Source organism: Mycolicibacterium flavescens (genome assembly GCF_001722335.1).
Lineage (GTDB): Bacteria > Actinomycetota > Actinomycetes > Mycobacteriales > Mycobacteriaceae > Mycobacterium > Mycobacterium flavescens.
In genome coordinates this window covers 1-55,969 of record NZ_MIHA01000029.1, presented here as the reverse complement: position 1 = coordinate 55,969, position 55,969 = coordinate 1, and the positions used below count along the sequence as shown (strand labels likewise).

At 69.9% G+C, this 55,969-nt stretch carries 56 protein-coding genes and 1 riboswitch (1 of these 57 cut by a window edge); of the genes, 21 read left to right on the top strand and 35 right to left on the bottom strand.

The genetic code is table 11. The annotated features are described in order from the left end of the window. Together BHQ18_RS26480 and BHQ18_RS26475 are read left to right on the top strand one after the other, a co-directional pair. A protein-coding gene (locus BHQ18_RS26480) for a phosphoketolase family protein (RefSeq protein ID WP_069416639.1) crosses the window boundary here: on the top strand, positions 1-2,178 show its 3' portion. The gene continues 240 nt to the left of window position 1, outside the view; the window shows 2,178 of its 2,418 coding nt (coding positions 241-2,418); the start codon falls outside the window, past its left edge; it ends in the stop codon at positions 2,176-2,178. An 11-nt stretch (positions 2,179-2,189) separates the two neighbouring features. Then, positions 2,190-2,945, top strand: coding sequence for a CPBP family intramembrane glutamic endopeptidase (locus BHQ18_RS26475; RefSeq protein WP_069416627.1), 756 nt, complete (start codon positions 2,190-2,192; stop codon positions 2,943-2,945). Positions 2,946-2,948: 3 nt separating this feature from the next. Here BHQ18_RS26475 and BHQ18_RS26470 read toward each other — a convergent pair whose 3' ends face one another. Beyond that, a complete protein-coding gene (locus BHQ18_RS26470) occupies positions 2,949-3,536 on the bottom strand; it encodes a CGNR zinc finger domain-containing protein (RefSeq protein WP_069416626.1) in 588 nt (195 codons plus the stop codon). A 112-nt stretch (positions 3,537-3,648) separates the two neighbouring features. On the opposite strand from BHQ18_RS26470, the gene BHQ18_RS26465 reads away from it, so the two are divergent. Continuing rightward, positions 3,649-4,125 carry a hypothetical protein gene (locus BHQ18_RS26465; protein ID WP_069416625.1) on the top strand — a complete coding sequence of 159 codons (477 nt, stop codon included), beginning with the start codon at positions 3,649-3,651 and terminating at the stop codon, positions 4,123-4,125. On the opposite strand, the gene BHQ18_RS26460 is transcribed toward BHQ18_RS26465, so the two are convergent. After that, a complete protein-coding gene (locus BHQ18_RS26460) occupies positions 4,122-5,147 on the bottom strand; it encodes a zinc-binding alcohol dehydrogenase family protein (protein ID WP_069416638.1) in 1,026 nt (341 codons plus the stop codon). The two genes, BHQ18_RS26465 and BHQ18_RS26460, sit on opposite strands and share 4 nt — an antisense overlap. Before the next feature lie 248 nt (positions 5,148-5,395). On the opposite strand from BHQ18_RS26460, the gene BHQ18_RS26455 reads away from it, so the two are divergent. Then, entirely contained in the window at positions 5,396-5,641 is a 246-nt protein-coding gene (locus BHQ18_RS26455; RefSeq protein WP_069416624.1) for a CDGP domain-containing protein, read from the top strand. An 87-nt stretch (positions 5,642-5,728) separates the two neighbouring features. Here the strand turns inward: BHQ18_RS26455 and BHQ18_RS26450 are convergent, their stop codons facing one another. The 3 genes from BHQ18_RS26450 to BHQ18_RS26440 form a co-directional block, all read right to left on the bottom strand. Then, positions 5,729-6,817, bottom strand: coding sequence for an APA family fibronectin-binding glycoprotein (locus BHQ18_RS26450; protein WP_069416623.1), 1,089 nt, complete (start codon positions 6,815-6,817; stop codon positions 5,729-5,731). Between the two features lie 221 nt (positions 6,818-7,038). After that, a complete protein-coding gene (locus BHQ18_RS30970) occupies positions 7,039-8,091 on the bottom strand; it encodes a sulfate/molybdate ABC transporter ATP-binding protein (RefSeq protein WP_069416622.1) in 1,053 nt (350 codons plus the stop codon). Between the two features lie 21 nt (positions 8,092-8,112). Next, positions 8,113-8,877 carry an ABC transporter permease gene (locus BHQ18_RS26440; RefSeq protein ID WP_069416621.1) on the bottom strand — a complete coding sequence of 255 codons (765 nt, stop codon included), beginning with the start codon at positions 8,875-8,877 and terminating at the stop codon, positions 8,113-8,115. A 161-nt stretch (positions 8,878-9,038) separates the two neighbouring features. Between BHQ18_RS26440 and BHQ18_RS26435 the strand changes: the two genes are divergently transcribed. From BHQ18_RS26435 to BHQ18_RS26425, 3 genes are all read left to right on the top strand, one after another. After that, positions 9,039-9,710, top strand: a complete 672-nt coding sequence (locus tag BHQ18_RS26435; protein ID WP_069416620.1) for an SDR family oxidoreductase — start codon at positions 9,039-9,041, stop codon at positions 9,708-9,710. A gap of 74 nt (positions 9,711-9,784) precedes the next feature. Next, positions 9,785-10,711, top strand: coding sequence for an LLM class F420-dependent oxidoreductase (locus tag BHQ18_RS26430; RefSeq protein WP_069416619.1), 927 nt, complete (start codon positions 9,785-9,787; stop codon positions 10,709-10,711). A gap of 110 nt (positions 10,712-10,821) precedes the next feature. Next, a complete protein-coding gene (locus BHQ18_RS26425; RefSeq protein ID WP_069416618.1) occupies positions 10,822-12,195 on the top strand; it encodes a type II NADH:quinone oxidoreductase Ndh in 1,374 nt (457 codons plus the stop codon). Here BHQ18_RS26425 and BHQ18_RS26420 read toward each other — a convergent pair. From BHQ18_RS26420 to BHQ18_RS26390, 7 genes are read right to left on the bottom strand one after another with little or no spacing between them, the layout of a single operon-like run. Further along, positions 12,192-12,818 (bottom strand): urease accessory protein UreD, encoded by a 627-nt coding sequence (locus tag BHQ18_RS26420; protein WP_069416617.1) that lies wholly within the window; start codon positions 12,816-12,818, stop codon positions 12,192-12,194. The two genes, BHQ18_RS26425 and BHQ18_RS26420, sit on opposite strands and share 4 nt — an antisense overlap. After that, complete coding sequence (ureG, locus tag BHQ18_RS26415; RefSeq protein ID WP_069416616.1) at positions 12,818-13,492, bottom strand: urease accessory protein UreG; 675 nt, start codon at positions 13,490-13,492, stop codon at positions 12,818-12,820. The genes BHQ18_RS26420 and ureG overlap by 1 nt, the downstream gene beginning before the upstream one ends. 10 nt (positions 13,493-13,502) lie before the next feature. Next, complete coding sequence (locus BHQ18_RS26410) at positions 13,503-14,138, bottom strand: urease accessory protein UreF (RefSeq protein WP_069416615.1); 636 nt, start codon at positions 14,136-14,138, stop codon at positions 13,503-13,505. A 2-nt stretch (positions 14,139-14,140) separates the two neighbouring features. Continuing rightward, complete coding sequence (locus BHQ18_RS26405) at positions 14,141-15,862, bottom strand: urease subunit alpha (RefSeq protein WP_069416614.1); 1,722 nt, start codon at positions 15,860-15,862, stop codon at positions 14,141-14,143. Beyond that, the gene (locus BHQ18_RS26400; protein WP_069416637.1) at positions 15,859-16,173 is read right to left on the bottom strand and encodes an urease subunit beta; all 315 of its coding nucleotides are present in this window, start codon (positions 16,171-16,173) and stop codon (positions 15,859-15,861) included. Before BHQ18_RS26400 ends, BHQ18_RS26405 begins: the two co-directional genes overlap by 4 nt. An 8-nt stretch (positions 16,174-16,181) precedes the next feature. Next, complete coding sequence (locus BHQ18_RS26395) at positions 16,182-16,484, bottom strand: urease subunit gamma (RefSeq protein WP_069416613.1); 303 nt, start codon at positions 16,482-16,484, stop codon at positions 16,182-16,184. 49 nt (positions 16,485-16,533) lie between these two features. After that, positions 16,534-16,926, bottom strand: coding sequence for a PaaI family thioesterase (locus tag BHQ18_RS26390; protein WP_069416636.1), 393 nt, complete (start codon positions 16,924-16,926; stop codon positions 16,534-16,536). Positions 16,927-17,002: 76 nt separating this feature from the next. Here BHQ18_RS26390 and BHQ18_RS26385 point away from each other — a divergent pair, with 76 nt between their 5' ends. Beyond that, positions 17,003-17,383 carry a rhodanese-like domain-containing protein gene (locus tag BHQ18_RS26385; RefSeq protein ID WP_069416612.1) on the top strand — a complete coding sequence of 127 codons (381 nt, stop codon included), beginning with the start codon at positions 17,003-17,005 and terminating at the stop codon, positions 17,381-17,383. Positions 17,384-17,520: 137 nt separating this feature from the next. On the opposite strand, the gene BHQ18_RS26380 is transcribed toward BHQ18_RS26385, so the two are convergent. Continuing rightward, positions 17,521-18,297, bottom strand: coding sequence for an iron reductase (locus BHQ18_RS26380; RefSeq protein ID WP_069416611.1), 777 nt, complete (start codon positions 18,295-18,297; stop codon positions 17,521-17,523). Between the two features lie 219 nt (positions 18,298-18,516). Between BHQ18_RS26380 and BHQ18_RS26375 the strand changes: the two genes are divergently transcribed. The 9 genes from BHQ18_RS26375 (at position 18,517) to BHQ18_RS26335 (ending at position 30,943) form a co-directional block, all read left to right on the top strand. Further along, complete coding sequence (locus BHQ18_RS26375) at positions 18,517-18,933, top strand: BlaI/MecI/CopY family transcriptional regulator (protein ID WP_069416610.1); 417 nt, start codon at positions 18,517-18,519, stop codon at positions 18,931-18,933. Between the two features lie 14 nt (positions 18,934-18,947). After that, positions 18,948-19,892 (top strand): M56 family metallopeptidase, encoded by a 945-nt coding sequence (locus tag BHQ18_RS26370; RefSeq protein WP_069416609.1) that lies wholly within the window; start codon positions 18,948-18,950, stop codon positions 19,890-19,892. A 72-nt stretch (positions 19,893-19,964) separates the two neighbouring features. Further along, the gene (gene gndA / locus BHQ18_RS26365) at positions 19,965-21,428 is read left to right on the top strand and encodes an NADP-dependent phosphogluconate dehydrogenase (protein WP_069416608.1); all 1,464 of its coding nucleotides are present in this window, start codon (positions 19,965-19,967) and stop codon (positions 21,426-21,428) included. 116 nt (positions 21,429-21,544) lie between these two features. Continuing rightward, on the top strand, positions 21,545-22,981 hold the full coding sequence (locus tag BHQ18_RS26360) for a GuaB1 family IMP dehydrogenase-related protein (RefSeq protein WP_069416607.1): 1,437 nt from the start codon (positions 21,545-21,547) through the stop codon (positions 22,979-22,981). 244 nt (positions 22,982-23,225) lie between these two features. Beyond that, positions 23,226-24,593 (top strand): hemolysin family protein, encoded by a 1,368-nt coding sequence (locus BHQ18_RS26355; protein WP_069416606.1) that lies wholly within the window; start codon positions 23,226-23,228, stop codon positions 24,591-24,593. Further along, the gene (locus BHQ18_RS26350; RefSeq protein ID WP_069416605.1) at positions 24,586-25,638 is read left to right on the top strand and encodes a hemolysin family protein; all 1,053 of its coding nucleotides are present in this window, start codon (positions 24,586-24,588) and stop codon (positions 25,636-25,638) included. The genes BHQ18_RS26355 and BHQ18_RS26350 overlap by 8 nt, the downstream gene beginning before the upstream one ends. After that, positions 25,631-26,545, top strand: a complete 915-nt coding sequence (locus tag BHQ18_RS26345) for a polysaccharide deacetylase family protein (RefSeq protein ID WP_234794325.1) — start codon at positions 25,631-25,633, stop codon at positions 26,543-26,545. The genes BHQ18_RS26350 and BHQ18_RS26345 overlap by 8 nt, the downstream gene beginning before the upstream one ends. A 48-nt stretch (positions 26,546-26,593) precedes the next feature. Next, complete coding sequence (locus tag BHQ18_RS26340; RefSeq protein ID WP_069416634.1) at positions 26,594-28,813, top strand: malate synthase G; 2,220 nt, start codon at positions 26,594-26,596, stop codon at positions 28,811-28,813. Between the two features lie 36 nt (positions 28,814-28,849). After that, entirely contained in the window at positions 28,850-30,943 is a 2,094-nt protein-coding gene (locus tag BHQ18_RS26335; protein ID WP_069416604.1) for a vWA domain-containing protein, read from the top strand. A gap of 92 nt (positions 30,944-31,035) precedes the next feature. On the opposite strand, the gene gcvP is transcribed toward BHQ18_RS26335, so the two are convergent. The 12 genes from gcvP to BHQ18_RS26275 form a co-directional block, all read right to left on the bottom strand. Beyond that, positions 31,036-33,885: an aminomethyl-transferring glycine dehydrogenase gene (gene gcvP, locus BHQ18_RS26330; protein ID WP_069416603.1), complete on the bottom strand. Its 2,850-nt coding sequence runs from the start codon at positions 33,883-33,885 to the stop codon at positions 31,036-31,038. Between the two features lie 153 nt (positions 33,886-34,038). Then, positions 34,039-34,137: riboswitch (glycine riboswitch) on the bottom strand. Positions 34,138-34,204: 67 nt separating this feature from the next. Beyond that, on the bottom strand, positions 34,205-34,837 hold the full coding sequence (locus BHQ18_RS26325) for a MerR family transcriptional regulator (protein WP_069416602.1): 633 nt from the start codon (positions 34,835-34,837) through the stop codon (positions 34,205-34,207). A gap of 217 nt (positions 34,838-35,054) precedes the next feature. Beyond that, positions 35,055-35,549: a bifunctional nuclease family protein gene (locus BHQ18_RS26320; protein WP_069416601.1), complete on the bottom strand. Its 495-nt coding sequence runs from the start codon at positions 35,547-35,549 to the stop codon at positions 35,055-35,057. Between the two features lie 60 nt (positions 35,550-35,609). Continuing rightward, positions 35,610-36,347, bottom strand: a complete 738-nt coding sequence (gene ftsR, locus BHQ18_RS26315; protein ID WP_205866195.1) for a transcriptional regulator FtsR — start codon at positions 36,345-36,347, stop codon at positions 35,610-35,612. Between the two features lie 2 nt (positions 36,348-36,349). Beyond that, positions 36,350-36,829, bottom strand: coding sequence for a glycogen accumulation regulator GarA (garA, locus tag BHQ18_RS26310; protein WP_069416599.1), 480 nt, complete (start codon positions 36,827-36,829; stop codon positions 36,350-36,352). 132 nt (positions 36,830-36,961) lie between these two features. Then, a complete protein-coding gene (gene gcvH, locus BHQ18_RS26305; RefSeq protein WP_069416598.1) occupies positions 36,962-37,357 on the bottom strand; it encodes a glycine cleavage system protein GcvH in 396 nt (131 codons plus the stop codon). A gap of 58 nt (positions 37,358-37,415) precedes the next feature. After that, positions 37,416-38,261 (bottom strand): DUF881 domain-containing protein, encoded by an 846-nt coding sequence (locus tag BHQ18_RS26300; protein WP_069416597.1) that lies wholly within the window; start codon positions 38,259-38,261, stop codon positions 37,416-37,418. A 13-nt stretch (positions 38,262-38,274) separates the two neighbouring features. Beyond that, positions 38,275-38,607 (bottom strand): small basic family protein, encoded by a 333-nt coding sequence (locus tag BHQ18_RS26295; RefSeq protein WP_069416596.1) that lies wholly within the window; start codon positions 38,605-38,607, stop codon positions 38,275-38,277. Positions 38,608-38,628: 21 nt separating this feature from the next. Next, positions 38,629-39,555 (bottom strand): DUF881 domain-containing protein, encoded by a 927-nt coding sequence (locus tag BHQ18_RS26290; RefSeq protein WP_069416595.1) that lies wholly within the window; start codon positions 39,553-39,555, stop codon positions 38,629-38,631. Beyond that, positions 39,552-40,163, bottom strand: a complete 612-nt coding sequence (locus BHQ18_RS26285; RefSeq protein ID WP_069416594.1) for a CDP-alcohol phosphatidyltransferase family protein — start codon at positions 40,161-40,163, stop codon at positions 39,552-39,554. The genes BHQ18_RS26290 and BHQ18_RS26285 overlap by 4 nt, the downstream gene beginning before the upstream one ends. Before the next feature lie 9 nt (positions 40,164-40,172). Further along, positions 40,173-42,497, bottom strand: a complete 2,325-nt coding sequence (gene secA2, locus BHQ18_RS26280; RefSeq protein ID WP_069416593.1) for an accessory Sec system translocase SecA2 — start codon at positions 42,495-42,497, stop codon at positions 40,173-40,175. A gap of 113 nt (positions 42,498-42,610) precedes the next feature. Further along, positions 42,611-43,450 (bottom strand): GNAT family N-acetyltransferase, encoded by an 840-nt coding sequence (locus tag BHQ18_RS26275; protein WP_069416633.1) that lies wholly within the window; start codon positions 43,448-43,450, stop codon positions 42,611-42,613. 223 nt (positions 43,451-43,673) lie between these two features. Between BHQ18_RS26275 and BHQ18_RS26270 the strand changes: the two genes are divergently transcribed. Then, positions 43,674-45,596, top strand: coding sequence for an ABC transporter ATP-binding protein/permease (locus BHQ18_RS26270; RefSeq protein WP_069416592.1), 1,923 nt, complete (start codon positions 43,674-43,676; stop codon positions 45,594-45,596). Here BHQ18_RS26270 and BHQ18_RS26265 read toward each other — a convergent pair. From BHQ18_RS26265 to BHQ18_RS26245, 5 genes are read right to left on the bottom strand one after another with little or no spacing between them, the layout of a single operon-like run. After that, on the bottom strand, positions 45,593-47,092 hold the full coding sequence (locus BHQ18_RS26265) for an FAD-binding protein (RefSeq protein ID WP_069416591.1): 1,500 nt from the start codon (positions 47,090-47,092) through the stop codon (positions 45,593-45,595). The two genes, BHQ18_RS26270 and BHQ18_RS26265, sit on opposite strands and share 4 nt — an antisense overlap. Beyond that, positions 47,089-47,565 carry a VOC family protein gene (locus tag BHQ18_RS26260; protein WP_069416590.1) on the bottom strand — a complete coding sequence of 159 codons (477 nt, stop codon included), beginning with the start codon at positions 47,563-47,565 and terminating at the stop codon, positions 47,089-47,091. Before BHQ18_RS26260 ends, BHQ18_RS26265 begins: the two co-directional genes overlap by 4 nt. 50 nt (positions 47,566-47,615) lie before the next feature. Beyond that, positions 47,616-48,254, bottom strand: coding sequence for an SRPBCC family protein (locus BHQ18_RS26255; RefSeq protein ID WP_069416589.1), 639 nt, complete (start codon positions 48,252-48,254; stop codon positions 47,616-47,618). Continuing rightward, complete coding sequence (locus BHQ18_RS26250) at positions 48,251-48,589, bottom strand: ArsR/SmtB family transcription factor (protein WP_069416632.1); 339 nt, start codon at positions 48,587-48,589, stop codon at positions 48,251-48,253. Before BHQ18_RS26250 ends, BHQ18_RS26255 begins: the two co-directional genes overlap by 4 nt. Before the next feature lie 31 nt (positions 48,590-48,620). Beyond that, positions 48,621-49,298 (bottom strand): TetR/AcrR family transcriptional regulator, encoded by a 678-nt coding sequence (locus BHQ18_RS26245; protein ID WP_069416588.1) that lies wholly within the window; start codon positions 49,296-49,298, stop codon positions 48,621-48,623. Positions 49,299-49,401: 103 nt separating this feature from the next. Between BHQ18_RS26245 and BHQ18_RS26240 the strand changes: the two genes are divergently transcribed. Beyond that, positions 49,402-49,842: a nitroreductase/quinone reductase family protein gene (locus BHQ18_RS26240; protein ID WP_069416587.1), complete on the top strand. Its 441-nt coding sequence runs from the start codon at positions 49,402-49,404 to the stop codon at positions 49,840-49,842. Here the strand turns inward: BHQ18_RS26240 and BHQ18_RS26235 are convergent, their stop codons facing one another. From BHQ18_RS26235 to BHQ18_RS26215, 5 genes are all read right to left on the bottom strand, one after another. Then, positions 49,843-50,553: an Rv1815 family serine proteinase gene (locus BHQ18_RS26235; protein ID WP_069416586.1), complete on the bottom strand. Its 711-nt coding sequence runs from the start codon at positions 50,551-50,553 to the stop codon at positions 49,843-49,845. It lies immediately after the preceding gene. Positions 50,554-50,766: 213 nt separating this feature from the next. Then, on the bottom strand, positions 50,767-52,173 hold the full coding sequence (locus BHQ18_RS26230; protein WP_069416585.1) for an NAD(P)/FAD-dependent oxidoreductase: 1,407 nt from the start codon (positions 52,171-52,173) through the stop codon (positions 50,767-50,769). A gap of 60 nt (positions 52,174-52,233) precedes the next feature. Then, entirely contained in the window at positions 52,234-53,115 is an 882-nt protein-coding gene (locus tag BHQ18_RS26225) for a sterol desaturase family protein (RefSeq protein WP_069416631.1), read from the bottom strand. Between the two features lie 70 nt (positions 53,116-53,185). Further along, positions 53,186-54,736, bottom strand: a complete 1,551-nt coding sequence (locus tag BHQ18_RS26220) for a carboxylesterase/lipase family protein (RefSeq protein ID WP_069416584.1) — start codon at positions 54,734-54,736, stop codon at positions 53,186-53,188. After that, positions 54,733-55,386, bottom strand: a complete 654-nt coding sequence (locus tag BHQ18_RS26215; RefSeq protein ID WP_205866194.1) for a vWA domain-containing protein — start codon at positions 55,384-55,386, stop codon at positions 54,733-54,735. The genes BHQ18_RS26220 and BHQ18_RS26215 overlap by 4 nt, the downstream gene beginning before the upstream one ends. Positions 55,387-55,478: 92 nt before the next feature. Between BHQ18_RS26215 and BHQ18_RS26210 the strand changes: the two genes are divergently transcribed. Continuing rightward, the gene (locus tag BHQ18_RS26210) at positions 55,479-55,814 is read left to right on the top strand and encodes a DMT family transporter (RefSeq protein WP_069416583.1); all 336 of its coding nucleotides are present in this window, start codon (positions 55,479-55,481) and stop codon (positions 55,812-55,814) included. Continuing rightward, positions 55,814-55,969 (top strand): SMR family transporter (locus BHQ18_RS26205; RefSeq protein WP_234794327.1); only part of this gene is annotated, 156 nt, incomplete at its 3' end. The genes BHQ18_RS26210 and BHQ18_RS26205, both read left to right, overlap by 1 nt.

The following is a 55,969-nucleotide window of genomic DNA, read 5'->3' as shown; positions in this document are numbered from 1 at the left end:
AACATCATCTACATCACCGGCCCGGGGCACGGCGGCCCGGGCCTGGTCGCGAACGCCTACCTGGAAGGCACCTACAGCGAGGTGTACTCCGGAATCTCCGAAGACACCGAGGGCATGCGGAAACTGTTCCGGCAGTTCTCCTTTCCCGGTGGTATCCCCAGCCACGTGGCCGCCGAGACGCCCGGCTCGATCCACGAGGGCGGTGAGCTGGGTTACGCGCTGGTGCACGCGTACGGTGCGGCGTTCGACAACCCCGACCTGGTGGTCGCATGCGTGATCGGCGACGGCGAAGCCGAGACGGGTCCGCTGGCGGCGAGCTGGCACTCCAACAAGTTCCTCGACCCGGTCACCGACGGTGCGGTGCTGCCGATCCTGCATCTGAACGGCTACAAGATCGCCAACCCGACGGTGCTGGCGCGGATCCCGCAGGAGGAACTCGAGTCGCTGATGCTCGGCTACGGCTACCGGCCGATCACCGTCGCCGGCGACGATCCCGCCAACGTGCACCAGCAGCTGGCCACCGCGTTCGACGAGGCCTTCGACCAGATCGCCGCGATCCAGCGGGCCGCCCGCCTGGACGGCGAGGCCGGTCGCCCGCTGTGGCCGATGGTGGTGTTGCGGACCCCGAAGGGCTGGACCGGCCCCCGGAAGGTCGACGGCAACAAGGTCGAGGGCACGTGGCGGTCACACCAGGTCCCGCTGTCGGGGACCCGCACCAACCCCGAACACCGCGCGCAGCTCGAGGACTGGTTGCGCAGCTACCGTCCGGAGGAGCTGTTCGACGACAACGGCGGCCTGCGACCCGAACTGCGCGCGATCGCCCCGCGCGGCGAGCGGCGGATGAGCGCCAACCCGCACGCCAACGGCGGGCTGCTGATGCGGGACCTGGACCTGCCGTCGTTCACCGACTATGCGGTGCCTGTGGAGGCGCCGGCCTCCGAGTCGAGCGAGGCGACCCGGGTGCTGGGGGCTTTCCTGCGCGACGTCATCGTGCGCAACCCCGACCGGTTCCGGGTGATGGGACCCGACGAGACCGCCTCCAACCGGTTGGCGACGACGCTGGAGGCGACCGACAAGGCGTGGATGGCCGAGATCGAACCCGACGACGAGAGCCTGGCCCCCGGCGGGCGGGTGATGGAGGTGTTGTCCGAACACCTCTGTCAGGGCTGGCTCGAGGGTTACCTGCTGACCGGCAGGCACGGGTTGTTCAACTGCTACGAGGCGTTCATCCACATCGTCGACTCGATGCTCAACCAGCATGCGAAGTGGCTGTCCAGCAGCCGGGAGCTGCACTGGCGGATGCCGATTCCCTCGCTGAATTACCTTCTGACATCGCATGTCTGGCGACAGGATCACAACGGCGCCTCGCACCAGGACCCCGGCTTCATCGACCACGTGGCCAACAAGCGCCCCGAAGTCGTGCGGGTGTACCTGCCGCCGGACGCCAACACCCTGCTGTCGGTGGCCGACCACTGCCTGCGCAGCCGCCAGTACGTCAACGTGATCGTCGCCGGTAAGCAGCCCGCGCTGAACTACCTGGACATGGACTCCGCGATCGCGCACTGCACCAGGGGGCTCGGGATCTGGGAGTGGGCGAGCACCACGACCGCGGAACCCGACGTGGTGCTGGCCTGCGCCGGTGACATCCCCACGTTGGAAACCGTGGCGGCCGCCGACATCCTGCGTCGCAGGCTGCCCGGGCTGAAGGTCCGGGTCGTCAACGTCGTCGACATCATGCGGCTGCAGCCCGACTCCGAGCATCCGCACGGGCTGTCGGCGCGCGACTTCGACTCGATCTTCACCAGGGACAAGCCGATCATCTTCGCCTACCACGGCTACCCGTGGCTGATCCACCGGCTGACCTACCGGCACACCAACCACGCGCAGTTGCACGTGCGCGGTTTCAAGGAGCGCGGCACCACGACCACCCCGTTCGACATGGTGATGCTCAACGACCTCGACCGGTTCCATCTGGTCATGGACGTCATCGACCGCGTCGAGGGGCTGGGCAGTAACGCGGCCGGGCTGCGTCAGGAGATGGCCGACGCCCGGCTGGCCGCGCGGCGCTACACCCGCGAGCACGGTGAGGACGATCCGGCGATCTCGGGGTGGACCTGGGACCCGGACTATTCAGCGCCGTCGCTGTCTCAGGACACGCTCAGCGAACACAGTCGCTAGACTGGATTTTCGTGTCCGACCAAGCCGTGCCAGCGCCGCATCCGCTGGTCGAACAGCTCTCCGCCCTGCACCGGTTCCGCACGTACGTCGACGTCGCGGTGGTCGTGGTGGTGCTGGCGCTGACCAACCTGATTGCGCACTTCACGACGCCGTGGGCCAGCGTCGCGACGGTGCCGGCGGCCGCGCTGCTGTTGGTGGCGCTGGTGCGCTCGCGCGGCCTGGGTTGGGGCGAACTGGGGCTGAGCCGCGAACACTGGAAGTCTGGCGCCGGCTACGCGCTGGCGGCGGTCGGGGTGGTGCTGACGGTGATCGCGATCGGCGCGCTGCTGCCGTGGACGCGGCCGATGTTCATGAACAACAACTACGCGACGATCTCGGGTGCGCTGATCGCGTCGATGATCATCATCCCGCTGCAGACCGTGATCCCCGAGGAGTTGGCGTTCCGCGGCGTTCTGCACGGCGCGCTCGACCGGGCGTGGGGCTGGCGCGGTGTCGCAGCGGCGGGGTCACTGTTGTTCGGGCTCTGGCACATCGCCACGTCGCTGGGTTTGACCAGCAGCAACGTCGGCTTCACCCGGATCTTCGGCGGCGGGGTGATGGGCACGGTCGCCGGTGTGGTGCTCGCGGTGGCGGCCACCGCGGTGGCCGGGTTCGTGTTCACCTGGCTGCGGCGGCGCAGCGGCAGCCTGATCGCGCCGATCGCGCTGCACTGGTCGCTCAACGGCCTCGGCGCGCTTGCCGCCGCCTTCGTGTGGCACCTGAGCTGACGGTCAGGTCGACGACCGTCGGCGGGCGCGGAACTCGCGATTCTTGAGCTTGTTGCCGCAGGTGGCCATGCTGCACCAGGTGCCGCCGCGGTTGCGCGACCTGTCGTAGAACGCCCACAGGCACTCGTCGTTGGCGCAGGCCTTCAGGAGCGGCCAGGTACCGTCGCGTTGCGCGTCGCGCACCGCCAGCAGCAGTCCCAGCACCCGGTCGCGCAGTGATGCGGCGGAGGCCGCCAGCCCTACCTGACCGTCGTCGCCGATCTCGGCGCGGGCGACGCTGCCGGCTGTCACCGCCCGCAGCGGCGCGAGCGCCTCCGGGGTGGGTGCGGGTCCACCGGAATTGTGGATGACCATCGCGCGGAACGCCTCTCGCACGTCGCGCAGGAATCGAAGGTCGGCGTCGTCGACATCCTCGTCGGCGGCGAGCAGTTCCTGGGATTGCAGCCAGGGCCGGGCGTCGTCGGCGTGGGCCAGGCGATCCGGCCCCACGGGCAGCTCGACGGTGTTGATCAGGCTCTGGACGCGCGCCAGCCCCGGCGGTGCCGGTTTCGTCTCGGTGTCGCCGAGCCATTCGCGGGGTGCAACGCTCATGAATCCACTGTACGGACGACGTGACTGGTATAGCAATTTGACCGGTCATGCGTGACCTGTATAGCATTGATGATGGTCATCCTGTCCCGCTGTCGAAACAAAGCTGATTGATATGTCTGACACCTCGATACCCGTCACCCTGAATATCTCCCCCGTCGCCACAACCTCCTCGCCGACCTGGATCCCGCCGGTCACCCGCCTGATCGCCCGCATCAAGGCCGCCGATTTCGACCGTCGCCTCGCCGTGGGCGCCCCTGCACCCGCCGGTAGTGCGCTGGCCGCGCACTGCGCGCGGTTGACGTCCCCCAGGGAGCGCGAGGCGGTCACCCGTGCGCTGCGCCGGATCGTGCGCGACGCGCGCGGGCGGGGCCCGCTGATGTCGTCGCGGGTGCCGCTGCACACCCCCAACATCGCCGCCGCCGAAGACCTGATCGACGACATCACCCTGCGGCTGCACTCGCCTCGCCCCGTGGCGGCCCGCGGCATGGCCCGGCTGCGGGTGCTGCTCGCCGACGGCACCGGGCCGCTGTACCGCTACGGTCGCGGCGATCTCACGGGCCGGCTGGGCGCGGCGCTGGCCGAGCTCTAGATTCGCAGGACCGCAGCGCCCGAGACGCGGCCGGCTGCGAGGTCGGCCAACGCCTCGTCGGCGCGGTCGAGTGGATACTGCGGACAACTCACCTCGAGGTGGTGCGCGGTCGCGAACGCCAGGAAGTCGCGTGCGTCGTCGCGCGTGTTCGACGTCACCGAGCGCAGCTGCCGCTCCTGGAACAGGTGGCGCTGATAGTTCAGCATCGGAATGTCGGACAGGTGGATGCCGGCGACGGCCAGCGTGCCGCCGCGGTCGAGCGCCTCCAGCGCCGGCGGTACGAGATCGCCGACCGGAGCGAACAGGATCGCTGCGTCCAACGCGACCGGCGGCTGGTCGGCGGCGCCCTGCGCGGAGGCCGCCCCCAACGCGAGCGCGAGCTCGCGGGCCCGCTCGCCGCGGGTCATCACGTGGACCTCGGCACCCGAGGCGAGCGCCACCTGCGCGGTCAGATGCGCGCTGCCGCCGAACCCGTAGATGCCGAGCCGCCCACCGGCGGGCAGCTCTGCACGCATGAGCGCCCGGTATCCGATGATCCCCGCGCACAGCAGCGGCGCCAACTCCGCGTCGGTGTAGCCGGAGGGCAGTCGGTGCGCGTAAGCACCTGCAACAACGGCGAACTCGGCGTATCCACCGTCGGCGTCCCAGCCCGTGTAGCGGGACTGCGGGCACAGGTTTTCCGCGCCGCGCAGACAGTACCGGCACCGACCGCAGGTGTGACGCAGCCACGCGATCCCGACCCGGTCCCCGACCGCGAACCGCTCGGTGTCCCGCGCGCCCCCGTCCCCCACGGCGTCCTCTCCGATCGAGACCACCTCGCCGACGACTTCATGGCCGGGCACCACACCTTCCCGTCGCACCGCCAGATCACCCTCGGCGACATGCAGATCCGTGCGGCACACCCCGCACGCGCGCACCGCAACCAGAAGCTCACCGGGACCGGGTCGCGGCACCGGCAACCGCCCCCGGGCCAGCGGCCGAGTCTGCATCGGGCCGGGACGGCGGACCTGCCAGGCCGTCATCGTCGTCTCCACCACGCCATCGTCGCGCGGCGTGTCGTTCACCGTCGGCGAACGGCGCTAACGACCGCGCGGACCCGACGGACAGAGTTCATGGGGCACCCGCGGATTTGCGTGGCGGCACCGGAGAAGGGTAGGGAAAATCCCGATTCCTATGTCATAACAACGGCATAACCTGGAGATCACGACGGGCTGCAGGAACGGCTTCGTACCGGCTGTGGGATGCCGGTACCGCGAAGAGAGGGTGGAACATGAAATCACTTGTCGCACTGGCGGTCGGCGCGCTCGCGGCCGGCAGCATCGCGTTCGCGGCCCCGGCCAGCGCCGGGTGCCAGGGGGGTTGGACGCCGTGGGGCGGCGGAACGATCTGTGACGGTCCGGTCAGCGCCGACGGCAACTTCGAGCGCTGTCAGACCGCGGGAGCGATGGGCTTCGGCGGCACGAATTGCTTCATCGCCAACGTCGCCAACGCGAATCCCCCGCGCGTCGGCCCCTGAGACACGCTCCGCTCGAGCGCTTTCCGCCAGACAAGAATCGGGTTCACCCCACGGTGTCGGCCGTGGAGTGAACCCGAGTCTTTTTGATCAGGCGGGCGGCAGCATGCCCGGCGCGCTCTCCGGGGCCACCGGAACAGCCACCCCGACACCCGGTCGAGCCGGCGGCGCGTTCGGGTCCGGCGGCGGAGCGTTGGGGTCCGGCGGCGGCGGGGGCGCGTTCGGGTCCGGCGGCGGAGCGTTGGGGTCCGGCGGCGGTGGCGGCGCATTCGGATCCGCGGGCGGCGGAGGCGGCGGCGCGACGTAGGGCCGGATGGAGTTGGCCAGCGTCACCGCTTCGTCCTTGGGCACAGGGTTGTTCGCGGTACCCAGCCAGACCACGAACCACCGCTCGGGGGTGCGCTGGCCCCGCGGGGTGCCCGGTTCGACCGGATTGCCGACGACGCCGGCCCAGATCTGACCGTTCGGCTTGTTCGTGTCGGTGAATTTCACCTCGTAGTACGAAGCGACGCCGGGCATCCCGTTCGCGTCGAGCGGGACGGTCTCCTGGTTGACCCGGGTCCCCGGGAACGGCATGAAGAACTCGCCCATGTCCGAGGCCAAGCGCTGGGCGGCCTTGGTGTTGTCGGTCTCGGCGCCTGCGAACAGCTTCAGGTCCAACCGGCCGAGCAGCACGCTGGTGTCACTCGGCGGTTCGGCACCCTCCGGCGTGATCTTGGTCAGCAGCGCCTGTCCGTAGGACAGCTGAGTGGCGTCGGACACCTTCCATCCCGCCGGGACGACGTAGCTCAGGCCGCCGGCGGGCACCTCGACACGGCCGGGCTCAGCTGGCGGTGGGGCGTTGGGGTCAGCGGGCGGCGCCGGCGGGGCGTTCGGATCCCCCGGTGGTGGTGGCGGCGCTCCCGGGGGCGGCGGAGCAACGTTGGGATCCGCCGGCGGAGGCGGTGGGGCGTTGGGATCCGCGGGCGGCGGAGCGGGTGCGCCGGGAGGCGGCGGTGGCGGCGGCGGACCCTGCAGGAAGGTATTGCCCGGCGGCGGCGGCGGTGGCGTCGGTTCGGGCTGAGCCTGCGCAACGGAAGGCAGCGCGAGCGCCGCCGCCGTGGCACCGGCCAGCGTCGCCATCGCCAGCTTCTTCGAGCGGCCCCTGCGGTGGTGAGAATTCGCGTCCGGCAGATCCATGGGGAAGAAACTACCGTGTTACCGGCGTGACGCAAGTGTGAGTTGCTGAAAATGTGTCACGATTTGAAATAGCTGACTCCGGTAAGTGGGCAGGCCAGACCGTAAATAAAACGTTGCTGACACGGTCGGGCGGCCCGCGCCTGTCTCGGCGTGGGCGGCGCGGGCTCAGGGGCCGCGGCAACGGTGTCTCAACCGGTGTGTCGTGGTCCGCCGGTCGCGCGTTACGCACCCGGATGCAGCGCCACCGCCTGCGCCTTCACCGCGAAGTGGACCCGGTCGCCGGGCACCAGGCGGAGCTCCGCGGCGGAGTCCGGCGTGACGTCGGCGGCCAGTCCGGGGCCGCCGTCGGGTTGTTCCTCGCCGCGGACCCGGATCGCCTGCCCGCGGCTGTCGAGTTCGGCGACCACCACCTCGACGGTGTTGCGCGGGCTGCCCGACGGGCGGTCCCGGTACACCGCGACCGCCGCCGGGTCGAAAAGCGCCACCGCGGGTCGGCCGGCCACCACATCGGCGCCGGCGACGCCGTGCCACGTCGCACCCCAGGCCGTGTGCAGCACGCCGCCGTCGCCCGCCGTGCCCGCGACGAGGTTCACCCCGGCGAAGCGGGCCCCGAACCGACTCCGGGGCCTGGCCAGAATGCTTGCCGCCGGACCGGTTTCGCTGACCCGGCCGTCCTCCAGGATCAGCACCCGATCGGCGAGGGTCAGCACGTCGAGCACATCGTGGGTGACCAGCACGACCGAGCGCCCGTCGCGTCCGAGGACCCGGCGCAGCACCGTGCGCATCGCGGCGGCCGCGGCGACGTCGAGGCCGGCCAGGGGCTCGTCGAGCAGCAGCACGTCGGGCTCGGCGGCCAGCGCACGGGCCAGCGCCACGCGCTGCGCCTGTCCCCCCGACAGCTGCCGCGGCCGGCGGTCCGCGAGATCGGCGGCGTCGACCTCGGCCAGCCAGTGCGCCGGGCGGCTGCTCCCCGGCGGGAATGCGACGTTGCCGAGCACGCTCAGATGCGGGAACAGCAGCGCGTCCTGCAGCAGCAGGCCGACCCGCCGGTCATGGGTGGCGACGTGCCGGCCGGACCCGGTGTCGGTCAGCACCCGCGAGCCCACCCGCACGACACCGTGGTCGGGGCGCACCAGGCCCGCGATCACGTGCAGCAGCGTGGACTTGCCCGCCCCGTTCGGGCCCAGCACCGCCAGCACCTCGCCGGCGGCGACGTCGAAGGCGACGTCGACACCGCGGGCCGCAACGACCGCGCGCACATCGATCCCGGTCACGCCGTCCCGCCGATGGGGGTCCTACCAGGCACTGGCACCTCGCAACCGCCGGCTGCCCAGGCCGACAACCACGACGGCCGCCACCACGACCAGCAGCAGCGACAGCGCCACCGCGGCGTCGGGGTCGGCCTCGCGCTGCAGGTAGATCTCCAGCGGCAACGTGCGGGTCACGCCCTCGCGGGAACCGGCGAACGTCAGCGTCGCGCCGAACTCCCCCAGCGACCGGGCGAACGCCAACACCGCCCCGGACACCAGGCCGGGCGCCAGCAGCGGCAGCGTCACCCGCCACCACACCCGGCTGGGCCGGGCGCCCAGCGTCGCGGCCACCACCTCGTAGTCCGCGCCCGCGGTGCGCGCGGCCCCCTCCAACGCGATCACCAGGAACGGCAGCGACACGAACGTCTGCGCGAGCACCACCGCGGTCGTGGTGAACGCGATCTGGATGCCCGCCGCCTCCAGATGCTCACCGATCAGACCCAACCGGCCGAACGCGTACAGCAGGGCCAGGCCTCCGACCACCGGCGGCAGCACCAGCGGCAGCAGGATGACAGGCCGCGCCGCGCGCAGCAGTCGGCTGTCGCTGCGCGCCAGCACCAGCGCCAGCGGGACCCCGAGCAGCAGGCAGAGCACGGTGCTCGCGGTGGCGGTGCGCAGGCTCAGCAGAAGCGCGGTGACCGACGACTCGCTGCTGATCAGACCGAAGAAGTCCGGCCAGCCGACCTTGGCCGCGACGGCCACCAACGGCAGCGCGACGAACAGCGCGCCGAGTGCGGCGGGCAGATACATCCACCGCGGCAGACCAGCGGAATCGCTCAACCCGGTGCCACCCTCCGGTCCACGAGCCAAACCCTATGGCATCGACCCGCGCGCCGGTTTCGTCCTCTAGCTACTGTCCAGTAACATTTCCGAGGAACCGTGTGGTTCGACGACGACAGGGAGGTCGCGCGATGGATGTGCTCGTCACCGGTGGTGACACCGATCTGGGCCGCACGATCGCCGGGGGCTTCCGCGAGCAGGGGTGCCGCGTCGTGATCGCCGGCGCTCGCCGCGACGAGCTCGAGGTGGCCGCCAAGGAACTCGACGTCGACGCGATCGCGTTCGACAACACCGATCCGGCCAGCCTAGAGGCGGTCCGGCCCCAGTTCCCGCATCACCTCGACGCCATCGTCAACGTGCCGGCCCCGGCCTGGCACGGCGGCGACCCGCGGACGTATTCGCTGGCCGATCTGGCCGCGGCGTGGCGCAGCGCGCTGGACTCGACCGTGCTCTCGGCCGTGCTGACCGTGCAGATCCTCGGCGACCATCTGCGCTCGGGCGGTTCCATCGTGACCGTGGTGCCCGAGAACCCCGCCGAAGGCAGCGCCGAGGCGGCGATCAAGGCCGCGGTCTCGGACTGGACGGCGGGTCAGGCCACCCACTTCGGCACCCGCGGCATCACGGTCAACGCGGTCGCCTCCGGCCGCAGCGTCGAACCGGGCTACGACGGCCTGTCGCGGACACCACCGACGGTTGCCGACGAAATCGCAAGGCTCGCAGTGTTTCTCAGCACTCCGGCCGCCCGGCACATCACCGGTCAGACGTTGCATGTGAGCCAGGGCGCGCTCGCCAACTTCGGGTAGTCGCCGCTTATTCCGCGGTTCGCCGACAGCTAAACGGGCTGCTGCCTCCGCTTAGCTGTGGTTACGTGAGTTGCGTGATCAAACTCGGACTCCAGATCCCCAACTTCTCCTACGGCACCGGCGTCGCGCAGCTGTTCCCCACCGTCATCGCGCAGGCGCAGGAGGCCGAGGCCGCCGGCTTCGACTCCGTCTTCGTGATGGACCACTTCTACCAACTGCCCGGACTCGGCACCCCCGACCAGCCGATGCTGGAGGCCTACACCGCGCTCGGCGGGCTGGCGACGGCAACGCAGCGCGTGCAACTGGGCACGCTGGTGACCGGCAACACCTACCGCAACCCCACACTGCTGGCCAAGGCGATCACCACCCTGGACGTGATCAGCCAGGGCCGCGCGGTGCTGGGCATCGGCACCGGCTGGTACGAGCTCGAACACGACAGCCTCGGCTACGAGTTCGGCACCTTCACCGACCGGTTCAACAAGCTCGGCGAGGCGCTGGAGATCATCCTGCCGATGCTGCGCGGTGAACGGCCCACCGTCGAGGGCACGTACTACCGCGCCAAGGAGGCGATGGCCGAGCCCCGCTTCCGCGACCACATCCCGCTGATGATCGGCGGCAGCGGTGAGAAGAAGACGATCCCGCTGGCCGCGCGGCACTTCGACCACCTCAACATCATCGCCAGCTTCGACGACCTGCCGCGCAAGGTGCAGGTGCTGCGGGAGAACTGCGAGCGCATCGGCCGCGATCCCGCGTCGGTGGAGACCAGCGTGCTCGCCGTGGCCATCATCGACGAGAACGTCACCGTCGACGCGCTGCCCGACGCCTTCAAGCGACAGGCCGTCGTCGGCAGCCCCGAGCAGATCGCCGAGCAGGTCCAGACCAACGTCCTAGACGCCGGGGTCGACGGGGTCATCCTGAGCCCGGTCACCAACATCAACGGCTACCAGCCCGGCGGGATCACGGCCGTCGCCGAGCAGCTCAGGCCGCGGCTAGGCCTGTAATCCTGGCCGCGACGTGTTATATGCCACAACGGACCGGATCGTCGATAGCAGGTTCGGGCGACTACCGTTACGGGTAGAACTGCACGTGAAGCACCGCCGAGGAGCCCAACATGAGCCATCCCGGAGCCACTGCATCTGATCGACACAAAGTCGTGATCATCGGATCAGGGTTCGGTGGGCTGACCGCTGCCAAGAAACTCAAGCGGGCCGACGTCGACGTCAAGATGATCGCCAAGACCACCCACCACCTGTTCCAGCCGCTGCTGTACCAGGTGGCCACCGGCATCATCCCGTCCGGCGAGATCGCGCCGCCCACCCGGATGATTCTGCGCAAGCAGAAGAACTGCCAGGTGCTGCTCGGCGACGTCACCCACATCGACCTGACCAGTCAGACGGTCAAGTCGGAGCTGCTGGGCCACACCTACGTCACGCCCTACGACACGCTGATCGTGGCCGCCGGTGCGGGCCAGTCCTACTTCGGCAATGACCACTTCGCGGAGTGGGCGCCCGGCATGAAGTCGATCGACGACGCGCTGGAGCTGCGCGCCCGGATCCTGAGCGCGTTCGAGCAGGCCGAGCGTTCCAGCGACCCGGCCCGGCGCGAGAAGCTGCTGACGTTCACCGTGGTCGGCGCGGGCCCGACGGGCGTCGAGATGGCCGGGCAGATCGCCGAACTGGCCGACCACACGCTCAAAGGCGCGTTCCGGCACATCGATTCGACAACAGCACGGGTGATCCTGCTCGACGCGGCGCCCGCGGTGCTGCCGCCGATGGGCGAGAAGCTGGGCAAGAAAGCGCAGGCGCGGCTGGAGAAGATGGGTGTCGACATCCAGCTCGGTGCGATGGTCACCGACGTCGACCGCAACGGCATCACCGTCAAGGACTCCGACGGCACCATCCGGCGCATCGAATCGGCCACCAAGGTGTGGTCGGCCGGTGTGCAGGCCAGCCCGCTGGGCCGCATCATCGCCGAGCAGTCCGACGCCGAGGTGGACCGCGCCGGCCGCGTGCTCGTGCAGCCCGATCTGTCGATTCCCGGTCACCCCAACGTGTTCGTGGTCGGCGACATGGCGCACGTCGAGGGCGTTCCCGGCCAGGCGCAGGGCGCGATCCAGGGCGCCCGGTACGCCGCCGACGCGATCAAGGCCGAGCTCAAGGGCGCCGACCGCACGCAGCGCGAGCCGTTCAAGTACTTCGACAAGGGTTCGATGGCCACAGTGTCGCGGTTCTCCGCGGTCGCCAAGATCGGCCCGCTGGAGTTCGGCGGGTTCATCGCCTGGCTGGCCTGGCTCGGGTTGCACCTCATCTACCTGGTCGGGTTCCGGCGCAAGCTCACCACGCTGGTGTCGTGGACGGTGACGTTCCTGTCGACGCAGCGCGGCAACCTGACGATCACCGAGCAGCAGGCCTACGCCCGCACCCGCATCGAGGAACTCGAGGAGATCGCCGCGTCGCTGCAGGACTCCGAGAAGGCGGCCAGTTAGAGCGCTCGGCCCTGCCAGGTCGACAGGCAGCCGCCGGCGGCCAGTGCCAGCGGTGTGCCCGCGGTCTCGGCCTCGCGCTGCGGGTAGTGCAGTTCGCTGATCGCGGCCATCGGGGTGCCCAGCTCGTCGTCGGCGACCGCGCCGACGCCCAGTTCGACGCGGTGGCGCAGCAGCGGCGCACCGTCGACGTCGGCGTGCAGCGAACCGGACCAAAACCCCTGTCGCTCATCGGTTCTGCCGATCTGCACACGTTCGCGCACCCGGACTCCGGCGGCGCCGCCGAGGGTGAGGCGCGTCGAGGTGTGGTGGCGCGAGGCGGCCGCGACGATCGTCGGCTGCGGGTCCAGGTCGAGGTGCCCGTCGACTTCGAGCGTCCAGATCGCGTGCGATTCGAGCGTGACCGCACCCGGTAGCACCACCGTCGCCGCCGCGCTGCGCACCCGCAGCGTGGCACCGGCCTCGACGACCACCCGGATGTGCAGGTAGTCGCCGCCCAGCGGGGTCGCCGCCGCCGACACCAAATGCACGGTGTCGGGTTCGGTCAACCGGGCGGCCAGCGCGCCGGTGCACTCGATGCGCGGGCGGCGGTGCGCAGACGCCGCGACGAGCACCTCGGAACGCACTAGACGGACACCCGCACTTGGTCGCGCACCCACGCCAGCACCGGGCCGGCGCCCGGATCGTCGGTCAGCGACACCAGCACGAAGGGCCGCTCACCGCGCACGGCGGCCGCATCGCGGCGCATCACGTCGAGGTCGGCGCCGACCATCGGCGCGAGGTCGGTCTTGTTGATCACCAACAGGTCCGAGAACGTCACGCCGGGACCGCCCTTGCGGGGCACCTTGTCGCCGCCGGCCACGTCGACGACGAATATCTGCGCGTCGACCAGGCCCGACGAGAAGGTGGCGGTCAGGTTGTCCCCGCCGGACTCGACCAGGATCAGGTCCAGCCCGGGGTGGGCGGCCACCAGGTCGTCGATCGCGTCGAGGTTGGCGGTGATGTCGTCGCGGATCGCGGTGTGCGGACACCCGCCGGTCTGCACGGCGGCGATCCGCTCGTCGGGCAGCACGGCGTTGCGGCGCAGGAAGTCCGCGTCCTCGGTGGTGTAGATGTCGTTGGTCAGCACGGCCAGCGACAACTCGTCGCGCAGCTGTCGGCACAGTGCCGCCACGAGCGCAGTCTTCCCCGACCCGACCGGACCGCCCACCCCGATACGCAACGGCTCGCCCTGGCGCCGTTCGCGTTTGGGCCGCGGCGGGTGCTGGTGCGGATCTCCGTCGAGGTAATGCGGTGGCATGGCGGTCCTTTCACGACACGAACAGGGGGCGCTCGCGTTGGACGTGCCGCTGGGCCAGCACGTCGAGCAGCGGGTCGGACAGGTCGGCGAGCTCCTTGACCGCCGCGGCGGCGGTCCGGTCACAGCACGACGCCAGCTCGAAGGTCAGCGCGGCGACGTCGCCGGGATCGAGGGCCAGCAGGCGTTGTGCGGCCGTCGCGCTGGCGGTCATCGTCGTGTAGACGACCGACAGGGCGGTCTGCTCCGGCGTCAGTTCCGCTGCGCGACCGGCGATTCCGGCGGCCACCGACAGATGGGGCGTCGTTCCCAGGGCGTCCCAGTCCTGGTCGGGCCACACCCGGCGGGCCAGCCGCACGAGGCCGCGGCCCTGGGCGCGGGACGCATCGCGCGCGGCCGGCGCCGGGGTGCGTGCGTCGGTCTCGCGGTCGGCCGCCTCGACCGACAGGCTGCCCGCGTGCACGGCCGCGGCCAGCGACGCCGTCACCAGCCCCTGGGTGCGGATGCGGCGCCGCAGATAGGCCCGCAGCGTCGGCACGTCGGCGACCAGGCCGCCGGTCACCGCCTCCTCGACCCCGCCGGAGTGCACGTGCCCGCCGGTCGGCAGTCGGGAGTCGGCCAGCGCGAGCAGCGTGGTCAGGTTCGTCATCGCTAGAACAGGAAATAGCGTTGCGCCATGGGCAGTTCGGCGGCCGGCTGTTCCTGCCAGACCTCGCCGTCGATGCGCACGGTGAACGTGTCGGGGTCGACCTCGATGCGCGGCAGCGCGTCGTTGAGCGGCATGTCGGCCTTGCCGACCTGCCGGACATTTCTGACCGGAACCAGCCGGCGCCTGATGTCGAGGCGGTCGGCGAGCCCGTCGTCGGCCGCCTGCGGCGCGACGAAGTGCACCGACGTGGCAGCGGCCGCGGGCGCGGCGGCGCCGAACATCGGCCGCGGCAAGACGGGCTGCGGCGTCGGGATCGACGCGTTGGCATCCCCCATCGCCGCCCAGGCGATCATGCCGCCCTTGACCACCGCGTGCGGACGGACCCCGAAGAACGCGGGCTCCCACAGCACCAGGTCGGCCAGCTTGCCGACCTCCACCGAGCCGATCTCGCCGTCCAGGCCGTGCGCGACGGCCGGGCAGATCGTGTACTTGGCGACGTAGCGGCGGGCGCGGTGGTTGTCGGCTGCGCCGTCACCGGCGAGCGCCCCGCGACGGCCCTTCATCACGTGCGCGGTCTGCCAGGTGCGCAGCACCACCTCGCCGATGCGGCCCATCGCCTGCGCGTCGCTGCCGATCATCGAGATCGCGCCGATGTCGTGCAACAGATCCTCGGCGGCGATCGTCGACGGCCGGATCCGGCTCTCGGCGAACGCCAGATCCTCGGGCACGCTCGGGTTGAGGTGATGGCACACCATCAGCATGTCGAGGTGTTCGTCGAGGGTGTTGACCGTGTGCGGCCGGGTCGGGTTGGTCGAACTGGGCAGCACGTTGGGATGCCCAGCGACGGTGATGATGTCGGGTGCGTGCCCGCCGCCGGCGCCTTCGGTGTGGTACGCGTGAATCGAGCGGCCCCGGATCGCGGCCAGCGTGTCCTCCACGAACCCCATCTCGTTGAGCGTGTCGGTGTGGATGTTGGCCTGCACCCCCGCCGCGTCGGCGACGGTCAGGCAGGCGTCGATCGCGGCCGGGGTGGTCCCCCAGTCCTCGTGCAGTTTGAAACCCGCTGCGCCGCCGCGTAACTGCTCCCAGAGCGCGTCGGCGCTGACGGTGTTGCCCTTGCCCAGCAGCGCGACGTTCAGCGGCCAGGTGTCCAGCGCTTCGAGCATCCTGGCCAGGTGCCAGGAGCCCGGCGTGACGGTGGTGGCCTTGCTGCCCTCGGCGGGACCGGTGCCGCCGGCGACGATGGTCGTGATGCCGCCGCCGAGGGCCTCCTCCATGATCTGCGGGCAGATCAGATGCGCATGGCAGTCGATCGCTCCGGCGGTGACGATGCGTCCGTTGCCGGCGATGATCTCCGTCGACGGGCCCACCACCAGGTCCGGGTGCACGCCGGACATGATGTCGGGGTTACCGGCCTTGCCGATCGCGGTGATCCGGCCGTCCCGGATGCCGATGTCGGCCTTGATGATTCCCCAGTAGTCGAGGATCACCGCGCCGGTGATGACGGTGTCGGGGGCGCCGTCGGCGCGGGTGGCCCGCGACTGCCCCATCGACTCGCGCAGCACCTTGCCGCCGCCGAAGACCGCCTCGTCGCCCGCGAGGCCCGGCCCGCCGCTCCGGTCCTCGGTGATCTCGATGAACAGGTCGGTGTCGGCGAGCCTGATACGGTCGCCGGCCGTCGGGCCGAACAGCGCGGCGTACCGGGGCCGCGACAACCCGCTCATCGTGCGTCCAACCGGCCGGGCGGAGTCAGGCTCAGGCCGTGCACCTCGCGGGACCCGGCCAGCGGGACCAGTGAAACTGTCTGCGCGACACCGGGTTCGAAGCGCACCGCGGTGCCGGCGGGAATGTCGAGCCGGTGACCGTGGGCGGCGTCGCGGTCGAACGACAGCGCACCGTTGGCCTGCGGCAGGTGGACGTGGCTGCCGACCTGGACGGGTCGGTCGCCGGTATTGACGACCTCGAGCTCGCGCCGCGCGGCACCAGGGTTGATCTCGATGTCGCCGTCGCCGTGCACCACCTCACCGGGAATCATCGGCCGGCTCACGGGATCGGATGGTGGACGGTGACGAGTTTGGTGCCGTCGGGGAAGGTGGCCTCCACCTGGACGTCGTCGAGCATCTCGGGGACTCCCTCCATCACGTCGTCGCGGCCGAGCACCTCGCGGCCGCTGACCATCAACTCGGCGACGGTGCGGCCGTCCCTGGCGCCCTCGAGCAGATGGTCGGTGATGATCGCGACCGCCTCGGGGTGGTTGAGCTTGAGACCGCGGGCCTGACGGCGGCGGGCGAGTTCGGCCGCATAGGACACCAGCAGCCGGTCTTGTTCATGCGGCGTCAATCGCATAGTGGGCGATCCTGCCACGGCGCGCGCCGCTCAGCAGCGCTCGCGTCGGCTACTCGCCGGGCAGGTTCTGCAGCCGCACCTGACCGCGCGCGACCGTTCGGCCGTCCTCGTCGGTGATGGTGATCAGCCACAGCTGCTGGCGGCGGCCGCGGTGAATGGGTGTCGACTCCGCGGTCACGGTGCCCGTGGAGATCGCCCTCAGGAAGTCGGTGTTGTTGTTGACGCCGACGACCGTTCCGCCGCCGTGTTCGCCGAGCCAGACCGAGGCCGACACGCTGGCCAGGCTTTCGATGACCGAGCAGTACACCCCGCCGTGCACGATGCCGTGCGGCTGCAGCAGCTTGTCGGTGATCGTCAGTTGGGCGCGGCCGCCGTCGGGGCTCAGTTCCAGATACTTCAGCCCGAGCCCGGCGTCGAAGCCCTTACCCAGTTCAGAAGGCATGTCGGTGGTCACGCGAACGTGTCTACACGTCTGCGCGAAACGCTTTCGCGTCGGGTCGACGGAGTTAGGGTCGGCCATGGCCAAGACAGCGAAAGACCTCGTAGCGGCCGCCAACGCCGTGGTGCCCAAAATCTCTCACGACGAAGCGCGCGACCTGATCGACAAGGGCGCACTGGTCGTCGACGTCCGGGACGGACCCGAACTGGAGCAGAGCGGCAAGGTGGCCGGCGCCGTGCACGTGCCGCGCGGCATGGTGGAGTTCCGGGCGGATCCGGAGTCGCCGTATCACGACCCGAACTTCAGCAAGGACAAACCGGTCATCGTCTACTGCGCTTCGGGCGGACGCGCGGCGCTGTCCGGTCAGGCGCTCAAGGAACTGGGCTACGGCGAGGTGTACAACCTCGGTGGGTTCGGCGACTGGGCCGACAACGGCGGTGCCACCGAGAAATCCGGGTAACCGCCCACGACACATGCGGAAGGGCCCCACACCAATGGCGTGGGGCCCTTCCTTCGTGTGGACCGGGGGTCTCTGCAGCCCTCAGGACTCCGGCGCGGTCCGTTGGTCGAACAAGAATCAGCATAGGCAAGGCTTGCCTAATTACACAAGACCTTCCCTGCGGTTGCCCGCGACGTGCCGCGCACCGGCAGCCCGAAGCTGACCAATGCGTCGAGCACCAACTGGCCGCGACGCATGCTGGTCAACTCGCTGGAGCCGGCGAGCAGCGGCACCTGCGTGGCGGCGCTGACCACCGCACCGCCGACGACGTGCCACATCGCGGCCACCGACATGGCGCCGTCGCTGATCTCGGCGAGGTTGGCGAACAGCGGCGCCAGCGTGCGGTGGCTGCGGTGGGCCACCCAGGTGGTCAGCGCGGCCTCGCTGGGCAGCGCGACGATGCCGTCGCGCGTCGTGCGGCCCAGGTGCGAGGGTCGGCCGTCGAAATAGGGATCGTCGGGCAGCGCCCGCACTGTCGGATCCACGACGCCGACCCAGTCGATCGCGCCCTCGGAGTCCACGTGCACCCACAGGTTCTCCGAACCGGTGTCCCACGCCCGGCCCTCCAGCACGACGAGCGGGATGACCCGGCCGATCACCACATGGGCGAGGGTGGCGGCCAACTGCTGGGCCACCGCGGCGCGGCTGTCGGTCTCCTGGGCGGCCAGGTCGTACATGGCCTCGAGGCGGTTCCCGGTGAGCGCTTCGGCCAACGGCCACCACCGGCGCCGCGACAGATCGCCCATCACGGCGACGCCGTACACCCGCGGACACTCGGGGTACAGCTCGCGCAGCCGTCTGCTGGATTCGTGCAGCGGCAGCGCCCGGCTGATTGCCATGCTGGCGATCAGCGGGTCGTCGACCAGAACCGTCATGGGACCTCCCGTTCGCGACTTAGGTTAGGCTTACTATAGCTACCGAGATCGCAGGGGCCAGACCCTGTGAGCCGACTCACAGGACCGGTGGAATGCGCGGTGAGAGGCGAAGAATGCGCCGGTCACCGCCCATCGCACGCGGTCCGGCGTGCGGGATACGACGCACGGTAGTAAACCCGTAGTACGCTGGAACGACAGCCTCTAGGAGATGGAACGAGCATGGCGAAGTTGACGCGTCTCGGGGAGCTGGAACGCGCGGTGATGGACCACCTGTGGTCGACGCGCGAGCCCCAAACCGTGCGTCAGGTCCACGAGGCGCTGGCCGCACACCGCGACCTGGCCTACACGACGATCATGACCGTGCTGCAGCGGTTGGCGAAGAAGAACCTCGTGGTTCAGCACCGCGACGACCGCGCTCACCGATACGCCCCCACCCACGGCCGCGACGAACTCGTCGCGGGCCTGATGGTCGATGCTCTCGACCAGGCCGCCGACTCCGGCAGCCGCGAGGCCGCGCTGGTGCACTTCGTCGAGCGCGTCGGCGCCGACGAGGCCGCCGCCCTGCGCCGCGCGCTCGCCGAACTGGAGAGCAAGGACCACATTTGGTCGCCCGCTGGTAATCCGGGCACCGGCTGAGAGACACTGACAGCGTGTCCGCGCTGGCCTTCACCATTCTGGCGCTGGTCCTGTCCGGACCAGTGCCTGCGGTGCTGGCGCGGGCGTCGTGGCCGACGCGCGCTCCGCGGGCCGCGATCGTGCTCTGGCAGGCGATCGCCATGGCCGCCGTGCTGTCGGCGTTCTCGGCTGGAATCGCCATCGCCAGCAGGCTTTTCGCGCCCGGACCGGACGGCAGGCCGACGGCCACCATCACCAGTGAGATCGCCGTGCTCGGTTGGCCGCTGTGGATCGGCTACGTGGTGGTCTTCGCGCTGACCCTGGTCATCGGCGCGCGGTTGATCGCCGCGGTGCTGCAGGTCGCGATCGCCACCCGGCGCCGCCGCGCCCACCACCGCATGGTCGTCGACCTCGTCGGCACGAATCAGAAGACCCGCCATCTCGCCCACTCGGGCGTCGGGCTGCGGATTCTCGACGTCGCCCAGCCGCTGGCCTACTGCCTGCCCGGGGTGCGCAGCCGCGTCGTGGTCAGCCAGGGCACGCTGACCACGCTGGCCGACAACGAGATCGCGGCGATCCTGTCGCACGAACGCGCCCACCTGCGCGCCCGCCACGACCTGGTGCTCGAGATGTTCACCGCCGTGCACGCCGCGTTCCCGCGGTTCGTGCGCAGCGCCAGCGCGCTGGGCGCGGTGAAGTTGCTGATCGAAATGCTCGCCGACGACGCCGCGGTGCGCGCCGCCGGCCGCACTCCCCTGGCCCGCGCGCTGGTCGCCTGCGCCGACGGTCACGCACCGTCGGGCGCCCTGGCCGTCGGCGGTCCGACGACCGTGCAGCGGGTGCGCCGCCTCGGCGGGGCGGGCAACAGCCTGGCGCTGTCGGCCGCGGCGTACACGGCGGCCGCGGCGGTGCTGGTGGTCCCGACCTACGCCGTCGCGCTGCCCTGGTTGACCGAACTGCAGCGGCTGTTCGCCGGCTAGGGACGAAGTCACCCCCGGCCAAGCGTTACCCACGACAACACCCCCACAACAAAACAACGAGAGGCTGCCCGAATGAGCTCTGACGCATCTGCCCCGACCACCGGTACCGCTCAGATCGGGGTCACCGGCCTGGCAGTGATGGGATCGAACATCGCGCGCAACTTCGCCCGGCACGGCTACACCGTCGCCCTGCACAACCGCTCCATCGCCAAGACCGATGCGCTGCTCGAACAGCACGGTTCCGAAGGCAAGTTCGTGCGCAGCGAGACGATCGCCGAGTTCCTCGACGCGCTGGAGAAGCCGCGCCGGGTGCTGATCATGGTCAAGGCCGGCGACCCGACCGACGCGGTGATCAACGAACTCGCCGACGCGATGGAACAAGGCGACATCATCATCGACGGCGGCAACGCGCTCTACACCGACACCATCCGCCGGGAGAAGGCCATGCGCGAGCGGGGCCTGCACTTCGTCGGCGCCGGCATCTCCGGCGGTGAGGAAGGCGCGCTCAACGGGCCGTCGATCATGCCGGGCGGGCCGGCTGAGTCGTACCAGTCGCTCGGCCCGCTGCTCGAGGAGATCTCCGCGCACGTCGACGGCGTCCCGTGCTGCACCCACATCGGGCCCGACGGCGCAGGCCACTTCGTGAAGATGGTGCACAACGGCATCGAGTACTCCGACATGCAGCTCATCGGCGAGGCCTACCAGCTGCTGCGCGACGGGCTGGGCAAGACCGCGGGCGAGATCGCCGACGTCTTCGACGAGTGGAACAGCGGCGACCTGGACAGCTTCCTGGTCGAGATCACCGCCAAGGTGCTGCGCCAGACCGACGCCAAGACCGGGCAGCCGCTCGTCGACCTGATCCTCGACGAGGCCGAGCAGAAGGGCACCGGCCGCTGGACCGTGAAGTCGGCGCTCGACCTCGGTGTGCCGGTGACCGGGATCGCCGAGGCGGTGTTCGCGCGGGCGCTGTCGGGTTCGGTGGCCCAGCGCAAGGCCACCACCGGGCTGGCGTCCGGAACGCTGGGCGACAAGCCCTCCGACGCAGCACAATTCGTCGAGGACATCCGCCAGGCGCTGTACGCGTCGAAGATCATCGCCTACGCGCAGGGCTTCAACCAGATCCAGGCCGGCAGCGCCGAATACAACTGGAACATCACCCCCGGCGACATGGCCAGGATCTGGCGCGGCGGCTGCATCATCCGGGCCAAGTTCCTCAACCGGATCACCGAGGCCTTCGACAACAACGCCGACCTGCCGACACTGATCGTCGACCCGTACTTCCGCAACGCGATCGAGAACGCCATCGACAGCTGGCGCCGTGTCGTGGTCAAGGCCACCGAGCTCGGCATCCCGATCCCCGGCTTCGCCTCGGCGCTGTCGTACTACGACGGGCTGCGCCAGGAGCGGCTGCCCGCGGCGCTGACCCAGGGGCTGCGCGACTACTTCGGCGCGCACACCTACGGCCGCATCGACACCGACCCGGCCAAGCGGTTCCACACCCTGTGGAGCGGCGACCGCAGTGAGGTCGAGGCCTGAGTTTCCCTTGCGAGCCGGGGCCACGCCGAAGGCTGGGAACGCAAAGTGACCGGCGGCGTTTTGGTGCACTTTGCGTCTGCTCACGCGGGTAAGTGGGCGCACTACACTCGTGAGCGATGCGATTTCTTGACGGGCACCAGCCCGCTTACGACCTGACCTACAACGACGTCTTCATCGTCCCCGGCCGCTCCGATGTGCAGTCGCGGATGGACGTCGATCTGTCGACGTCCGACGGCTCGGGCACCACGATCCCGGTGGTGGTGGCCAACATGACCGCCGTGGCGGGTCGCCGGATGGCCGAGACGATCGCGCGTCGCGGCGGCATCGTCGTTCTGCCCCAAGACCTTCCGGCCTCGGCGGTCAAGGAGACGGTGGACTTCGTCAAGAGCCGCGACCTGGTGGTCGACACCCCGGTCACGCTGTCGCCCGACGACTCGGTCTCCGACGCCGCGGCGCTGATCAACAAGCGCGCCCACGGCGCGGCTGTCGTGGTGTTCGAGAACCGGCCCATCGGCCTGGTCACCGAGGCCAACTGCGTCGGCGTCGACCGCTTCACCCGGGTCCGCGACGTCGCGATCTCCGACTTCGTCACCGCCCCGGTCGGAACCGATCCCCGCAAGGTCTTCGACCTGCTCGAACACGCGCTCGTCGATGTGGCCGTGCTGACCGGGCCCGACGGCACGCTGGCCGGTGTGCTGACCCGCACCGGTGCGGTCCGGGCCGGCATCTACTCCCCCGCCGTCGACGACGCGGGCCGGCTGCGCATCGCCGCCGCGGTCGGCATCAACGGCGACGTCGGCGCCAAGGCGCGCAGCCTCGCCGAAGCCGGAGTCGACCTGCTGGTGATCGACACCGCGCACGGCCACCAGCTCAAGATGCTCGACGCGATCAAGGCGGTGTCCTCACTCGACCTCGGGCTACCGCTGGCCGCGGGCAACGTGGTGTCCGCCGAAGGCACCCGCGACCTGATCACCGCCGGCGCCTCGATCGTGAAGGTCGGCGTCGGGCCCGGCGCCATGTGCACCACCCGGATGATGACCGGCGTCGGGCGGCCCCAGTTCTCAGCCGTCGTCGAATGTGCCGCGGCCGCAAGACAACTCGGCGGCCACGTGTGGGCCGACGGCGGGATCCGGCACCCCCGCGACGTCGCGCTCGCGCTGGCGGCGGGCGCGGCGAACGTGATGATCGGCTCCTGGTTCGCCGGCACCTACGAATCGCCCGGCGACCTGATGCGCGACCGCGACAACCAGCCGTACAAGGAGAGCTACGGGATGGCCTCCAAACGCGCGGTCGCAGCCCGCACCGCGGGTGACGGCGCGTTCGACCGTGCCCGCAAGGGACTGTTCGAGGAGGGCATCTCGACGTCGCGCATGGGCCTGGACCCGTCGCGCGGAGGTGTCGAGGACCTCCTCGACCACATCACCTCCGGGGTGCGCAGCACATGCACCTACGTCGGGGCCGCCACGCTGTCCGAACTCCACGACAAGGTCGTGCTCGGGGTGCAGTCGGCCGCCGGCTTCGCCGAGGGCCATCCGCTGCCCACGGGCTGGTAGTCCCTCCCGCACTGCAGCACCCGTTACCATGGTCTTCCGCAAGTCGTCTCCTACGCGAAAGGGTCCCCGTGCCGTTGGCACCCGTCGAGGCCCGGCCTGAAGGGCTCTCCCGGGCTCAGCCTGAAGGACCCTTTCGGGCCGAGTCTGAAGGGCCCTTCCGGGCCGAGCGGCCCGAACCTCCCGACGCCGAGCCCTCCTCTAGACGGCCGGGCTCCGGGCCCGGCCTCCATGCGACGGCGATCCGATGACCGTCGCGACCTCCGTGCTGTCGCTGCTGGCGATCGTGCTGCTCACCGCGGGCACCGCGGTTTTCGTGGCCGCCGAGTTCTCGCTCACCGCGCTGGAACGCAGCACCGTCGAAGCCAACGCCCGCTCCGGCGGCCGCCGTGACCAGCTGGTCCGCCGCGCGCACCGCACGCTGTCGTTCCAGCTGTCCGGCGCCCAGGTCGGCATCTCGATCACCACGCTGGCCACCGGGTTCCTCGCCGAACCGGTCGTCGCCCGGCTGATCCGGCCGGGCCTGGACGCGATCGGCCTGCCCGCGCAGTATTCGAGCGGGATCGCGCTGGTGCTGGCCATCCTCATCGCCACCTCGCTGTCCATGGTCTTCGGCGAACTGGTGCCCAAAAACCTCGCGGTGGCGCGGCCGCTGCCGACCGCCCGCTGGTCGGCGGGCCCCCAGCTGGTGTTCTCGGCGCTGTTCACCCCGCTGATCCGGATGACCAACGGCACCGCGAACATGATCCTGCGCCGGCTGGGCATCGAACCCGCCGAGGAGCTGCGCTCGGCGCGCTCCCCGCAGGAGCTGGTGTCGCTGGTGCGCAGCTCGGCGCGCAGCGGCTCGCTCGACCCGGTCACCGCGCTGCTGGTCGACCGGTCGCTGCGGTTCGGCGACCGCTCCGCCGAGGAGCTGATGACCCCGCGGCAGAAGATCGAGTCGCTCGACGCCGAGGACACCGTCGCCGACCTGGTGACCGCGGCCATCCGCACCGGCTACTCCCGTTTCCCGATCATCCGCGGCGACCTCGACGAGACCATCGGGATCGCGCACGTCAAGCAGGTCTTCGAGGTGCCCACCGACAAGCGCGCGACCACCCGGCTGGCATCGCTGGCCCTGCCCGTCGCGCGGGTGCCCTCCACGCTGGACGGCGACGCGGTGATGACCCAGATCCGTGCCAACGGCCTGCAGACCGCCCTGGTCGTCGACGAATACGGCGGCACCGCAGGCATGGTCACCGTCGAGGACCTGATCGAGGAGATCGTCGGCGACGTCCGCGACGAGCACGACGACGAGTCGCCCGACGTGGTGCCCGCCGGGCGCGGCTGGCAGATCTCGGGGCTGCTGCGCATCGACGAGGTCGCCGGCGCCACCCCGTTCCGCGCCCCCGAGGGCGACTACGAGACGATCGGCGGCCTGGTGCTCGAGAAGCTCGGCCACATCCCCGAAGAAGGCGAAACGATCGAACTCGAGGCGTTCGACCCGGACGGGGCGGTCGAGGGGGGCCCGAACCGCTGGCTGGCCACCGTGCTGCGGATGGACGGCCGCCGCATCGACACGCTCGCGCTGACCGAACTGGGCCGCCGCCGAGACGAGGGGCGCGCCGATGGGTGACTTCCTGGGCGTGGTGCTGACCGTCGTGCTGCTCGCGGTCAACGCGTTCTTCGTGGGCTCGGAGTTCGCGCTGATTTCTGCGCGCCGCGACCGGCTGCAGGCGCTGGCCGAACAGGGCAAGAAACGGGCGGTGACGGTGATCCGCGCCGGTGAGCACCTGTCGCTGATGCTGGCGGGCGCGCAGCTGGGCATCACGATCTGCTCGATCCTGCTGGGCCGCGTCGGCGAACCCGCCGTCGCGCACCTGCTGGAGAAACCGTTCGGGGCGCTGGGCATCTCCGATGCGGTGCTGCACTCGGTCTCGTTCGTGGTGGCGTTGGTCATCGTGGTCGTGCTGCACGTGCTGCTCGGCGAGATGGTGCCGAAGAACATCGCGATCGCCGGGCCGGAATCGGCGGCGATGCTGCTGATCCCGCCGTACCTGGTCTGGATCCGGGTGGCCCGCCCGCTGATCGCGTTCTACAACTGGTGCGCGAACGCCACGCTGCGGCTGTTCCGGGTCGAGCCCAAGGACGAACTCGACGTCGCGGTCTCCACGGTCGAGCTGTCGGAGATGATCGCCGAATCGCTGTCGGAAGGTCTGCTCGACCCCGAGGAGCACAGCCGCGTCACCCGGGCCCTGCAGATCCGCGACCGCGCGGTCAAGGACGTCGCGTTCCCGCTGCGCGACATCCGGGCCGTGCAGGTGGCCGGCGACGGCGCCGGGCCGACGGTCGGCGCGATCGAGGAGGCGTTGACCGAAACCGGTTACTCACGCTTCCCGATCACCGACGCGTCGGGCACCTACCTGGGTTACCTGCACATCAAGGACGTGCTGGCGTTCGTCGACGACCCGGACGCCGTGCTCGACCTGTCGATGGTGCGCCCGCTGCCGCTGGTGCCCGCATCGCTGCCGCTGCCCGACGCGCTGTCGCGGCTGCGGCGCACCAACAGCCACCTGGCGCTGGTCACCGGCGCCGACGGCACCGTCGAGGCGATGGTCGCGCTGGAGGACCTGGTCGAGGACCTGGTCGGCACCGTGCGCGACGGGACCCACCGTGTCTGAGGTCGCGGTCGCAACCCGGTCGGTGCTGGATCCCGCGGACTGGCTGCACCGTGAGCGCGAACATCACATCCGCGTCGACGAGTTCTGTGCGCCACACCGCCGACGCGCCCGGGCCGGCCAGAAACACCCGGTGTGGGACTTCCTGTTCACGTATTACAGCTTGCGGCCCCGCCAGTTGCGGGTCTGGCATCCCGGCTACGGGGTGGCGCTCGCCGGTGACCCGGCCCGGCAGTATCTGGACCGGGCGGGCTACGAGGCCGGCAGTGACGGGGTCACGGTGTCACGCGACTACCTGCTGTCGCGGCTGGACACGGTCGCGTTCATCGCGCGGTTGCTGCGCGCCACGGCCGGCCGGCCGATGCGGCTGAACTGTTTCGGCCTGCACGAATGGGCGATGGTCTACCGCACCGCAACCCCGCGCCACGACGGCGTGCCGCTGCGCCTCGGGACCGCAGGCACCGACGCCGTCGTCGAGTCGATGCCGTTGCGCTGCAGCCACTTCGACGCGTTCCGGTTCTTCACCGAGCCGGCCGCCCGGCGCAACACCGAACGGTTGTCGCGGCAGGGCCAGGTCGACACCGAACAACCGGGGTGCCTGCACGCCGCGATGGATCTCTACAAGTGGTCGTTCAAACTCGGGCCGCTGCTGGAATCCGGTCTCGTGATGGACTGCCTGGCGCTGGCCGCTGATGCCCGTGAACTCGACATGCGGGCCAGCCCCTATGATCTCCGCGAATACGGATTCGGCCCGATCGCTATCGAGACACCGGCCGGTCGCGCCGAGTACGTCCGCGTGCAGCAAACGATCGCGGATCGGGCCGCCCCGTTGCGGTCCGAGCTCGCCGATCGGTGCGAGCGGCTGCTGCTGGCGGCGGGCCGCGACGACCGGTCAACCGCTCGCGACTAGGGCCGGTTACCGCTGGGTAAGCTGGATCGACAGTCCAAGGGAGGAATGATGACCGATCGCGTGACGGTGGGTAACCTGCGCGTGGCCCAGGTGTTGTACGACTTCATCAACGACGAGGCGTTGCCGGGCACCGACATCGATCCCGACACGTTCTGGTCCGGTGTGGACAAGGTCGTCGCCGACCTCACGCCGAAGAACGAGGAGCTGCTGGCCAAGCGCGACGACATCCAGGCCCGCATCGACAAGTGGCACCGGCAGCGGGTCATCGAGCCGCTGGATGCCGAGGCGTACAAGGCCTTCCTCACCGAGATCGGTTACCTGCAGCCCGAACCGGACGATTTCACCATCGGCACCACCGGCGTCGACGACGAGATCACCACCACCGCCGGCCCGCAGCTCGTGGTGCCGATCCTCAACGCCCGGTTCGCGCTCAACGCCGCCAACGCCCGCTGGGGCTCGCTGTACGACGCGCTCTACGGCACCGACGTCATCTCCGAAGACGACGGCGCCGAGAAGGGTTCGAGCTACAACAAGGTCCGCGGCGACAAGGTCATCGCCTACGCCCGCCGGTTCCTCGACACCTCCGCACCGCTGGCCGCCGGCTCCTGGAGCGACGCGACGGGTCTGCGCATCGACGACGGCCAGTTGCTCGTCGACGTCGGCGACGGCAACTCGGTCGGACTCGCGGCCCCCGAGCAGTTCGTCGGCTACTCCGGCGAGCTCGGTTCACCGCAGTGGTCGGTGCTGTTGCGCACCAACGGCCTGCACACCGAGATCCTCGTCGACCCCGAGTCGCCCGTCGGGTCGACCGACGCCGCGGGCATCAAGGACGTCGTGCTGGAGTCGGCGATCACCACGATCATGGACTTCGAGGACTCCGTGGCCGCCGTCGACGCCGAGGACAAGGTGCTCGGCTACCGCAACTGGCTCGGCCTCAACCGCGGCGACCTCACCGAAGAGGTGACCAAGGGCGGCAAGACCTTCACCCGCCGGCTCAACGAGGACCGCACCTACACTCGGCCGAATCCGGGCCCTGACGGGCCTAGCGAGCTGACCCTGCCCGGGCGCAGCCTGCTGTTCGTGCGCAACGTCGGCCACCTGATGACCAACGACGCGATCGTCAGAACCGACGGCAACGGCAACGAGGTCGAGGTTTTCGAGGGCATCCAGGACGCGCTGTTCACCAGCCTGGCCGCGATACACGGCCTGAAGTCCGGGGACGGCAACGGTCCCCTGGTCAACAGCCGCACCGGGTCGGTCTACATCGTCAAGCCGAAGATGCACGGCCCCGAAGAGGTCGCCTTCACCGTCGAGCTGTTCAGCCGCGTCGAGGACGTGCTCGGCCTGCCGGCCAACACGCTCAAGGTCGGCATCATGGACGAGGAGCGGCGCACCACCGTCAACCTCAAGGCCTGCATCAAGGCCGCCGCCGACCGCGTCGTGTTCATCAACACCGGGTTCCTGGACCGCACCGGCGACGAGATCCACACCTCGATGGAAGCCGGGCCGATGATCCGCAAGGGTGCGATGAAGGGCACCGACTGGATCAAGGCCTACGAGGACCAGAACGTCGACATCGGTCTGGCGACGGGCTTCTCCGGGCGCGCCCAGATCGGCAAGGGCATGTGGGCGATGACCGACCTGATGGCCGACATGGTCGAGCAGAAGATCGGACAGCCCAAGGCGGGTGCGACGACCGCGTGGGTGCCGTCCCCGACGGCGGCCACCCTGCACGCGATGCACTACCACGAGGTGGATGTGTACGCGGTGCACAAGGAACTGGAAGGCAAGCGGCGCGCCAGCATCGAGCAACTGCTGACTGTCCCGCTGGCCAAGGAACTGGCCTGGGCGCCTGAGGAGATCCGCGAAGAGGTCGACAACAACTGCCAGTCGATCCTCGGATACGTGGTGCGCTGGATCGATGCCGGTGTCGGCTGCTCGAAGGTGCCCGACATCCACAACATCGCGTTGATGGAAGACCGTGCCACGCTACGTATTTCGAGCCAGCTGCTGGCGAACTGGCTGCGCCACGGGGTGATCACCCCCGACGACGTGGTGGCCAGTCTCAAGCGGATGGCCTCGGTTGTCGACCAGCAGAACGAGAAGGATCCCGAATTCCGGCCGATGGCAACGGATCCGGACCACAACATCGCGTTTCAGGCCGCGCAGGAGCTGATCCTGTCCGGCGCCGAACAACCCAACGGCTACACCGAACCGATCCTGCACCGCCGCCGGCGTGAATATAAGGCTGCCAACGGGGGTGCGTGATCCGGTGACCGGTCGGCGTCGCGAGTAAGGGCGGAAGTGGGCAGGCACAGTAAACCGGACCCCGAGGACGAACCCCAGGACTCGGCGGGGTCGGATCTCGGCGGTCAGCACGACGAATCCGCGACCGAGCGCTTCGGTCACTTCGGCGGGTCGGACGCTCCCGGGCGCCGGCAGTTCGACGACCCGGAACCCGACGGCCCGGACTACGGCGACTATCCCGACGTCGGCGACTACAGCGACCCGGACGATTACGGCGACCCGGACGACTACGGCGCCTCTGACGAGTACGGGGACGAGCCACCCGAGGTCGGCGAGCCGCAACCCGGCGGCGTCACTCCCCCGCCCCGGGTGCCGCCGCGCTCGGGTCCGCAGCACAGCGGCGAGTGGGAGGGCGGTGAATGGACCGGCAGCCACCGCGCGGTGACCGCGGGCCGGCGTGGCGTGAGCGTCGGCGTGATCGCCGCGCTGGTCGCGGTGGTTGTCGTGGTCGGCGCGGTGATCGTGTGGCGCTTCGTCGGTGACGCGCTGTCCAGCCGCAGCGACGCCGACGCCGCCCGGTGCGTTGACGGCGATCTGACCGTCGCGGTGGTCGCCGACCCGAACATCGCCGCGCCGATTCAGACGCTGGCCCAGCAGTACAACGACACCGCCGCACCGGTCGGCGACCGCTGCGTCAAGATCGGCGTCACCCCCGCCGAATCCGATCAGGTGGTCAACGGGTTCGTCGGTCAGTGGCCGGGCGAACTCGGTGAACGACCGGCGCTGTGGATTCCGGGCAGCTCGGTCTCCGCCGCCCGCCTCGAGGCGTCGACCGGCGCCGAGACGGTGATCGACAGCCGGTCCCTGGTGACCTCCCCGGTGCTGCTTGCCATGCGACCGCAGCTGAAGAACGCGATGGCGCAACAGAACTGGTCGACACTGCCGGCCCTGCAGACCAACCCGACGTCACTGGAGGCGCTGAACCTACCGGGGTGGGGGTCGCTGCGGCTCGCGCTGCCGATGAGCGGTGACAGCGATGCGTCCTATCTGGCCGCCGAAGCGGTGGCCGCCGCGTCGGCCCCGGCGGGCCGCTCGGCCGCCGACGGCACCGGCGCGGTCAACACACTGGTGGCCGGGCAACCCGAGCTTCCCGACAAGAAGGCCGCCACCGCGATGGACGCGCTGCTGAACGCGCCCGATCCGGCGGCGGCCCCGGTGCACGCCGTCGTCACCACCGAGCAGCAGCTGTTCCAGCGGGGCGCCCAGGGGGCTGACGCCGGGCAACTGGCGTCGTGGCTGCCGCCCGGGCCGACGCCGACGGCGGACTACCCGACCGTGCTGGTGTCCAGTGAGGGGCTGTCGCAGGAACAGAAGACCGCGGCCAGCGAGTTCGCCCGGTTCATGCGTAAACCCGAACAGCTGGCCGAACTGGCCAACGCCGGGTTCCGCGTCGAAGGAGTCGCGCCGCCGCAGAGCGACGTCACCGACTTCGCGCCGGTGCCGGCGCCGCTGTCGGTCGGCGACGGTGAGCTGCGGGCGCAGCTGGCCAGCGCGCTGACCGCGCCGGCGGCCAACCCGGCGGTGACGATCATGCTCGACCAGTCGATGCCCGCCGACGAGGGCGGCCGCAGCCGGCTGGCCAACGTCGTCGCGGCGCTCAACGCCCGGCTGCAGGCGCTGCCCCCCTCGGCGGCGGTCGGCTTGTGGACGTTCGACGGCACCGCTGGCCGATCCGAGATCAGCACCGGACCGCTGACCGACCAGGTCAACGGCCGGCCGCGGTCGGAGGCGCTCACGTCGGTGCTCGACGGGCAGACGGCTTCCGGCGGCGGTGCGGTGTCGTTCACCACGCTGCGGCTGGTCTACACCGAGGCGATGGCCAATTACCGTCCGGGGCAGCCGAACTCGATCCTGGTGATCACCACCGGCCCGCACACCGACCGGAGCCTCGACGGCGACGGGCTGCAGCAGTACGTGCGCGGTGCGTTCGACGAGGCCAGGCCGGTGGCGGTCAACGTGATCGACTTCGGTCCCGACGCCGACCGCGCCACCTGGGAGGCCGTCGCCGAGATCACCGGCGGCCGCTACCAGAACCTGGCCACCTCGGACTCACCGGAGTTGACCGGCGCGATCGCCGACTTCATCGGCTGATCTTCGCGCCGAACGTGGGTTACCCGCACGCGATTTGGCCGCCGAGCGTGCGTCGACCCCACACTCGGCGGGGCTCGTCCTGAAGAAGCCTGTCAGGCGAAGGCCTCAACCGGCGGGCAGGAGCACACCAGGTTACGGTCGCCGTACGCACCGTCGATGCGGCGCACCGGCGGCCACACCTTCGGCCGGTAGTTCTTGCCCAGCGGATAGGCCGCCTGCTCGCGGGTGTACGGGTGATTCCAGTCGTCGACCAGCAGGCACTCGGCGGTGTGCGGCGCGTTGCGCAACGGGTTGTCCTCGGCGGGCCAGGTACCGTCGCCGACCTTGTCGATCTCAGCGCGGATCGCGATCATCGCTTCGCAAAACGCGTCGACCTCGGCGATACTCTCGCTCTCGGTCGGCTCCACCATCAGCGTGCCCGCGACCGGGAAGCTCATCGTCGGCGCGTGGAAACCGTAGTCCGCCAACCGCTTCGCCACATCGTCGACGGTGACGCCGGTCTGCTTGGTGATGGTCCGCAGGTCGAGGATGCACTCGTGGGCGACCATGCCGTTCTCGCCGGTGTAGAGCACCGGGTAGTACTCGTCGAGCCGGCGGGCGATGTAGTTGGCCGACGCGATCGCCGTCAGCGACGCCGCCCGCAACCCGCCGGCGCCCATCATCCGGATGTAGGCCCAGGTGATCGGCAGGATCGACGCCGAACCGTAGGGCGCCGCCGAGACCGTGCGCTCGTCGGAGAGCTCGCCGGCCAGCGGGTGGCCCGGCAGGTACTTCGCCAGGTGTGCGCGCACCGCGACCGGGCCGACCCCGGGCCCGCCGCCGCCGTGTGGGATGCAGAACGTCTTGTGCAGGTTGAGGTGGCTGACGTCGCCGCCGAACCGGCCGGGCCGGGCCAGGCCGACGAGCGCGTTGAGGTTCGCGCCGTCCACGTAGACCTGACCGCCGACGTCGTGCACGGCCGCGCAGATGTCGGCGATGTCGTGCTCGTACACCCCGTGCGTGGACGGGTAGGTGATCATCAACGCCGACAGCCGCTCGGCGTGCTCGCTCACCTTGGCCCGCAGGTCGTCGAGATCGACGTCACCGTTCTCCCGGCAACCCACGACCACGACCCGCATCCCGGCCAGCGCCGCCGACGCCGCGTTGGTGCCGTGCGCGCTCGACGGGATCAGGCACACGTCGCGGCCGGGCTCGCCACGCTCGGCGTGATACGCCTGGATCGCCAGCAGACCCGCGTACTCGCCCTGCGACCCCGCGTTGGGTTGCAGCGACACCGCGTCGTAACCGGTGATACCGGTCAGCCATGTCTGAAGGTCGGCGATCAGCTTGCGCAGGCCCGGGGTGTCCGACGACGGCGCGAACGGGTGCTGGCGGCCGAACTCGGGCCACGTGATCGGCTCCATCTCGGCGGCCGCGTTCAGCTTCATCGTGCACGACCCGAGCGGAATCATGCTGCGGTCCAACGCGACGTCCTTGTCGGCCAGCGACCGCAGGTACCGCATCATCTCGGTTTCGGTGCGGTAGCGGGTGAACGCCGGATGGGTCAGGAACTCCGAGGTGCGCGTCGAGATGCGGGGGCCGTCGAAATCCGAATCGACCGGCGCCGCCGAGAACGCCGCCAGCACCGCCTCGACATGCGCGGCGGTGGTCGCCTCGTCACAGGACACCGACACGTGGTCGTCGTCGACCAGCCAGACGTTGATCCCGCGCTCCCTGGCCGCGTCGCGCACCGTCGCCGCCCGGCCCGGCACCCGGGCCAGCACGGTGTCGAAGAACGCGCGGTGCACGACCTGCACCCCGGCCGCGGTCAGCCCGGCCGCGATCGCCCGCGCGCAACCGTGCACCCGCTCGGCGATGCCGGTCAGGCCGTCGGCGCCGTGGTAGCTGGCGTACATCGCGGCCATCACCGCCAGCAGCACCTGGGCGGTGCAGATGTTGCTGGTCGCCTTGTCGCGACGGATGTGCTGTTCGCGGGTCTGCAGCGCCAGCCGGTACGCCGGGGCGCCGTCGGCGTCCAGCGACACCCCGACCAGGCGGCCGGGCAGCTGCCGGGCGTGCTTGGCGTGCACGGCCAGATAGCCCGCGTGCGGGCCGCCGAATCCCATTGGCACACCGAATCTCTGCGTGCTGCCGAACGCCACGTCGGCGCCGATCTCGCCGGGCGGGGTCAGCAGCGTCATCGCGAGCAGGTCGGCGCCGACCGCGACCAGGGCGCCGCGCTCGTGTGCCTGCGCGACGAGGTCGCTCCAGTCGACGACGGCACCGCCGGCGCCGGGCAGCTGGGTGATGACGCCGAAGAAGTCGCCGTCGGGCAGGCCCGCGGTGAGGTCGGCGGTGACGATCTCGATGCCGAGCGGTTCGGCGCGGGTGGCGAGCACCGCGGCGGTCTGCGGGTAGATGTCGGCATCAACTGCCAGTCGGGCAGACCGGTTTCCCTTCACCGCCCGCTGCATCAAGGTCATCGCCTCGGCGGCGGCGGTGCCCTCGTCGAGCATGGAGGCGTTGGCGACCTCGAGGCCGGTCAGGTCGGTGACCATGGTCTGGAAGTTCAGCAGCGCCTCGAGCCGGCCCTGGCTGATCTCCGGCTGATACGGCGTGTAGGCGGTGTACCAGGCCGGGTTCTCCATGATGTTGCGCAGCAGCACCGGCGGGGTGAGCGTGTCGAAGTAGCCCTGCCCGATCATCGACACCGCGACGGTGTTGGTGTCGGCGAGCGCGCGCAGTTCGGTCAGCGCGTCGTGCTCGGAGGCCGCCGGGGGCAGCTGATCGAGCCCGGGTGCGACGCAGTCGGGCGACAGCGCGTCGAGGATGCCCGCGGGCAGCGCCTTTTCGGCGAGTTCGTCGAGGGAACCGACGCCGATCGTCTTGAGCATGACCGCGACCGCGTCGGCGTCCGGGCCGATGTGGCGGTCGGCGAAGTTGGGCTGGTGGTGGTCGAACACTCGGACTCCAGACGCGTCAGGGCAGAAACCGCTGGTTCCTCCCCCTCTGTCGTCGACCCGGTGCGGGTGCCTGAGAGATTCGGCGGCCGCACCGGTGCGACGCGCCTTTCCCCATGGGCGGGTGAGAGTGCTCACCGCTTTCCAGAGGCATCGGGGTCTTGTGCGGTCCGGGGTGCCTGAGAGGTTGACGGAGAGGTGTTGCTCCTTCGGCGTCCGTGACTGGCCGCCACGAAACTCTCCCGCACAAGTGCGATGCGTGGCCGATTCTACCGGCGGACCCGCGCGGGGTCGCACTCAGCGCGACGTGCGGCTGGGCGTGTCAGCCGATCTTGCGGTCGCGGTGCTTGCGCCGCGACGCCAACTCGTCCTCGGGGGTGGCGATCGACTCGCCGCCGTCGGCGCGCTCACCGGGGAAGTCGGCGATCGCACCGGTCAGTTCGCGCATGGCGCCGGACACCGCGATGCCGAACACGCCCTGGCCGCCCTGCAGCAGGTCGACGACCTCTTCGGCGGAGGTGCACTCGTAGACCGTGGTGCCGTCGGAGAACAGCGTGATGTTGGCCAGATCCCGCACCCCGCGCTGGCGCAGATGGTCGACGGCGACGCGGATGTTGTGCAGCGAGATCCCGGTGTCGAGCAGGCGTTTGACGATTTTGAGGACCAGGATGTCCTTGAACGAGTACAGCCGCTGGCTGCCCGAGCCGGCCGCGCTGCGGATCGACGGCACCACCAGTGAGGTGCGCGCCCAGTAGTCCAGCTGGCGGTAGGTGATACCGGCGATCTGGCAGGCGCTGGGACCGCGGTAGCCGACCAGTTCGTCGGGCACGGAGTTGTCGGGGAAGAGCCCGGCTTGCACGGGCTCTGCGGTGGCGTCCGTCGCCGTCAGATCCGGATCAGCGGGACCGCTCGCCGCAGTGAGATCCAGCTGCTCCTGACGTGGCGTGTCTCCCACTTCTAGATTCCTCTCGCCGATCGAACCCGCAACTGTGAGCTGCTGGGCGCACATGTGCCGAGCCCGAGTGTGTCGAGCATACGCTTCTCGCCGAGCCTTCGACTGCTCATCAGTGGTCCGGCCACCAAAGTATGGCTGCCCGGATGGGGGTTGCTGAAAACCCGCCCCGCGTGTCGAGGCCGACGAGACGGATCCGTGACAAACGGGCAGGCGACGCTCAGGTCGCCTTGAAATCGTCGGGCGAGACGCTGTCGAGGAACTCCTTGAACTTCTCCACCTCGTCCTCGCGTACCGCGCCGGTGGCCTCGTCGTCGTTCTCGTCGGGGATGATCAGCCCGGCCTCGGCCAGCACCGCCTCCTCGACGTAGATCGGCACCCCGACGCGCAGCGCGATCGCCACCGAGTCCGACGGCCGCGCCGAGACCTTGATGTCGCGGTCGAAGATCAGGTCGGCGTAGAAGGTGCCTTCCTGCAGATCGACGATGCGCACCTCTTTGAGCGAATGACCAAGCGCGGCAATGACATCTCGGATCAGATCATGGGTGAGCGGACGCGCCGGTTCGACCCCCTGCTGTTCGAGGGCGATCGCGGCGGCCTCGGACTGGCCGATCCAGATCGGCAGGTATCGGTCGCCGTTGGATTCCCTCAGCAGCAGGACCGGCTGATTCTGAGGCTGCTCCACGCGAATGCCGACCACACGAACCTCACCCATATGTGTCTGCCCTCCGCACCGATGAAGCCAGCCTGAAAGTCACCATTTCGAGTCTAATCCTCAGCGATCCAGTACGTCGCGCACAGCCGACTTGATCAGCGACGTGTGCAGGGTGATCGCCAACGCCGCCACCTCGCGGGCCAGGTCGTCGGCGCGGTCGCGGGCGCCGGCCTTACCGGCCTTGACCACCGGGCCGGCGATCTGCGCGATCAGGTCGGACTGCCGATCGGCCGCCGAACGGAACGCCCGCAGGTGCCGCGGCTCCACGCCGTAGTCGGCCAGGGCGCGCGCGCACTGCGCGATCACCACGGAGTGCTCGTCGAAAAACCCGCCCGGTCCGGTGGTGATGACTCCGGCCTTCACCAGCGCGTTGAGTAGTTCCTCGGGCACACCGGAGCGGGCGAGCAGGTCCTCGCGCGAGAGCCGCACCTGCGTCGGCGCGACCGCCGCCACCTCGTGGCCGGGCTGATCGTCTGCGCCGACCGGAACCAAACGCGGTACCCCGTAACCGGATCCGCTGGCCGGCAGTTCGCCGTCGGGCTGCGCGTCGAGCTGCGCCTTGATCACCTTCAACGGCAGGTACTGGTCGCGCTGCGCGGTCAGGATGAACCGCAGCCGCGCGCAGTCGTAGGCGGTGAACCGCCGGTAACCCGACGCCGTGCGCTCAGGGGTGACCAGGCCTTCGGACTCCAAGAACCGGATCTTGGAAATGGTCACGTCCGGGAAGTCCGGTCGCAGCAGATCGAGGACCGCTCCGATCGACATCCCAGTGAGAGCGGGAGTGTCGGGGGCTGTCACTACTAGCTGCCTGGACCGCTGTCGTCGCTCTTGGGGCCGGTCAGGAACACCAGGCGGAACTTGCCGATCTGCACCTCGTCGCCGTTGGCCAGCACCGCGGAGTCCACCGGTTCCCGGTTGACGTAGGTGCCGTTGAGGCTGCCGACGTCGACGACCTGGAACTCGCCGGTTTCCAGCCGGAACTCCGCGTGGCGGCGGCTGACGGTGACGTCGTCGAGGAAGATGTCGCTGTCGGGGTGCCGGCCGGCCGACGTGGTCGGCTGGTCGAGCAGGAAGCGCGAACCCGCGTTGGGTCCGCGTTTGACCACGAGCAGCGCCGAGCCGACCGGGAGGCCCTCGACGCCGGAGACGGCGCCTTCGGTACCTGCCGCCGCCGGAGCGTCCAGCTCGTTGAGGAAGTCGGCGCGGAAGACCGAAGTCGTTTCCACGGTGACTTCGTCAGACGTCTGGTCGGCTCCAGAGTTCTGGTCGTTTTCCGTCACCCGCTGCTCCTAACTGGCTGCTGTGGCGATACCGCGTCTGATGTCGACCGTACCGCGCGGTGAGCGTGGTTGTGCCCACCACCGCCGGATCCGCCCTAGTTGGCGTCCGGTCTGCAAAACCCTAACAACCCGTCATTCGGTCGTCGTCTGGCGGTAGCCCTCGGCGTCCAGCAACCCGGACAGCCCCGATTCCAGGGCCGCGGCGTCGGCCTGCAGCTCCACCAGCCAGCCCTCGCCGTACGGGTCGGAGTTGACCAGCTGCGGGTTGCCCTCCAGATCGCCGTTGACCGCAACGACTTTCGCGGTGAGGGGCGCGTAGAGGTCCGACACCGACTTGGTCGACTCCACCTCGCCGAACGATTCCCCCGCCGTCACCTCGGAGCCGACGTCGGGTAGCTGGACGAACACGACGTCACCGAGCGCCGACTGCGCGTAGTCGGTGATCCCGACGCGCACGGTGTCGTCGCCGGTGCGCAGCACCCATTCGTGCTCTTCGGTGTACTGCAGGTCGGCTGGGATCTCGCTCACGGCGCTCCTCGTTCGTCGGCGGTTTCTCTGGTGGGCTTTCAGGTGGACTGAAGTTGGCTCACTTGACTGGCTGAGCGTATTGGCGCTGTTTCGGTTGCCGCAAGGCGGTCACGTCGACCCGCTCGGACTGTTGCACGGTCATGGCGCCGCCGACCCGCTCGACGCTGTCCATCGCACCGCCCGGGATCGTCATCGCGGCGGCCAGCGTCGGCGGATCGCCAATGGCGACAACCGAATACGGCGGTTTGACGGTGACGTCGTCGATCATCAGCGCGCCGGGGTCGCCGGCCACCCAGGTGTCGACCCCGACCCGCACCGCGGTCTGCTGGTCGCCGGTGCCGCCGCGGATCTCCATCGCTTCGGCGCCCGCGTTGCGCAGCTCGTTGATCACGTCGAGCAGCGTTTCGGGCGGAACGCCGGGCGCGTCGTCGGTGATGGTGAGCGTGACACCCGGGCCGGTCGCGGGCACGGTGCCGATCAGGATCGACAATGCGGCGAGGCGGGCCTGGGCGTTCTCGATCGCGGTCTGGTCGCTGCTGCCGGAGGCCTGCAGCTGGGCGAGGGTGCGTTGCAGGTCGGCGACTTCGGTGTTGAGCGCGGCTTCGCGTTGCTGCAGCGAGTCCAGCAGCACCAACAGGTCGGCGGGGCGGGCGCTCTCGAGGTTGTCGCCGGATTCGTTCTGGCGCACCTGGGTGACGATCCCGACCCCCAGCAGCAGACACAGCAGCACCGCCAGCGCGCCGAACACGATCTGCGTGCGGCCCCGCCGCGCCACCCCGCCGACGCCGCCGCCGTGCAACTCGCCGATCTCCGGCGCCGGCTGGTCGGGCGGCAGCTCGTGGCGGCCGTGGGCCTCGTGGCGGCCGTGAGCTTCGTGGCGGCCGCGCTCGGTGTGTTCACTCATCGGATGACCCTGACTACGCGCCGAACAGCCTGCGCCGCAACGCGGCTGCGTTACCGAAGATCCGGATGCCCAGTACGACGATGATCGCCGTCGACAACTGGGTGCCGACCCCGAGTTGGTCGCCGAGGTAGACGATCAGCGCGGCCACCAGCACGTTGAACACGAACGAGACCACGAACACCTTCGAGTCGAAGATCCGCTCCAGGTAGGCCCGCAGCCCGCCGAACACGGCGTCGAGCGCGGCCACCACCGCAATCGGCAGGTACGGCTGGACGAACTCCGGCACATCGGGCTGAAATACCAGTCCGAGCACGATGCCGACGACCAGTGCGGCGATTCCGATCATGTGTCTGTTGTCATCTTTCCGTTACGGCCCAATCGGTTCGGCGAAGTTGAGCTCCCGCACGGAGCCGGCGGGCAGGGTCACCGCGTCACCCGCGCTGACGCTGACCCCAACCCCGTAGGACGCCTCCAGCAGGCGCAGCCGCTGCAGTCCCGGGCTGCGATCGAACACGTCTTGCATCGTGTGCGACGGGCCGACCGCCAGCACCTGGTAGGGGCTGCTGATGGGTTGATTGTCGACCAGGATGCCGCCGCCCGCCTGGCGGATGGTGACATTGGGCCCGATCCGCACGCCGCCGACCGACACCGCCTCGGCCCCGCTGGCCCACAGCCAGTTGACCACCAGTTGCAGGTCGCGGTCCAGGATCACCTGCCGGTTGCCCGGCAGCCGCTGCTTGGACACGTCGCTGAGGTTGGCCGAGGCGCCCGGCTCGGTAACCGTGATCGTCAGGCCCGGACCGATCACCGGGGTGGCCGCGGCGGCGAAGCCGGCCTCGTCGAGCTGGCGCAGCAATTGCTGACCGCGGGCGTCGCCCTCGAGGCGGCTGCGCCGTTCGGTGTCGACCTGGGCGGCCAGTTCGTCGCGGCGGTCGGTGGCCGCGGTGGCCTCGGTTTCGGCGGTGCGCACGCTGTCGGCGAGCACCTGCTGGGTTTCCCGCACACCGGGCGCGGTGGCCCGCGCCTGCGCCATCGCCACCGCGAACACCGCGACCAGCAGCGCCGCGCCCGCGAGCTGCCACGCCCACGCCTGCCACCACGGCCGCACCCGCCCGGCGGCCTCGTTGACGCGGCGGGCTTCGGCGGCCGCCGCGTAACCGGGGTCGAGATGTTCGGTCAGCAATGAGCGCAGCAGCGACGGGACCGGGATCAGCGTCGGCCGGTTGGCCTCGTGGGCGTTGCGGCCGGCCCGCGGGTCGTAGCCGCCAAGGGTCTTACGGAAGCTCTGCGTCATCGCGGCACCTTCGGCAGCCGCCGCACCACCATGGCGACCTGGATCAGGTACAGGATCCCCGACCACAGGTACATCGCCAGGCCCCAGATCAGAAAACCCCAGCCGACGGCCAGCACCACCCGGCTCCAAGTGGCGTCCCACTGCCCCAGCAGGATCAGCGGCAGCCCGGACATCAGCGCGAACGTCGCGGCCTTGCCGATGTAGGTGACCGGCAGCGCGGTCAGCCCGCGGGCGCGCAGCAGCGGCAGCGTCGCGGCCAGCACGGCGTCGCGGGCCAGCAGGGTCACCACGATCCACCACGGCACCGACCCGTGGATCGCCAGCGCGATCGGGACCGTGATCATGTAGATCCGGTCCACCAGCGGGTCGAGCAGCTCACCGAGCCGCGACGACTGGTTGTCCACCAGCCGGGCGATCTTGCCGTCGGCCCAGTCCGAGAAGCCGCTGAACATCAGCACCGCGACCGCCCAACCGTGGGCCTGCACACCGAGCAGCAGCCACAGAAACACCGGCACCAGCAGCAGGCGCAACGCGCTGAGCACGTTGGGCACCGTCAGCACGCGGTCGCGGGCCGGCGGCGACGGCGCCCGGCCATGCGCCTCGGTCATGGGCTCAACCTAGCGGAACACGCCCGGCAGGCTCAGCGCCGACAGCGAGTCGTCGGCGAGTGGGTTGTCGTGCACCATGTACGTCCACGTCGACGTCGGGCGCGCCAGCTTCGACAGGTCGACGCCGGGTTCGTCCTCGATCGAGGGTGCGGTCTCGAACGTCTGCTGGGCGGCCTCGATGGCGTCGGCGGCCAGCGAGGCGAACGCGTCGACGGCCATCCGGTGGAATTCGTCGATCGGTGTCTGGTTGCCCAGCGCCCGCAGGTGGATGCTCTCGCGGATGTCGGCGAGGTAGGCGAGGTGATCGGCCCAGCCCCGGTCCAGGTGAAAGAGCATGATCAGCCGGCAGATCGTCTCCAGCTTCTCCTCGCCGAGCCGCTCGACGACCTCCTCGTAGCGTTTCGGCGCCAGCTCGGCCAGCTCCTCACGCGCAGTCGGGGTGCGCAGCAACGTGTCTCGGCGTTCGACGATGATCGCGCGCTGCTGGGCGATCAGCTGGTTGTAGCGCCAGTTGGTGGCGTGGATGTCGAGCATGCGGCCCTCGGCGATGCGCTGGGCGTGGTCGAGCAGGCTGGCCGCTTTGCGGCTGACGACGCGACCGTCCTCGTCGGTCTCCATCGGCAGCTTGTTCGGATCCAGGTGGGCGGTGATGACGTCGTCGTCCCAGCTGGAGAAGAACACCGACGAGCCGGGGTCGCCCTGACGCCCGGCGCGGCCGCGCAACTGGTTGTCGAGGCGTTCGGTGTGGTGGCGGCCGGTGCCGATGACGTGCAGGCCGCCGAGTTCGGCGACCTGATCGTGGTCGGACTCGTCGGAGCCGCCGAGCCGGATGTCGGTGCCGCGCCCGGCCATCTGGGTGGACACGGTGACGCTGCCGAGCTTGCCGGCCTCGGCGATCACCGCGGCCTCCTCGGCGTCGTTCTTGGCGTTGAGCACCACCGCAGGTACACCGGCCTTGACCAGTTTCGCGTGCAGCTCTTCGGATTCGGCGACGTCGCGGGTGCCGACCAGCACCGGTTGCCTGGTCTCGTGGACCGCCTTGATGTGCTCGACGATGGCCGCGGTCTTGGCGGCCGCGGTGACGTACACCCGGTCGGTCTCGTCCTCGCGGATGTTGGGTTTGTTCGGCTCGATCGGCGAGACGCCGAGCTTGTAGAACTGGCGCAGCTGTTCGCCGGCCGCCAGCGCGGTGCCGGTCATGCCGCACACCGTGTCGTAGCGGTTGATCAGCGCCTGCACCGTGATGGTGTCGAGCACCTCGCCGGTTTCGGTGGTCGCGATGCCCTCCTTGGCCTCGACCGCGGCCTGCAGGCCGTCGGGCCAGCGCTGCAGCTGGGCGATGCGGCCGCGGGAGGAGTTGATCAGGTGCACGGCGTCGTCGCGGACGATGTAGTGCACGTCGCGCTGCAGCAGCACGTGCGCGTGCAGGGCGACGTTGATCTCGGTCAGCGTGGTCGCGACGTGCTCCTCGGAGTACAGGTCGATGCCGCCGAGCCGGGCTTCCATCTTCTGCGCGCCGACCTCGGTGAGGTGCACGTTGCGGTTGTCGGTGTCGGTGTCGTAGTCGACGCCGGGGGTGAGCTCGCCGACCATCCGGATGATCTCGACCTTCGGCGTCTCGCGGTGCGAGGTTCCGGCCAGCACCAGCGGCACCAGCGCCTCGTCGACGAGCACCGAGTCCGCCTCGTCGATCAGCGCGACGTCGGGGTTCGGCGACACCAGGTCGGCGACGTCGGTGACCAACTGGTCGCGCAGCACGTCGAAGCCGATCTCGTTGACCGAGGCGTAGGTGACGTCGCAGGTGTAGGCGGCGCGGCGCTGGTCGGGGGTCGAGCTCTCGGTGATCCACCCGACGGTCAGGCCGAGCGCCTCCAGCAGCGGGCCCATCCATTCGGCGTCGCGGCGGGCGAGGTAGTCGTTGATGGTGATGACGTGCACGCGTCGCCCGCCCAGCGCGTAACCGGCGGCGGCGATCGCACCCGAGAGCGTCTTACCCTCGCCGGTGGCCATCTCGACCACGTCGCCGGCCAGCATCCGCAGCGCGCCAAGAAGCTGGACGTCGAAGGGTCGCATCCCGGTCGTCCGCTCGGCGGCCTCCCGGGCGATCGCCAGGAACTGCGGGATGTCGTTGGAGTCGGCCAACGCGCTGAGGTTGAGCAGTTCGGCGGCCTTGCGCAGTTGTTCGTCGTCGAGCGCGGAGGCTTTCTCGTCGAACTCGGCCGAACCGCGTACCTGGTCCATCGACTGCGCCTGGTCCCGATCGGTGCTGGCGCCCAGCAGCCGCCAGAACCGATTGCTGACACGACCTGAAGTGCGGGTCTTCGTCTTCGCCACACAATTACGGTACGCGGTCGCCGCGCCGGCGCCCCACGCCCCGGGGCCACGGAGAGCGTGCGCGCTTGCACACGACACGCCGCGGCAATTCCGACCGTCGCGCACGCTCGCGGTCAACCGGGCGTGCGGAAATCGATGCGGACGCACTCGCTGACGGGCCGGAACCCGATCCGCCGGTAGATGGCGTTCGACGTGGGGTTGGCCAGATCGGTGAACAGCACCACTCCGTCGTCGCCCCGGTCGAGCGCGATCGCGGCCGCCGCGGCGGTGACCGCCGACCCGTAGCCGTGCCGGCGGTGAGGCTCGGGGGTGTACACCGGCCCGATCCGCGACACCCCGGCCGCCGCGGCGCGCAGCACCGCCGTGCTCACCGGGGCGTGGTCGACGTCCCAGACGACGTACACGTCTCCCCGGTCGCGCGCCGTGTCGACGAACCGCGCACCGGCGGCGTCGTCGCGCGGGTGGCCGAACGTCTCGCCGAAGAACCGCTCGGTCCAGTCGATCAGCACCGCGCGATCGCGCCTGTCGCCGATCCGGGCCGCGCCGGCGACCGTCGTCGGCGGGTGCAGATCGGCCAGCGCGTAGAGGCATTCCTCGAGTGCGACGACGCCCTCGGCGCCGGTCCGCTCCCGCCACGACGTACTGAAGGCGAGCGCGACGTCGCGGGCGCCGCGCACGCCGGGCAGCTGCGGGCGCGCCTCGGCCACCGCCGCGGCGACGGCTTCCACGCCGGCTATCGGAATGTTGTTGCATGCCAACGGATACGGGGGTGTCTGCAGCGCGGCGCCGACGAGTGTCGAGCCCTTCCACAGCGTGAGCAGCAGCGAATCTTCCGGAATGTCATCGGTGTCCAGGACGGTCAGCTCGACGGTGTTCGCGACGGGCGCGCGGCGGTAGAGCGGACCCGCGACGGCACGGAAGTCGTCGCCGGAGTCGTGGAACCGCACCTGCATACCGTTCAGCATGGTCGCCGGCGCACGCCGGGTCGAGCGGTTCTCGTCGCGCTCGCTCGCCGAACAAGGGCGTGGCCCGACGGCTACCTCGGCTACGCCGGCGACATCGACGTCGACGCCCTCACCGCATACCTGCGCGCGACGTTCGGCTGAGCGCGCGGCGTGCCCGCGCGGATAGGCGCTTCGAGCAGCCCGTGCCAGGTTGTCGCGGTAGGTTGCGCGGGTGGAAAAATTCGTCCCATCGCTCGACTGGGGCAATGAGCTGTGGGTGTCGCTGATCTGGATCGGCCGCGCCTGGCTGATGGCAGCCGCCGCGACACTGTTCGTCCTGTTCCTGATTGCCCGGTTCACCGAGTGGGGACGCCAGTGGTGGCGCATCACCGGCGACTACTTCAAGGGCGCCGAGAGCGTCAAGGTCTGGCTGTGGTTGGGCGGCATCCTGCTGCTGGTGGTCGCGGGTGTGCGGCTCGACGTGCTGCTCAGCTACTACTCGATGGACATGTCGAACTCGTTCCAGGTGGTCGCCGCGGGACTGCAGGCCGACGACGACGCGATGCGCGAGTCCGGCCGAAGCGGCTTCTACCTGTCGATCACCGTGTTCGCGGTGCTGGCCACGCTGTTCATCTGCCGTCTGCTGCTCGACATGTGGGTGATGCAACGGTTCTCGCTGCGCTGGCGCGCCTGGCTGACCGACCGGCTGACCGGCGACTGGCTCGACGGCAAGGCCTACTACCGCGCCCGGTTCATCGGCGACAAGATCGACAACCCGGATCAGCGCATCCAGAACGACATCGACATCTTCACCGCCAACAACGGGCCGCTGCCCAACGTGCCCTACTACGGCTCGGGCAACACGCTGCTGTTCGGCGCCATCAACGCGGTGATCTCGATGGTTTCGTTCACCGCGATCCTGTGGAACCTGTCCGGGCCGCTGGCCATCCCGATCATCAACGTCGAACTGCCGCGCGCGATGTTCTGGATCGGCATCGTGTTCGTGCTCTTCGCCTCGGTCATCGCGTTCTGGATCGGCCGGCCGATCATCTGGCTGTCGTTCCGCAACGAGAAGTTCAACGCCGCGTTCCGCTACGCGCTGGTGCGCCTTCGGGATTCGTCGGAGGCCGTCGCGTTCTACCGCGGTGAGAACGCCGAACGCGCCGGGCTGCGCAAGCTGTTCCGCCCGGTGGTCGACAACTACAAGCGCTACGTGGCGCGCTCGCTGGGCTTCAACGGCTGGAACTGGTCGATGGGCCAACTCATCGTGCCGCTGCCCTACCTGCTGCAGTTCCCCCGCTTCGTCAGCGGCGAGATCATGCTCGGTGTGATGTCGCAGTCGGCGTCGGCGTTCGGCAACATCCAGGACGGCCTGTCGTTCTTCCGTAACGCCTATGACCTGTTCGCCGGCTACCGCGCCGCGATCATCCGCCTCGACGGCCTGGTGACGGCCAACCAGGAGGGCCGCGCCCTGCCCGAGATCACCACCACCGCCTGCGTCGACGGCACCGTCGAGTTGAAGGACGTCGAGGTCCGCACCCCCGACGGCAAGCAGCTCATCAAGCCGCTGGGTCTGCGCCTGGAGGTCGGCGACTCGCTGGTGGTCACCGGCGCCTCCGGCGTCGGCAAGACCACGCTGCTGCGCAGCCTGGCCGAACTGTGGCCCTTCACCTCCGGGACGTTGACCCGTCCGTGCGGGCCCAACGAGACGATGTTCCTCTCGCAGATGCCGTACGTGCCGCTCGGTGACCTGCGCGCGGTGGTCAGCTACCCCAACGAGGAAGGCGCGATCGACGACCGGACGCTCAAGGCGATGCTGCACAAGGTTGCCCTGCCCCATCTCGAATCCCGCCTCGACGAGGTGCTCGACTGGGCCAAGGTGCTCTCCCCCGGGGAACAGCAGCGCGTCGCGTTCGCCCGGATCCTGCTGACCAAACCCAAGGCGGTGTTCGTCGACGAGGCGACCTCAGCGCTCGACGAAGGCCTGGAGTACCTGCTCTACAACCTGGTGCGCACCGAGCTGCCCGACACCATCCTGGTCAGCGTCAGCCACCGCAGCACGGTCGAACAACACCACACCCACGAACTCGCCCTGCTCGGGGACGGTGAGTGGCGGTTCAACCGCATCGAGGGCGAGGAGCCGGCGCGGGTCTAGCGCGCGGCGGCGTGAGTACCGGCCTGCCGGGCGGCGTGGGTGCCCGCCCGCCTCCCGAAGAACGAGCCCTCGCCCAGCTGCGTGCCGCTCGCGTACCCCTTGCCGTCCTGGGCGATGTTCGACGCGCACGCACCGGCGGCGTACAGGCCGGGCACCGGTGAACCGTCCTCGCGCAGCACCTCACCGTCGAGCGACACATCGAGTCCGCCCATGGTGAACCCCGAGTACATCGCCACCCCCAGCGACAGGTCGAACGCGCCCCACGGTCCGGTGTCCTGCGCGGCGACGTAGTCGGGATGCTTGTGGAAGTCGGGATCCTGTCCGGCGGCGGCGTTGCGGTTGTAGCGGTCCAGGGTGGCCGCCAGGTTGCCGGCCGGAATGCCCAGGGCCTCTTCCATTTCCGCGATGCTCTCCCAGCCGTCGATGAACTTGATCAGCGGCATCTCGGGCATCTGCAGGTGCGCCTCGTCGACGATCAGATACGCCTTCTGCTCGGGCTGTTCGAGCACGTACGCCGAGGTCCGCGAGTGGTAGGAGTCCTCGGCGACGAAGCGCTGCCCGTCCTTGTTGACGATGACGCCGGTGAGCAGGATCTCCGGCGGGTAGGCGGCCGCGGTGATGAACAGTCCGTCGAGGTTCTTGGCCACTCCGCCCGCCGACTCACCGAGCCGGATCCCGAGGCCGTCGTCGTTGGGGTTGCCCAGGATGTAGGGTTCGACCTCGCCGTGGTGCTTGGTGCGACGCTTCTGCCCGAGCGCCGGGGTGTGCCGGGCCACCATCTCCGGGTTCATCGCGAACCCACCGGCGGCGATGACGACCGACGCGGCGCGGACGTCGCCGGTGTCGGTGAAGTGCTTCCAGCGCACGCCCACCACGGCGCCGTCGTCGACGACGAGGTTGGTCGCGCCGGTCTCGTAGCGGATCTGCACGCCGAGTTCGTCGGCGCGTTTGAGCAGCAGGTCGGTGACCATCGCCGCGCCGCCGAGTTCACCGGGCACCGGCACGGAGTGGCCGCGCGGGGCGGGTTTGGCCTGCTCGTAGAACGGCCAGACCTTCTCGTTGCCGGTGTAGGACAGGCCCTCGGTGCCCGGCGGCACCACGACCTTGCCCGGGTAGTAGCTGCGTTCGAACTGGAAACCCAGACCCTCCAGCCAGTTGAAGTGTTCGACGCTGCCCTCGCAGTAGGCGCGGATCTTGTCGTGGTCGGGATCCGGGGACACCGCGACGAGGTACTTGTACATCTCCTCGGCGCTGTCGTCGTGTCCGGTCGCCTGCTGCACGGCGGTGCCGCCGCCCAGATAGAAGTGCCCGCCGGCCATCGCGGTCGTGCCGCCGACCGCGGCCGCCTTCTCCAGCACCAGGACCCGCGCGCCCGCGGCGGCCGCGCTGACCGCCGCGCATCCGCCGGCGATGCCGAAGCCGATCACCACGACGTCGACCTCGTCGGAGAACGACGCCTCGGCGACGTCGACGGTGTCAGGAATGTCGGTACTCACTGCTGCTCCCGTTTGATGTGGTCGAAGAACGATCTGATCTCGTCCGGAATGTAGGCCAGCTCGATGTAGGGCACGCCGGCCTGCGGTGCGGACACGTAGGCGAACTCCATCCCGCCGGGCATCACCCCGCGCGCGACGACGTCGGCGTCGCGCCCGGACAGTGCGGCGTCCACGTCGTCGACTTCGACGCACACGTGGTGCAGGCCGGGCCCGCAGCGCTCCAGGAACTCGGTGTAGACGCTCGCGCCCGCACCCGGGGCGATCAGCTCCAACTGTGTTGCGCCGGCGTAGCTCAGCGAGATGTCGGCGACGAAGTCGGCGGGCTCGCCGCGGTAGGTGCAGGTGTCCGGGCCGAAGTGCACGCCGGGCATGCGCACCCACTTCCTGGCACCCAACAGCGAGGTGAGCGACCGCTCGGTGGCGTCGAGGTCCCGCGTCACCCACGCTATCTGGACAGGTGTCTGGGCAAGCATCGCGTCGAGGATATCCCCGGCCCGCCCGGTTGGCTAGAACGTGTTCTAGTTCAGGCCTCGCCGAGGTAGGCGGCCAGGCACCGGTCGGCGGCCGCACGGGCCTGAGCCGGGTCGGCGCCGGCAGCGACGTTCTGCTCGTACCAGGCCTCGTTGGACAGCGCCAGGAAGCGGCGGCCCCCCGGGGTGGTCACCCACTGCTCCCCGAAGCCGGGGTCGATCGACTCGCCGGTCGCCAGGTGCAGCGCCAGGCCGAGAACCATGGAGTCCCAACCGATGCCGACGGCGCCGGGCCCGAACTGCAGGGACATCTCGTCGCCGACGACCGCGATGTGCTCGATCACCAGTCGCGCCCGGTCGGCGTCCACGCCCTCGACGGTGACGTCGATCCAGCTGACGTTGCCGGCGAACTCCCAGGTCGCGGTGAAGTTCTTCGGCGGATCGCAGGTCAGCACTTTGCCGCTGGCGTTGCCGTGCAACTGATATGACCCACCCGGTTCGAGTTCGCCGGTGATCGGCATGAGCCACCGCGGAATGCGCTCGATGTTGGTGACCGCGTCCCACAGGTCGTCGCGGTCGGTGTCGTAGGTCTGGGTGATCGTGACGACGTGCGCCTCTCCGGCCTCGATCGTCCTGGTGCCGAGCGTGCGCTGCACCGCGTTGATCTGGTGGTCGACGTCGATCTCGGTCATGGTGCCTTCTTTCGTCGTTGTCGTTTTCCCCGGGCGATCTCGGTTCCCAGCGCGTCCAGGCGCGGCGCCCAGAAGCGGCGGAAGCCCGCGAGCCACTCGTCGACGTCGCGCAGGGCGTCGCCGTTGACCGCGTAGAGCCGGCGCTGGCCGTCCGGGCGGACCGAGGTGAACCCGTTGTCGCGCAGTACTTTCAGATGTTGGGACACCGCGGGTTGGGTGATCGCGAACTCGGCCTGGATGGTGTCGGCGATGGCGCCCGCCGCGAGCTCACCGTCGGCGAGCAGTTCCAGGATCCGGCGCCGGACCGGATCGCCCAGGATATCGAACGCGTGCACGCCCATGAGTCTAAGTGTCAGCTTATATAAGTCAAGGGTTAATCAAGGTGTCGGTGAGAAGCCCGATCTGCCGGTCGAACAGCATTGCCGGCTCGGTGAGGGTGTCGGGGCCGTACTGGCCGAACACCTCGAGGCTGATCGCGCCGATCAATCCCGCCCACAGCAGCAGGCTCCTGGTCACCGCGGCGTCGTCGCCCGTGAAGCCGAACTCCTCGCGCAGCCGTTCGTAGTCCGACGACAACGGCTGGGGCGCAGTAGCTTTCGAGGACCGGATGTCGCCCGCGACGATCCCGGCGGATACGACGTCGAGCAGTGCGGCCACCACCCGGGTGCCCGGGCCAACCGTGCGCTCCCGGGGGGCGTGGTAACCGGGCACCGGGCTGCCGTACAGCAGCGCCCACAGCGCCGGCCGCTCGAGTGCCCATTCCCGCGCCGCGCGCGCCATCGCGAGCAGTTGATCCCGCCAATCACCGTCGGCGCGCGCGCTGTCCACGTGCTCGGCGAGGCTGGAGTAGGCGTCGACCAGCAGCAGGGTCAGCAGTTCGTCGCGGCTGGCCACGTACCGGTACACCGCCGACGACACCATGCCGAGATCGCGGGCGATCGCGCGCAGCGACAGGCCGCCCGCCCCCGCGGTCTCCAGCTGTCCGCGCGCCAGCTCGACGATCTGCGCCTCGATCCGGTCGCGACTCTCCTGCCGTTTGCCCATCCGGTGAGTGTGACACGAAACGAGATCACCGCTCTTGTTTTACCGTCCCACGCGTGTCACCCTGAAACGAGAGCACCGCTCTCAATATTGAAGGGACACGAACATGACCGTGCGTTACGACGAACCGAACGGCGCCGCCCGCGCCGTCAACACGCTGTTCCGCTGGCTGGCCGAAGCGGGTGTCAGCGTGGCCGGAACCCGGGCGCTGCAGGTGCGCGGCCGGAAATCCGGGAAACGGCGCACCGTGGTGGTCAACGTGCTCACCGTCGACGGCCGCGACTACGTCGTGTCGCCGCGCGGCAACACCCAGTGGGCGCGCAACGCGCGGGTGGCCGGCGCGGTTGAGGTCGGCCCCCGCTGGCGCCGCCGCGAGCGCCGGATCGCCGAGGTGGCCGACGACGCGAAAACCGACCTGCTCCGGCGCTATCTGGACCGGTGGTTCTGGGAGGTCAAAGGGCACGTCGGCGGGTTGACCCCGCGGTCGGGCGACGACGAGATCCGTGCGGTCGCGCCCACGATCCCGGTGTTCGAAATGCTGCCCTGATCAGGGCATCGGCACTGCCGGCGGCGGCGGCGGCCCGACGTTGGCCGAGGCCGCCGAGATGACGTCCTCGCGGGCCTGCTGACTGGCGGTCTGCCAGGACACCGCGGCCGGATACCGGCCCCAGGTGCTGTTGAACATGCCGATGATCGCCGCGCGGTTGTCGGGGGTGATCACATACACCGGCCCGCCCGAGTCGCCCTTCTGGCTGACCACTCCGTTGCCCATCGTGAACCAGCCGTTGTTGACGGCCTCGACCGTGCCGCAGCTCTCGCCGGTGACCACCCCGAAGTGGCAGACCGGCTGGCCGGCGGCCGGCGCGAAACCGGGGTCGACGACCAGCATCCGGCCACCCGGCAGGACGTTGTTGACCTGGACGTCGGGGGCCAGCGTGATGGCCTCCCAGTCGGCGATCTGGTGATTGGTGTCGACGGTCGCGCCGTTGGGCGTGTTGTCGCGGAACACCGCCTGCATCCCGATCAGGTTGCCGTGCCGGTCGCGCACCGGTCCGCTGCCGCGGCAGTGGCCGGCGGTGAACGCGATCCGGGCCTGCGGTTCGACGAAGCCGAGCGTGCACACGTTGGAGTCCTGGCGGATCTCCATCCCGGGATAGACCACGACGCCGGGATTCGCCGGGGCGGGTGCCGACGGCAACACGAGCGCCGCCACGGGGGCGGCCACCGCCGCGAGTGCACGAATCCATCGTCGGCCCATGGCCGCCTCCGCTCTTCCGGTCCAATGACGGTGCCCGGTTCCAGGTGTCGCGGACTCTCCTACCCCGGCGCGTGAGCTGGCAGTCACGCCCGGTGGCCGGAGCAACCACTCGACGATGGTCCCGTGATTTGCCCATCGATCACCGTGACCGAAACGTTACGCGTCAGCCGGATCGCCGTCTCGCCAGTCAGCTAATCCCCTGCGGCTGACGCCTCAGGAATCGAAACCCAGACCGAGCGCGTCGAGGGTCCGCAGGAACACATTGCGCCGGCCCGCGCGATGGTCGGCGCGGTCCAGCGACCAGCGCGTCGCCTGGATACCCACGCCGGCCAGCGGCTCGGGCGGGAAGGGCAGCGGGCGGCGACGCACCATCTCCAACCGCGTGCGCGGGGTGGGCCGGCCGTCGAGGAGGTCCAGGCACACGTCGGCGGCGAACCGCGCCGCGCCCACCCCCAACCCGGTGAACCCGTTGACGTAGGCCACCCGGCCGCCGCGCGCCAGACCCCAGTGCGCGCAGAACCGGGTGTTGGTGTCGATGGCACCGGCCCACCGGTGGCTGAACCGCACGTCGTCGAGTTGCGGAAAGGTCAGGAAGAAGTGCGCGGCCAGGCGACGGTAGGTCTGCGGCCGGTCCTCATACGCCGGGTCGACGCGGCGGCCGAAGTGGTAGACGGCGTCGTAGCCGCCCCACACGATCCGGTTGTCCATGGTCAGCCGGTAGTAGTGGAACTGGTTGGCGCAGTCGCCGACACCCTGGCGGCCGCGCCAGCCGATGCGGTCGAGCTGACGGGCGGTCAGCGGTTCGGAGGCCAGCACGTAGTCGTACACGGGCACGGTGTGCAGCCGGTTGCGTCTGAGCAGGCTCGGATACACGTTGGTGGCCAGCACCGCCTCGCGGGCGGTGACGACCGCCTCGCCGGTCTCGATGCGCAGGCCCACACCCCCGGAGTCCACCCGCCGGGCGTTGGTGTGCTCGTAGATCCGCACACCGGCCTGCTCACAGGCCCGGGCCAGCTCGAGCGCGAGCTTGGCCGGGTGCACGATGGCGCAGGTGTGGGCGTCGAACAGCCCGGCCAGGTAGGTCGGCGAGTCGACCTGGGCACGCACCGCGTCGGTGTCCAGGAACTGTCCCTGTCCGGCCGCGGCGCTGCGCTGCAGCCACTCGACCTGATGGGGTTCGGTGGCCACTGTCAGCATTCCGGTGCGCTGCCATTCGGTGTCCAGCTCCAGCCGCTGCAGTTCGGCCTGCATCCCGTCGAGGTTGTCACGCCCCATCTCGTCGAGAGTCGCGATTTCGTTGGGCCAGCGGGCTTTTCCGTTCTCCTCGCCGTGGGTGAGGCTGGCGTCGACGAAGCCGCCGTTGCGACCGGAGGCCGCCCAGCCGATGCGGTGCGCGTCGATCAGCACGATCCGTTTGCCGGGGTCGCGTTGCGCGGCGTGCAGTGCGGTCCACAGGCCGGTGTAGCCGCCGCCGACCACCACCAGGTCACACGTCGTCGGCCCGGTCAGCGCCGGCCGGTCAGGCCGGGCGATGTCCAACCACATCGAACCGAACGTGCTTGGCGCAAGGGCACGTTCGATCAGGGCAGGGTCGACCGGCGCGTCGAAGACGGTGTCCACAACGCCGCAGACTACGGGTGCGAAGACGTGGCCGCGGACGTTTGATGCCGGCTGCGGCGATTACGCGTCAACCGCTGCCTTCTCGCGTGCCGGGCGACGCACCGCCGGTGCCCATCCGGGCGGGCCGAAGATGTAGCCCAGTTTGTCGCGCCAGCGCGTCGCGGCCCGGACGTCGCGGGCCATCGCCACGTATTCGTGGGTCTGCAGCGTCCAGATGTTGTAGGTGTCGACCTGCTTGGTCAGCCCGTAGTGCGGGCGGGTGGTCTCGGCCGCGAACGTGCCGAACACGCGGTCCCACAGGATGAAGATGCCGCCGTAGTTCTTGTCCAGATACTGTTGATCCATCCCGTGGTGCACCCGATGGTGCGACGGCGTATTGAACACGAACTCAAATGGCGCCCAGAGCTTTCCGATGCGCTCGGTGTGGATCCAGAACTGGTATATCAGGTTGATCGAGAAGCTGGCGAACACGATCCACGGCGGCACCCCGAGCAGCGGCATCAGCGCGCGCAGGAACACGTCGCCGCTGATGTTCCACTTCTGGCGCAGCGCGGTCGCGAAGTTGAAGTACTGGCTGGAGTGGTGCGCCTGGTGGGTGGCCCAGATCAGCCGCACGCGGTGCGCGATGCGGTGGTAGGCGTAGTAGCACAGATCGACACCTACGATCGCGATCACCCACGTGTACCAGGCGTCGGCCGGCAACTGCCAGGGCGCCACGTAGACGTAGAGCGCCGCGTAGCCCAGCAGCGCGAGGAAGTTCACCACCCCACTGGTGCCGATCGACACCACACCCATCCAGATGCTGGCCCACGCGTCGGCGCGCTGGTAGGCACCCGTCGGCGCCCGGTCGGCCTCCTCGTGCGCCAGGCGGCGCGCGGCGGCCCACTCGATCACCAACAGCAGCAGGAAGAACGGCACCGCGAAGGTGACCGGATCATGCATCAGCGGCGGCAGCACGTGCGCGAAGGCAGCACTTACGTCCACGTCGACACCTCCGGCCAAAGCATACGACTCACCGGAAACTGAGAACCCGATCGCCCCACGCGGTGCGCAGCGGGCGGTCGATGTCGTCGACCACCCGGTCGGCCGCGTCGATCAGCAGCGTGGCGCGGTCGGCGGCGCGATACGGTCGCCACACCGGGTCCCCCGGCAGGCCGGCCGGTGTGTGGTCGGTGGCGAAATTCAGCCAGCGGGCCCGCATCCGGGCCGACACCGTCCTGCCCGCCTTGAGCCCGCCGAGCTTGAACGTCGGGTCCTTCGGCCCGGCGACGAGGTTGCCCCACACGTACGGCAGTTCGGTGGCGTGCGCGGCGCCCAACCGCAGCAGCCGCAGCATCGGGGTGCTGAAATCGAAGCGGTACAGGTGAACCGGCGCGACGTCGCGGTGCCCCTCGGCGAACCACACCGACGGCATCCGGAACCCGATGTCGCGGGCCACCCCCATGCCCAGGGTCTTGCCGCGCCCACGGTAGGCGGCCCGGATCTGCTGCTCGTCGGGCAGCTGTAGATCCGGCTGCTCGGCGGCGATCTCGGCGAACATCGCTCGGATCGCGGCCGGGGTGATCGGCATCAGCGGCGACTTCATCCACCGGAACAGCGCGGCCTCGTGCTTGTTCGTCCCGATGATCAGCGGCACCGGATGGGTGCGCCCGGCCCGGGCGAGCTCAACGGGATGGCCCGGCACAACGTCGCCGTCGATGATCGGCGCGAACGCCAGCGTGCCCGGGGTGCGGACCGGGACGTGGTCGAACACCCGCTTGGAGGCCGCCATCAGCGCCTTCGTGGGCACCGACGTGAGCGTGTCGGCGTCCTGCGGGCGCACGAGCAGTTCGTCGAGGAACATCTCGGCGACCCGCCGGCCGCGCTCGCGGTCGTAGATCGAGGTGGCCGGCGAACTCTGCGCGATCGCCGCGCCGAACAGCCCCGCCGCGGCGGGGCTGGCCAGCAGCGTGGTGATGATCCCGCCGCCGGCCGACTCGCCGAACACCGTCACCCGGTCCGGGTCTCCCCCGAATCCGGCAATGTTCTCGCGGACCCACTGCAGCGCGAACAGCACGTCGCGCAGTCCGAGGTTGGTGGCGAACTGGTCACCGAACGCCGACAGGTCGAGGAATCCGAGCGCGCCCAGCCGGTAGTTGACGGTGACGATCACCGCTTCACCGCCGGCCGCCAGCGCGCGCCCGTGATAGAGCGGCTGCGCCGACGAGCCCAGCACGTACGCGCCGCCGTGCACCCACACCATGACCGGGCGGCCCGCACCGGGTTCGGTGTCCGAGGACGCCCACACGTTGAGGCTCAGACAGTCGTCACCCTGGGGCGCGCCGAGGTCGATCGGGATCCGGGGATCGGTCGGTTGCGGGCACACCGGGCCGACGCGGGTCGCGTCGGCCGGCTCCGTCCAGCGCGGCGGCGGCTCGGGCGGCCGCCAGCGCAGCGGCCCCGCCGGCGGGGCCGCATAGCGAATGCCCTTCCAGGACTTGACGACTCCGTCGTCGCTGCCGCGGACCGGGCCGTGCGCGGTGGCGACGACCAGATCGTCGCCGCTGTCCGGGCCCGCCGTCATCGGTCGGCGCCCGCGGCCGCCCGGCGGTCCTCGTCGGAGAACCCCGGGACCTCCGCCGCGACCGGGGCGGCGTTGCGGCGTGACACGAAGGCCGACGTGGACGCCCACGCGGACCCGACGGCGTCGCCGTCGGCGGCGTAGGTCATGGAGCGGTCGGCCCGGAAACCGAGCTGCTGACCGATGGCCACCGCGTCCATGTTCGCCCCGAGAAAGACGAAATCCCAGGCGTATTCGCTCTCCTGGCGACCGATCGCCTTGCTCACCGCATCGTGCGTCCACTCCCTGCTGGAGTTCTCGTGCCCGTCGGTGAGCACCACCACGGTGACCCGGCCGGGCCGCTGCTGCTCGGGCAGCGCGGCCAGTTCGGCGCCGACGTCGGTGATCAGCCTGCCGACGGCGTCGTAGAGGGCCGTCGCGCCGCGGGGCTGCAACTGCAGCGGCGGAACGTCGGCGACCGGCCGGTTCCCGTAGACCACCTCGTATTCGGTGTCGAACTGCGCCAGCGTCACCCGTACGTCGAGGCCGCCGACGGCCTTGCGCTGATCCCCGATGAACGCGTCGAACCCGCCTTCGGTGTCGCTCTTGATGGACTCCATCGACCCGGACCGGTCGAGCAGGACAGCGATGAGCGCGCGCTGGGAATCGGTCATGAGAACTCCTCGGGTCGGTGAGAACAGCAAACTTCAGGTTACGCCCGGGCGCCGACAACTCCCGGTCATCGCAAGTCAGATAGCTTGATTGCGTGCACAAATGGGCGCTGCTGGGCTCGGCGATCTGCGTGGAGGTGGCGGCCACCCTGTCGCTGCGCGCCTCGCAGGACCACACGGCGTGGTTGATCGTCGTCGTCGCCGGCTACCTCGGCGCGTTCGTGTTGCTGACCCTGGTGTTGCGCGCCGGGATGGCGGTCGGCGTCGCCTACGGGATCTGGGGGGCGCTCGGCACGGCGGGCACCGCGGTGTTCGCCGCGCTCCTGTTCGGTGACCCGTTCACCGCCCCGATCGTCGTCGGCATCGGCATGATCATCGGCGGCGTGCTGCTGATCGAACTCGGCTCCCACCGTCGGGTGCCGGGCCCGTGATGTATTGGACGCTGGCCGCCGCGATCATCATCGAGGTGGTCGCGACACTCTCGCTGCGGGCCTCCGACGGTTTCCGCCGCAAGAAGTGGATCGCCCCGGTCATCGCGGGCTATCTCGCGTCGTTCTATCTGCTGTGGCTGACCCTGAGCCTGGGA

What these genes read in the sequence shown, in the direction of transcription:
- BHQ18_RS26410 (WP_069416615.1), bottom strand. Translation starts at nt 14,138, where the DNA reads ATGACGAACCTGACCACGCTGCTCGCGCTGGCCGACTCCCGACTGCCG.
- BHQ18_RS26440 (WP_069416621.1), bottom strand. Translation starts at nt 8,877, where the DNA reads ATGTATCTGCCCGCCGCACTCGGCGCGCTGTTCGTCGCGCTGCCGTTG.
- BHQ18_RS26260 (WP_069416590.1), bottom strand. Translation starts at nt 47,565, where the DNA reads ATGCTTGCCCAGACACCTGTCCAGATAGCGTGGGTGACGCGGGACCTC.
- BHQ18_RS26320 (WP_069416601.1), bottom strand. Translation starts at nt 35,549, where the DNA reads ATGGGTGAGGTTCGTGTGGTCGGCATTCGCGTGGAGCAGCCTCAGAAT.
- BHQ18_RS26290 (WP_069416595.1), bottom strand. Translation starts at nt 39,555, where the DNA reads ATGACGCAGAGCTTCCGTAAGACCCTTGGCGGCTACGACCCGCGGGCC.
- BHQ18_RS26425 (WP_069416618.1), top strand. Translation starts at nt 10,822, where the DNA reads ATGAGCCATCCCGGAGCCACTGCATCTGATCGACACAAAGTCGTGATC.
- BHQ18_RS26215 (WP_205866194.1), bottom strand. Translation starts at nt 55,386, where the DNA reads ATGACCGATTCCCAGCGCGCGCTCATCGCTGTCCTGCTCGACCGGTCC.
- BHQ18_RS26405 (WP_069416614.1), bottom strand. Translation starts at nt 15,862, where the DNA reads ATGAGCGGGTTGTCGCGGCCCCGGTACGCCGCGCTGTTCGGCCCGACG.
- gndA (WP_069416608.1), top strand. Translation starts at nt 19,965, where the DNA reads ATGAGCTCTGACGCATCTGCCCCGACCACCGGTACCGCTCAGATCGGG.
- BHQ18_RS26245 (WP_069416588.1), bottom strand. Translation starts at nt 49,298, where the DNA reads ATGGGCAAACGGCAGGAGAGTCGCGACCGGATCGAGGCGCAGATCGTC.
- BHQ18_RS26225 (WP_069416631.1), bottom strand. Translation starts at nt 53,115, where the DNA reads ATGCATGATCCGGTCACCTTCGCGGTGCCGTTCTTCCTGCTGCTGTTG.
- BHQ18_RS26385 (WP_069416612.1), top strand. Translation starts at nt 17,003, where the DNA reads ATGGCCAAGACAGCGAAAGACCTCGTAGCGGCCGCCAACGCCGTGGTG.
- BHQ18_RS26375 (WP_069416610.1), top strand. Translation starts at nt 18,517, where the DNA reads ATGGCGAAGTTGACGCGTCTCGGGGAGCTGGAACGCGCGGTGATGGAC.
- BHQ18_RS26220 (WP_069416584.1), bottom strand. Translation starts at nt 54,736, where the DNA reads ATGACGGCGGGCCCGGACAGCGGCGACGATCTGGTCGTCGCCACCGCG.
- BHQ18_RS26235 (WP_069416586.1), bottom strand. Translation starts at nt 50,553, where the DNA reads ATGGGCCGACGATGGATTCGTGCACTCGCGGCGGTGGCCGCCCCCGTG.
- BHQ18_RS26240 (WP_069416587.1), top strand. Translation starts at nt 49,402, where the DNA reads ATGACCGTGCGTTACGACGAACCGAACGGCGCCGCCCGCGCCGTCAAC.
- BHQ18_RS26395 (WP_069416613.1), bottom strand. Translation starts at nt 16,484, where the DNA reads ATGCGATTGACGCCGCATGAACAAGACCGGCTGCTGGTGTCCTATGCG.
- ureG (WP_069416616.1), bottom strand. Translation starts at nt 13,492, where the DNA reads ATGCCACCGCATTACCTCGACGGAGATCCGCACCAGCACCCGCCGCGG.
- BHQ18_RS26340 (WP_069416634.1), top strand. Translation starts at nt 26,594, where the DNA reads ATGACCGATCGCGTGACGGTGGGTAACCTGCGCGTGGCCCAGGTGTTG.
- BHQ18_RS26400 (WP_069416637.1), bottom strand. Translation starts at nt 16,173, where the DNA reads ATGATTCCCGGTGAGGTGGTGCACGGCGACGGCGACATCGAGATCAAC.
- BHQ18_RS26300 (WP_069416597.1), bottom strand. Translation starts at nt 38,261, where the DNA reads ATGAGTGAACACACCGAGCGCGGCCGCCACGAAGCTCACGGCCGCCAC.
- BHQ18_RS26255 (WP_069416589.1), bottom strand. Translation starts at nt 48,254, where the DNA reads ATGACCGAGATCGACGTCGACCACCAGATCAACGCGGTGCAGCGCACG.
- BHQ18_RS26275 (WP_069416633.1), bottom strand. Translation starts at nt 43,450, where the DNA reads ATGCAGGTGCGGTTCCACGACTCCGGCGACGACTTCCGTGCCGTCGCG.
- BHQ18_RS26350 (WP_069416605.1), top strand. Translation starts at nt 24,586, where the DNA reads ATGGGTGACTTCCTGGGCGTGGTGCTGACCGTCGTGCTGCTCGCGGTC.
- BHQ18_RS26470 (WP_069416626.1), bottom strand. Translation starts at nt 3,536, where the DNA reads ATGAGCGTTGCACCCCGCGAATGGCTCGGCGACACCGAGACGAAACCG.
- BHQ18_RS26390 (WP_069416636.1), bottom strand. Translation starts at nt 16,926, where the DNA reads ATGCCTTCTGAACTGGGTAAGGGCTTCGACGCCGGGCTCGGGCTGAAG.
- BHQ18_RS26450 (WP_069416623.1), bottom strand. Translation starts at nt 6,817, where the DNA reads ATGGATCTGCCGGACGCGAATTCTCACCACCGCAGGGGCCGCTCGAAG.
- BHQ18_RS26360 (WP_069416607.1), top strand. Translation starts at nt 21,545, where the DNA reads ATGCGATTTCTTGACGGGCACCAGCCCGCTTACGACCTGACCTACAAC.
- BHQ18_RS26435 (WP_069416620.1), top strand. Translation starts at nt 9,039, where the DNA reads ATGGATGTGCTCGTCACCGGTGGTGACACCGATCTGGGCCGCACGATC.
- BHQ18_RS26285 (WP_069416594.1), bottom strand. Translation starts at nt 40,163, where the DNA reads ATGACCGAGGCGCATGGCCGGGCGCCGTCGCCGCCGGCCCGCGACCGC.
- BHQ18_RS26455 (WP_069416624.1), top strand. Translation starts at nt 5,396, where the DNA reads ATGAAATCACTTGTCGCACTGGCGGTCGGCGCGCTCGCGGCCGGCAGC.
- BHQ18_RS26380 (WP_069416611.1), bottom strand. Translation starts at nt 18,297, where the DNA reads ATGACGGTTCTGGTCGACGACCCGCTGATCGCCAGCATGGCAATCAGC.
- BHQ18_RS26295 (WP_069416596.1), bottom strand. Translation starts at nt 38,607, where the DNA reads ATGATCGGAATCGCCGCACTGGTCGTCGGCATCGTGCTCGGACTGGTA.
- BHQ18_RS26460 (WP_069416638.1), bottom strand. Translation starts at nt 5,147, where the DNA reads ATGACGGCCTGGCAGGTCCGCCGTCCCGGCCCGATGCAGACTCGGCCG.
- BHQ18_RS26355 (WP_069416606.1), top strand. Translation starts at nt 23,226, where the DNA reads ATGACCGTCGCGACCTCCGTGCTGTCGCTGCTGGCGATCGTGCTGCTC.
- BHQ18_RS26465 (WP_069416625.1), top strand. Translation starts at nt 3,649, where the DNA reads ATGTCTGACACCTCGATACCCGTCACCCTGAATATCTCCCCCGTCGCC.